At 63.4% G+C, this 56,381-nt stretch carries 52 protein-coding genes, 1 tRNA gene and 1 pseudogene (2 of these 54 cut by a window edge); 20 read left to right on the top strand and 34 right to left on the bottom strand.

The window, feature by feature from the left end; all coding sequences use genetic code 11:
* Positions 1-1,022, top strand: the 3' portion of a protein-coding gene (gene gcvP / locus EN874_RS01295) for an aminomethyl-transferring glycine dehydrogenase (RefSeq protein WP_127428167.1). 1,789 nt of this gene lie to the left of the window's left edge; only the last 1,022 of its 2,811 coding nucleotides appear in the window; its start codon lies beyond the left edge, outside the window; it ends in the stop codon at positions 1,020-1,022.
* Positions 1,023-1,034: 12 nt separating this feature from the next.
* Here gcvP and EN874_RS01290 read toward each other — a convergent pair whose 3' ends face one another.
* From EN874_RS01290 to cpaB, 9 genes are all read right to left on the bottom strand, one after another.
* Complete coding sequence (locus EN874_RS01290; RefSeq protein ID WP_127428166.1) at positions 1,035-2,207, bottom strand: GGDEF domain-containing protein; 1,173 nt, start codon at positions 2,205-2,207, stop codon at positions 1,035-1,037.
* A 374-nt stretch (positions 2,208-2,581) separates the two neighbouring features.
* Positions 2,582-3,058, bottom strand: a complete 477-nt coding sequence (locus tag EN874_RS01285) for a tetratricopeptide repeat protein (RefSeq protein ID WP_127428165.1) — start codon at positions 3,056-3,058, stop codon at positions 2,582-2,584.
* A 329-nt stretch (positions 3,059-3,387) separates the two neighbouring features.
* Positions 3,388-4,350 carry a type II secretion system F family protein gene (locus EN874_RS01280; protein ID WP_127428164.1) on the bottom strand — a complete coding sequence of 321 codons (963 nt, stop codon included), beginning with the start codon at positions 4,348-4,350 and terminating at the stop codon, positions 3,388-3,390.
* Between the two features lies 1 nt (position 4,351).
* Entirely contained in the window at positions 4,352-5,317 is a 966-nt protein-coding gene (locus EN874_RS01275) for a type II secretion system F family protein (protein WP_168247335.1), read from the bottom strand.
* Between the two features lie 3 nt (positions 5,318-5,320).
* Entirely contained in the window at positions 5,321-6,742 is a 1,422-nt protein-coding gene (locus EN874_RS01270; protein WP_127428163.1) for a CpaF family protein, read from the bottom strand.
* Positions 6,739-7,947, bottom strand: coding sequence for a response regulator/pilus assembly protein (locus EN874_RS01265; RefSeq protein ID WP_126088864.1), 1,209 nt, complete (start codon positions 7,945-7,947; stop codon positions 6,739-6,741). Before EN874_RS01265 ends, EN874_RS01270 begins: the two co-directional genes overlap by 4 nt.
* Positions 7,948-7,959: 12 nt before the next feature.
* Entirely contained in the window at positions 7,960-8,235 is a 276-nt protein-coding gene (locus EN874_RS01260; protein WP_127428162.1) for a hypothetical protein, read from the bottom strand.
* 4 nt (positions 8,236-8,239) lie between these two features.
* On the bottom strand, positions 8,240-9,634 hold the full coding sequence (locus tag EN874_RS01255; protein WP_245513470.1) for a type II and III secretion system protein family protein: 1,395 nt from the start codon (positions 9,632-9,634) through the stop codon (positions 8,240-8,242).
* A gap of 82 nt (positions 9,635-9,716) precedes the next feature.
* On the bottom strand, positions 9,717-10,655 hold the full coding sequence (gene cpaB / locus EN874_RS01250) for a Flp pilus assembly protein CpaB (RefSeq protein ID WP_127428160.1): 939 nt from the start codon (positions 10,653-10,655) through the stop codon (positions 9,717-9,719).
* A 256-nt stretch (positions 10,656-10,911) separates the two neighbouring features.
* Here cpaB and parE point away from each other — a divergent pair, with 256 nt between their 5' ends.
* On the top strand, positions 10,912-12,969 hold the full coding sequence (gene parE / locus EN874_RS01245; RefSeq protein WP_127428159.1) for a DNA topoisomerase IV subunit B: 2,058 nt from the start codon (positions 10,912-10,914) through the stop codon (positions 12,967-12,969).
* A 42-nt stretch (positions 12,970-13,011) separates the two neighbouring features.
* Positions 13,012-15,078: an FUSC family protein gene (locus tag EN874_RS01240; RefSeq protein ID WP_127428158.1), complete on the top strand. Its 2,067-nt coding sequence runs from the start codon at positions 13,012-13,014 to the stop codon at positions 15,076-15,078.
* A 3-nt stretch (positions 15,079-15,081) separates the two neighbouring features.
* Here the strand turns inward: EN874_RS01240 and EN874_RS01235 are convergent, their stop codons facing one another.
* Complete coding sequence (locus tag EN874_RS01235) at positions 15,082-16,203, bottom strand: DUF2336 domain-containing protein (protein ID WP_127428157.1); 1,122 nt, start codon at positions 16,201-16,203, stop codon at positions 15,082-15,084.
* A gap of 154 nt (positions 16,204-16,357) precedes the next feature.
* Between EN874_RS01235 and EN874_RS01230 the strand changes: the two genes are divergently transcribed.
* Both EN874_RS01230 and EN874_RS01225 read left to right on the top strand, forming a co-directional pair.
* Positions 16,358-16,810, top strand: coding sequence for a MaoC family dehydratase (locus EN874_RS01230; protein WP_127428156.1), 453 nt, complete (start codon positions 16,358-16,360; stop codon positions 16,808-16,810).
* A complete protein-coding gene (locus EN874_RS01225) occupies positions 16,810-17,691 on the top strand; it encodes a CoA ester lyase (RefSeq protein WP_127428155.1) in 882 nt (293 codons plus the stop codon). Before EN874_RS01230 ends, EN874_RS01225 begins: the two co-directional genes overlap by 1 nt.
* A gap of 4 nt (positions 17,692-17,695) precedes the next feature.
* Here EN874_RS01225 and EN874_RS01220 read toward each other — a convergent pair whose 3' ends face one another.
* Positions 17,696-18,370, bottom strand: coding sequence for an isoprenylcysteine carboxylmethyltransferase family protein (locus EN874_RS01220; protein WP_127428154.1), 675 nt, complete (start codon positions 18,368-18,370; stop codon positions 17,696-17,698).
* Between the two features lie 141 nt (positions 18,371-18,511).
* Here EN874_RS01220 and EN874_RS01215 point away from each other — a divergent pair, with 141 nt between their 5' ends.
* Positions 18,512-19,279 (top strand): TetR/AcrR family transcriptional regulator, encoded by a 768-nt coding sequence (locus EN874_RS01215; RefSeq protein WP_127428153.1) that lies wholly within the window; start codon positions 18,512-18,514, stop codon positions 19,277-19,279.
* 7 nt (positions 19,280-19,286) lie between these two features.
* Here EN874_RS01215 and EN874_RS01210 read toward each other — a convergent pair whose 3' ends face one another.
* Complete coding sequence (locus EN874_RS01210) at positions 19,287-19,871, bottom strand: nitroreductase (RefSeq protein WP_127428152.1); 585 nt, start codon at positions 19,869-19,871, stop codon at positions 19,287-19,289.
* 162 nt (positions 19,872-20,033) lie between these two features.
* Between EN874_RS01210 and EN874_RS01205 the strand changes: the two genes are divergently transcribed.
* Complete coding sequence (locus EN874_RS01205; protein ID WP_126088852.1) at positions 20,034-20,999, top strand: hypothetical protein; 966 nt, start codon at positions 20,034-20,036, stop codon at positions 20,997-20,999.
* A 57-nt stretch (positions 21,000-21,056) separates the two neighbouring features.
* Here EN874_RS01205 and EN874_RS01200 read toward each other — a convergent pair whose 3' ends face one another.
* The 4 genes and pseudogenes from EN874_RS01200 to yidD form a co-directional block, all read right to left on the bottom strand.
* Positions 21,057-21,998, bottom strand: coding sequence for a lysophospholipid acyltransferase family protein (locus EN874_RS01200; protein ID WP_127428151.1), 942 nt, complete (start codon positions 21,996-21,998; stop codon positions 21,057-21,059).
* An 84-nt stretch (positions 21,999-22,082) separates the two neighbouring features.
* Positions 22,083-24,056 carry a threonine--tRNA ligase gene (gene thrS / locus EN874_RS01195; RefSeq protein ID WP_127428150.1) on the bottom strand — a complete coding sequence of 658 codons (1,974 nt, stop codon included), beginning with the start codon at positions 24,054-24,056 and terminating at the stop codon, positions 22,083-22,085.
* A gap of 145 nt (positions 24,057-24,201) precedes the next feature.
* A pseudogene (gene blaOXA / locus EN874_RS01190) lies at positions 24,202-25,010 on the bottom strand (class D beta-lactamase).
* A gap of 141 nt (positions 25,011-25,151) precedes the next feature.
* Positions 25,152-25,526: a membrane protein insertion efficiency factor YidD gene (yidD, locus tag EN874_RS01185; protein ID WP_168247334.1), complete on the bottom strand. Its 375-nt coding sequence runs from the start codon at positions 25,524-25,526 to the stop codon at positions 25,152-25,154.
* A 141-nt stretch (positions 25,527-25,667) separates the two neighbouring features.
* Here yidD and EN874_RS34780 point away from each other — a divergent pair, with 141 nt between their 5' ends.
* Positions 25,668-25,790 carry a hypothetical protein gene (locus EN874_RS34780; protein ID WP_281061386.1) on the top strand — a complete coding sequence of 41 codons (123 nt, stop codon included), beginning with the start codon at positions 25,668-25,670 and terminating at the stop codon, positions 25,788-25,790.
* Positions 25,791-25,856: 66 nt separating this feature from the next.
* On the top strand, positions 25,857-26,762 hold the full coding sequence (locus EN874_RS01180; RefSeq protein ID WP_127428149.1) for a LysR substrate-binding domain-containing protein: 906 nt from the start codon (positions 25,857-25,859) through the stop codon (positions 26,760-26,762).
* Between the two features lie 10 nt (positions 26,763-26,772).
* Here EN874_RS01180 and EN874_RS01175 read toward each other — a convergent pair whose 3' ends face one another.
* Positions 26,773-27,219 carry an iron-sulfur cluster assembly scaffold protein gene (locus EN874_RS01175; RefSeq protein WP_127428148.1) on the bottom strand — a complete coding sequence of 149 codons (447 nt, stop codon included), beginning with the start codon at positions 27,217-27,219 and terminating at the stop codon, positions 26,773-26,775.
* Positions 27,220-27,457: 238 nt separating this feature from the next.
* On the opposite strand from EN874_RS01175, the gene folE reads away from it, so the two are divergent.
* The 3 genes from folE to EN874_RS01160 all read left to right on the top strand — a co-directional run bounded on the left by folE (position 27,458) and on the right by EN874_RS01160 (position 29,764).
* The gene (folE, locus tag EN874_RS01170) at positions 27,458-28,084 is read left to right on the top strand and encodes a GTP cyclohydrolase I FolE (protein ID WP_127428147.1); all 627 of its coding nucleotides are present in this window, start codon (positions 27,458-27,460) and stop codon (positions 28,082-28,084) included.
* A gap of 165 nt (positions 28,085-28,249) precedes the next feature.
* Entirely contained in the window at positions 28,250-28,708 is a 459-nt protein-coding gene (gene hisI / locus EN874_RS01165; protein WP_127428146.1) for a phosphoribosyl-AMP cyclohydrolase, read from the top strand.
* Positions 28,709-28,792: 84 nt separating this feature from the next.
* A complete protein-coding gene (locus EN874_RS01160) occupies positions 28,793-29,764 on the top strand; it encodes a patatin family protein (protein WP_126089805.1) in 972 nt (323 codons plus the stop codon).
* A 19-nt stretch (positions 29,765-29,783) separates the two neighbouring features.
* On the opposite strand, the gene recJ is transcribed toward EN874_RS01160, so the two are convergent.
* From recJ to EN874_RS01135, 5 genes are all read right to left on the bottom strand, one after another.
* Positions 29,784-31,568 (bottom strand): single-stranded-DNA-specific exonuclease RecJ, encoded by a 1,785-nt coding sequence (recJ, locus tag EN874_RS01155; protein ID WP_127428145.1) that lies wholly within the window; start codon positions 31,566-31,568, stop codon positions 29,784-29,786.
* Positions 31,569-31,708: 140 nt separating this feature from the next.
* Positions 31,709-32,692, bottom strand: coding sequence for a class II fructose-bisphosphatase (glpX, locus tag EN874_RS01150; protein ID WP_127428144.1), 984 nt, complete (start codon positions 32,690-32,692; stop codon positions 31,709-31,711).
* 229 nt (positions 32,693-32,921) lie between these two features.
* On the bottom strand, positions 32,922-34,235 hold the full coding sequence (locus EN874_RS01145; RefSeq protein WP_127428143.1) for a homoserine dehydrogenase: 1,314 nt from the start codon (positions 34,233-34,235) through the stop codon (positions 32,922-32,924).
* A gap of 162 nt (positions 34,236-34,397) precedes the next feature.
* Positions 34,398-35,615, bottom strand: a complete 1,218-nt coding sequence (locus EN874_RS01140; protein ID WP_126088842.1) for an LL-diaminopimelate aminotransferase — start codon at positions 35,613-35,615, stop codon at positions 34,398-34,400.
* A gap of 48 nt (positions 35,616-35,663) precedes the next feature.
* The gene (locus EN874_RS01135) at positions 35,664-36,071 is read right to left on the bottom strand and encodes a hypothetical protein (RefSeq protein WP_168247333.1); all 408 of its coding nucleotides are present in this window, start codon (positions 36,069-36,071) and stop codon (positions 35,664-35,666) included.
* 97 nt (positions 36,072-36,168) lie between these two features.
* Here EN874_RS01135 and phaC point away from each other — a divergent pair, with 97 nt between their 5' ends.
* The 4 genes from phaC to EN874_RS01115 all read left to right on the top strand — a co-directional run bounded on the left by phaC (position 36,169) and on the right by EN874_RS01115 (position 41,778).
* The gene (gene phaC, locus EN874_RS01130; protein ID WP_127428142.1) at positions 36,169-38,004 is read left to right on the top strand and encodes a class I poly(R)-hydroxyalkanoic acid synthase; all 1,836 of its coding nucleotides are present in this window, start codon (positions 36,169-36,171) and stop codon (positions 38,002-38,004) included.
* A 326-nt stretch (positions 38,005-38,330) separates the two neighbouring features.
* Positions 38,331-39,491, top strand: a complete 1,161-nt coding sequence (locus tag EN874_RS01125) for a YcbK family protein (protein ID WP_245513469.1) — start codon at positions 38,331-38,333, stop codon at positions 39,489-39,491.
* 449 nt (positions 39,492-39,940) lie between these two features.
* Positions 39,941-40,015, top strand: a tRNA-Glu gene (locus EN874_RS01120).
* Between the two features lie 1,484 nt (positions 40,016-41,499).
* Positions 41,500-41,778, top strand: coding sequence for a hypothetical protein (locus EN874_RS01115; protein ID WP_127428140.1), 279 nt, complete (start codon positions 41,500-41,502; stop codon positions 41,776-41,778).
* Between the two features lie 143 nt (positions 41,779-41,921).
* Here EN874_RS01115 and EN874_RS01105 read toward each other — a convergent pair whose 3' ends face one another.
* Positions 41,922-42,287 (bottom strand): hypothetical protein, encoded by a 366-nt coding sequence (locus EN874_RS01105; RefSeq protein ID WP_127428138.1) that lies wholly within the window; start codon positions 42,285-42,287, stop codon positions 41,922-41,924.
* 319 nt (positions 42,288-42,606) lie between these two features.
* Here EN874_RS01105 and EN874_RS01095 point away from each other — a divergent pair, with 319 nt between their 5' ends.
* Positions 42,607-43,293, top strand: coding sequence for an aspartyl/asparaginyl beta-hydroxylase domain-containing protein (locus tag EN874_RS01095; protein ID WP_127428137.1), 687 nt, complete (start codon positions 42,607-42,609; stop codon positions 43,291-43,293).
* Positions 43,294-43,297: 4 nt separating this feature from the next.
* Here the strand turns inward: EN874_RS01095 and EN874_RS01090 are convergent, their stop codons facing one another.
* The 3 genes from EN874_RS01090 to EN874_RS01080 form a co-directional block, all read right to left on the bottom strand.
* Entirely contained in the window at positions 43,298-43,603 is a 306-nt protein-coding gene (locus tag EN874_RS01090) for a DUF982 domain-containing protein (RefSeq protein ID WP_126088808.1), read from the bottom strand.
* 202 nt (positions 43,604-43,805) lie between these two features.
* On the bottom strand, positions 43,806-44,042 hold the full coding sequence (locus tag EN874_RS01085) for a hypothetical protein (protein ID WP_127428136.1): 237 nt from the start codon (positions 44,040-44,042) through the stop codon (positions 43,806-43,808).
* 113 nt (positions 44,043-44,155) lie between these two features.
* Complete coding sequence (locus EN874_RS01080) at positions 44,156-44,551, bottom strand: hypothetical protein (protein WP_245513400.1); 396 nt, start codon at positions 44,549-44,551, stop codon at positions 44,156-44,158.
* Positions 44,552-44,768: 217 nt separating this feature from the next.
* Between EN874_RS01080 and map the strand changes: the two genes are divergently transcribed.
* Both map and radC read left to right on the top strand, forming a co-directional pair.
* Positions 44,769-45,596 carry a type I methionyl aminopeptidase gene (gene map / locus EN874_RS01075; protein WP_127428135.1) on the top strand — a complete coding sequence of 276 codons (828 nt, stop codon included), beginning with the start codon at positions 44,769-44,771 and terminating at the stop codon, positions 45,594-45,596.
* Positions 45,597-45,632: 36 nt separating this feature from the next.
* Positions 45,633-46,394, top strand: coding sequence for a DNA repair protein RadC (gene radC / locus EN874_RS01070; protein ID WP_127428134.1), 762 nt, complete (start codon positions 45,633-45,635; stop codon positions 46,392-46,394).
* A gap of 100 nt (positions 46,395-46,494) precedes the next feature.
* On the opposite strand, the gene EN874_RS01065 is transcribed toward radC, so the two are convergent.
* The 8 genes from EN874_RS01065 to EN874_RS01030 all read right to left on the bottom strand — a co-directional run bounded on the left by EN874_RS01065 (position 46,495) and on the right by EN874_RS01030 (position 56,104).
* The gene (locus EN874_RS01065; RefSeq protein ID WP_127428133.1) at positions 46,495-46,833 is read right to left on the bottom strand and encodes a hypothetical protein; all 339 of its coding nucleotides are present in this window, start codon (positions 46,831-46,833) and stop codon (positions 46,495-46,497) included.
* 17 nt (positions 46,834-46,850) lie between these two features.
* A complete protein-coding gene (locus EN874_RS01060; RefSeq protein ID WP_168247332.1) occupies positions 46,851-47,411 on the bottom strand; it encodes an ATP-binding protein in 561 nt (186 codons plus the stop codon).
* Position 47,412: 1 nt separating this feature from the next.
* Complete coding sequence (locus EN874_RS01055; protein ID WP_127428132.1) at positions 47,413-49,779, bottom strand: SpoIIE family protein phosphatase; 2,367 nt, start codon at positions 49,777-49,779, stop codon at positions 47,413-47,415.
* Positions 49,776-50,954: a class I SAM-dependent methyltransferase gene (locus EN874_RS01050; protein ID WP_127428131.1), complete on the bottom strand. Its 1,179-nt coding sequence runs from the start codon at positions 50,952-50,954 to the stop codon at positions 49,776-49,778. Before EN874_RS01050 ends, EN874_RS01055 begins: the two co-directional genes overlap by 4 nt.
* On the bottom strand, positions 50,951-51,451 hold the full coding sequence (locus EN874_RS01045) for a ubiquinone biosynthesis methyltransferase UbiE (protein ID WP_168247379.1): 501 nt from the start codon (positions 51,449-51,451) through the stop codon (positions 50,951-50,953). The genes EN874_RS01050 and EN874_RS01045 overlap by 4 nt, the downstream gene beginning before the upstream one ends.
* Positions 51,452-51,636: 185 nt before the next feature.
* Positions 51,637-53,286: a bifunctional diguanylate cyclase/phosphodiesterase gene (locus EN874_RS01040; RefSeq protein WP_127428231.1), complete on the bottom strand. Its 1,650-nt coding sequence runs from the start codon at positions 53,284-53,286 to the stop codon at positions 51,637-51,639.
* A 370-nt stretch (positions 53,287-53,656) separates the two neighbouring features.
* On the bottom strand, positions 53,657-54,280 hold the full coding sequence (locus EN874_RS01035; RefSeq protein ID WP_127428129.1) for a DNA ligase: 624 nt from the start codon (positions 54,278-54,280) through the stop codon (positions 53,657-53,659).
* A 666-nt stretch (positions 54,281-54,946) separates the two neighbouring features.
* Positions 54,947-56,104 carry an AraC family transcriptional regulator gene (locus EN874_RS01030; protein WP_245513398.1) on the bottom strand — a complete coding sequence of 386 codons (1,158 nt, stop codon included), beginning with the start codon at positions 56,102-56,104 and terminating at the stop codon, positions 54,947-54,949.
* A gap of 205 nt (positions 56,105-56,309) precedes the next feature.
* Here EN874_RS01030 and EN874_RS01025 point away from each other — a divergent pair, with 205 nt between their 5' ends.
* Positions 56,310-56,381, top strand: the 5' portion of a protein-coding gene (locus EN874_RS01025; protein ID WP_127428128.1) for a hypothetical protein. Its footprint extends 231 nt past the window's final position; 72 of the gene's 303 nt are visible here — the first part of the coding sequence; its start codon is at positions 56,310-56,312; the stop codon falls past the right edge of the window.

Genomic DNA, 56,381 nt, shown 5'->3' with positions numbered 1-56,381 from the left:
TTGTCGTGCGCTGCGCCGACGACGGCAGTATCGACATGGACGACCTCAGGGCCAAGGCCAACGAACATTCCAAGAATCTCGCGGCGCTGATGTTCACCTATCCCTCGACGCATGGCGTCTACGAGGAAGGCGCGCGCCATCTCTGCGCCCTCATCCACGAGCATGGCGGCCAGGTCTATTTCGACGGCGCCAACCTCAACGCTCTGGTCGGTCTCGCCCGCCCCGGCGACATCGGCGCCGACGTCTGCCACATGAATCTGCACAAGACCTTCTGCATCCCGCATGGCGGCGGCGGCCCGGGCGTCGGCCCGATCGGCGTCAGGGCGCATCTGAAGCCCTATCTGCCGGGTCATGTCACCGAGGGCTCGGTGCATGCCGTGGCGGCCGCGCCGTTCGGCAGCGCCTCCATCCTGCCGATCACCTGGATGTATATCCGCATGATGGGCGGGTCCGGGTTGAAGCAGGCGACCGAGACGGCGATCGTTTCGGCCAACTATGTGGCGACGCGGCTCGCGCCGCATTTCCCGCTCCTCTACAAGGGCCGGAGCGATCGCATCGCGCATGAATGCATCCTCGACACGCGCGTGCTGAAGGAAAGCGCCGGCATCAGCGTCGACGACATCGCCAAGCGCCTCATCGACTACGGCTTCCATGCGCCGACCATGTCGTTCCCGGTTGCCGGCACGCTGATGGTCGAGCCGACCGAGTCGGAGCCCAAGGGCGAGCTCGATCGTTTCTGCGAGGCGATGATTGCGATCGCCGGCGAGGCGGCAAAGGTGGCGAAGGGCGAGTGGCCGCTCAACGACAACCCGCTGGTCAACGCCCCGCACACGGCGGCCGAGGCGCTGGCCGGTGCGTGGACGCATCCCTACTCGCGGCTCGAGGCAGCCTATCCAGTCGGTGACGTCGATCTGTCGGCGAAATACTGGCCGCCGGTGTCGCGCATCGACAATGTCGCAGGCGACCGCAACCTGGTCTGCTCCTGCCCGCCGCTGTCGGAATATCTCGGCGCCGCCGAATAGCGGACAACAAGTTCAGGCCGAGCGCAGGGCCGGCCCGGCGTCGGGCTGGCCCGCCTTGCGTTCCACGATCACGCGGTTTCGCCCGGCCCGCTTGGCGGCGTAGAGCGCGGCATCGGCCTCCGCCAGCACTTCGTCCAGGGTCCGGCCATCGGCGGCGCCAAATCCCATGCCGCCGCTGACGCTGCTGCGCAGCGGGCCGCGATGGGTCGGAACGATTTCGGTGCCGAAGGCGACGCCGATCCTGCTTGCCATGTCATGCGCCTTTTCGGGCGTCATGCGCGACATGACGAGCGCGAACTCCTCGCCGCCCAGCCGGAAGGCGTCGACACCGGCCCTGCCATATTTCTTGATCACAGCCGCGAAGCGGCAAAGGACCTGATCGCCGACCGGATGGCCGAAGACGTCGTTGGTCGTCTTGAAATGATCGAGATCGAACATCGCGATCGCCATGAACGGACCGAAGCTGCGATCGCCGTAAAGCTCGCTGAGCGCCCTGCGGTTCATCAGGCCGGTCAGCGGATCGGTCATGGTCTCGGCCTTGAGCTCGATCTGCGCCTGCAGATGATGCAGCGAAAGCGTCAGCGCGCCGAGGCCGGTCATGCAGGCCACTGCCACGACGGTGTTCAGCCGTTCGGCCCAATTGTCGGGCGCGGCGCCGAGAACCCATTGCCCTTGCGCCAGCAGCACCAGCCCGCACAGCGCGAAGGACAAGCCGCAGACACCGCTGAGGAACGAGACGACCAGCAGGATCCGGCGGTCGTGGTCGCCCTTCATCCAGAACATCGCGCCGATCGCGGCAAGCAGCCCCGTCACCGTCGAATAGGTGATGAGGAAGCCGACGCCGTCAAAGCCGAAATAGGTGACGACGGCGCAGGCGGCCATGGCTGCCACCGCCGGGCCGATGGCACGGCGATAATTGCGGATGCCGAGATATTGCATCGCCGACAGACAGATGACGAGGAACCCCAGGCTGAGCAGCGCAAGCACGATCTGGCAAAGCCACGGGGTGGCATCCTTGGTATAGCGCCAGAACAGGACGACATGGGCAACGAGCACGAGTATGCCGCAGGCGACCGTGAGCACGAAACGCGCTCGCGGCGCGGTGAACCAGATCGCGAGCATGGTGACGCTGAGGCACGTGCCCGACAGCGCCGCCGCGAGCAAGAGCGAACTAAAATCCAACATTGTTGAGCCGCAGCCTCTTGGGAGTCGTCCGTTACGCGACATTCTAGGTTAACGGCGGCACGCCGATACCGTTTTCAGCTAACCTTTCGACCCAACCTTCCGACAAGGTTTACAAAGCATCCACTACTGCACCCGGCAGGCGCGAAGACTAGAAATTTTTGGTTTATATTGAAACAGTTCTATTCACGAGCGCGAGGAGACCCGCGCAAAAAAGCGGCATTCGACCGGTGACGTACATTTGGTAAGCCGGCTAACAAGCGGGCGAAATCCGCCTGTCGCTTTGATTGATGGAACTTATCCCGTTTCGCAGAAACGACGTTCGCCCGGTGACCGGTGAATTCGGGCGGAGCGATTCAATCCAAGCCGGATGGGCTCTAGCTCTTGTCGAGCAGCGCGAGATTGGCATTGACCACGGTCTGGTCGGCCAGGCCGGCCTTGGCTTCGAGCAGCAGCGCCCTTGCCTTCCTCTTGTTGCCGCGCAGAAGCTGCGAATAGCCCATATTGTTGATGATCTGCGGCTGGCGCCCGGCGACCCTCAGCAATTGGGCATAGGCGCGGTCGGCGAAGTCGAAACGGCCGAGCTCGTCATAGGAAGCGGCAAGCCCCAGCCAGGCTTCGGCATTGTCAGCCTTGAGTTCCACCGCCTTGCGGAAATGCTGCTCGGCGAGGCCGAAATTCGCCTCGCGGAACTGCGCCTTGCCCTCCACCAGGTCGCCGGCGCTGACGTCCTTGGTCGTCGGCTGGATCGCGGTGGTCTTGGTCGTGTCGACGCTGTTGTTGTTGGTTGTGCAGCCGGTGATCATCAAGACGGCTGCCAACGCCGCCGCTGCCGTGTGAAGTCTGTGACGCATGCCCCTGCCCCATCGCCCGATTTGCCGGGTCGTTCTTCAGCAAGGACCATAAGGCATAGCGATTAAGCTTCGGTGCCGAAATGCGCCTAAATTTCGGTTGCGTGCAAAGGATGCGTTAACAGTACCGCCCTTGAGATCTGCCCAGATTCAGGTCAGGCCGAGTCGAAAATGGTGGATTTCGAGAACCGGGGCGGGGCGTACTTAAATTACGTGAGCGCCGGCCTACGCCGGCCGTAGCCTTAACTGCCACGCCATTCTCACAAATGCCTCGGCCGGCGAAGCCGGAAGCGCAGAAAGCCGCCATGTGCAAGCCGGCCTCACCTGGATCCTCAGTGCGACGTCAGCTTCACCACGATCGGGATAATGGCGACCATCAGCACCACCGGCAGGATGCACACCGTCACCGGCACCGACATCTTGGCCGGCAAGGCATGCGCCTTCTCCTCGGCAAGCGACATGCGCTTGTGGCGCATTTCGTCGGAAAAGACGCGCAGCGCGCCCGACAGGCTGGTCCCGAGCTCCTTGGACTGCTGCAAGAGCGTCGCGAAGGAGCGCACCTCGTCGAGGCTGAGGCGGTCGGCGAGCGCCTTCAGCGCGTCATCCAGGCTGCGGCCGGCCCTGAGCTCCAGCGACACCAGCTGCAGGTTCTGGCTGAGCGACGGATAGGTCTTGGCGAGTTCCTTCGAGACGCGCTCGATGCCGGCCTCCATGCTCATGCCGGCGTCGGAACAGACGATCATCAGATCCATGAAGTCGGGAAAGCCATTGCGGTATTCGCGCATCTTTTCCCGCACCTTCTGCGTCAGCACCAGACCAGGCAGGAAATAGCCGGCCGCACCGGACAGGATGACGAAGGTCCAGCGGCTGGTCATGGTCGACTCGGCGCTGGCGCCCCAATGGTTGACCAGGAACGCGCCAAGCGCCATTCCGACCAGCGTGGCAAATCGGATGAGGAAGAACATGCCGACGGCGCGCGGCTCCATGTAGCCGGCCTGGATGAGCTTCATGCGCAGCCGCGCGACATTTTCCGGATCGCTCTTGGCGTAGAATTCCTGCGCCCGCCTCACCGCCTTTTCGCGCACGGCGTTTGTGTTCTTTTTCGGCGCCGGCTCGGCCGGTTGGACCTGCTCCGCCACCTCGACCTTCAGCCGGCGCTTGACCTCGTTGCGATCGCCCTTGGCGACGACCAGCGGCCACGCCATCGCGCCGCCGCCCATCACCAGCAGCAGCGCCGCCACCGGCATCAGCGATGTCGGCGCGAGCGAGGCGAGGAAGCGGATGACGTCTTCCATCTCAGAACCTGAAATTCGACATCTTGAACATGATGGCGTTGCCGAGCAGCAGCCACAGGACGGAGCCGCCCAGCATGTACCAGGTCTTCGGTATACCCCACACATCCTGGTAGAACTGCGGCATCAGCACCATGATGGCGGTGAACAGGAGCACCGGCACGGCGGTCAGGATATAGGCCGACATGCGGCCCTCGGTCGAAATCGCTCGCACCTTGCGCCGCAGCTTGCCGCGCTCGCGGATCGTCGACGACAGCCCATCCAGGATCTCGCGCAGATTGCCACCGGAGCTACTCTGGATCGACACGGCGGTGACGAACAGCGGCAGGTCCTCGTGGCCAACCCGGTCGAACAGGTTGTTGAGCGCCGAAACCAGATCGGAGCCATAGGTCACCTCGTCGGCCACGACGCCGAACTCGGTGCCGATCGGATCAGCCATCTCGCGCGCCACCATCGCGATCGCCACCGGCACCGGGTGGCCGGCTTTGAGGCCGCGCGTGATCAGCTCCAGCGCCTCCGGCAACTGCACGCCGAAGCGCTTGTGCCGGCGCTTGCGCAGAAAACGCAACACCATCACCGGCAGGACCGGCAGCAGCACGAGAAGCAGGACCAGGCCGAAGAGCAGCGGCAGGCCGTACCAGACGGCGACAAGCGCCAGCGCGAAGGCCACACCCGACGTGATCATGAGGAATTTGGGCAGCGGCATGATCATGCCGGACTGCGTGCGCAAGGCGCGAAAGCGATCGAAGGAAAAAAGCGGCGTGCCATCTTCGACGCCGCGCTCCTTGCGCAGCTGGATCAGCACCTGCTCCTGGCTGATCTTGTTCTCCGCCAGCTTCATGCGGCGGTTGATCGCCGTGCGCTTGTCGCTGCGGCCGGCATAGAGCAGGTAGCAGCCTTCGGCGATCATGATGCCGGTGAGCGCCGCCGCGGCGTAGACGGCGTAGATCGGGCCGAATCCCTCAAGCACCGGCTACTCCTGCGGCCGACCGGGTTCGAAATACTTGCCCGGAAATTCGATGCCCATGTTGCGCAGGTCCTCGAGGAAGCGCGGGCGTATGCCCGTCGCCTCGAAATGACCGATGATCTTGCCGTCCGCCTCCATGCCGGTGCGCACGAAGCGGAATATCTCCTGCATCTGGATGACGTCGCCTTCCATGCCCGTCACCTCGGCGACGCTGGTCACCTTGCGCTTGCCGTCGGACAGGCGAGTCAGCTGCACGATGATGTCGAGGGCGCTGGCGATCTGGCTGCGGATCGACTGCACCGTCATCGGCATGCCGGTCATGCCGAGCATCTGCTCGAGGCGCGAGATAGCGTCGCGCGGCGTGTTGGCGTGGATGGTCGCCATCGAGCCTTCATGGCCGGTGTTCATCGCCTGCAGCATGTCGAAAGCCTCCTCGCCGCGGCACTCGCCAAGGATGACGCGGTCGGGCCGCATGCGCAGTGCGTTCTTGACCAGGTCGCGCTGTTTCAATTCGCCATGGCCTTCGATGTTGGCCGGGCGGGTTTCCATGCGCGCGACATGCGGCTGCTGCAGTTGCAGCTCGGCGGCGTCCTCGATGGTGATCAGGCGCTCGTCTTCCGGAATGAAGGCCGACAGCGCGTTGAGCATCGTCGTCTTGCCGGTGCCGGTGCCGCCTGAGATGATCGTGGTCTTGCGGGCATGCACGGCCGCCGCCAGCACCTCGGCCATGTTCTGGGTGATGGCGCCGAACTCGACCAGCTTGTGCAGGCCGAGCTTGTTCTTGGAGAATTTGCGGATCGACACCAGCGGCCCGTCGACGCCGACCGGCCGGATGGCTGCGTTGAAGCGCGAGCCGTCGAGCATGCGGGCGTCCACCATCGGTGCCGATTCATCGACGCGGCGGCCGACAGCGGCGACGATTTTGTTAATGATTCGGAGCAGATGCGCCTCATCCTTGAACGGGATGTGCACCTGCTGCAGCTTGCCGCGTTTTTCGACGAAGCAGTTCTGATGGCCGTTGATCAGGATATCGTTGATCTCCGGATCCTTGAGCAGCGGCTCCAGCGGGCCGAGGCCGACCATCTCGTCGACGATGTCGTCGACCAGCGCGTCGAGCTCGGCGGTGTTGATCGCCATCCGCTCCTGGCGGGTCTTTTCCGAGACGAACTCGTGCACCTGGCGGCGCATTTCGTCCTTGGGCAGGCGCTCCAGCGCCACAAGGTTGATCTCCTCGAGCAGCATGCGGTGGATGCGCACGCGGGCGTCGAGCACCTTGTTGGCGCTCTTTGCGGGCGCCGCTTCCGGCTTCGGCGCCGCCGCCTTGCGGGTCGTGGGAATGACCACGGCATGGTGCGCAACGGACACGGGTTCGGGCGGCCGAGCCGGAAGGGCGTCGCGATTCTGCAGGTTGGAGAACCGGCTGCTCATCCCGCTTTCCTCTTCAGGAGGCCCTTGCCGAGGCCGAACAGCGACCTCGATTTTGCCGTCGTCGTCACCGCCTCCTCCGGCAGGATGATCTTCTTCAGGTCGTTGACGACATTGGCGTTGGGATCGATGTCGTGCAGCGGCACGCCACGATCGACGGCCTCGCGCACCAGCCGGTAGTTGTTGGAGATGCCGCCGACGAAGTGCTCGCCGAGAATATCCTGGACGTCGGCCTGCTTGATGCCGCTGTCGAACATCTTCTGCTCGAAGCGGTTGACGATGACGTTGGGCTTCACTTCCCTGCCCGCCGTCTCGTAGATGGCCTGGATGAGACGTTGCGTGTGACGCAGGCAAGGCACCGTCATCTCGGCCACGATATAGAGCTTGTTGGAGCCGAGTAGCACCGTCTCGGTCCACGGGAACCAGGTGCGCGGCATGTCGATGACGACATTGTCGAAATAGGCCGAGACGAGGTCGAGCATGCGCACCACGACATCGGTCTTGAACGAGCGCATTTCCGAGGGACGCGTAGGCGCTGCAAGCACGCATAGCCCGCTCGCATGCTTGGAGAGCATGACGTCGAGCAGTTGCCGGTCGAGGCGCTCGGGCTGGTTCTCGATTTCGGTGATGTCGAAGCGCGGCTCGAGGTCGAGATATTCGGCGCAGGCGCCTTGCTGGAAATTGAGATCGACGACGCAGGTCGAGGCGCCGCGCGTCACCGAATGATGCAGCTGGAAGGCAGTCTGGAGCGCAAGCGTGGTGGTGCCGACGCCGCCGGCGGCCGGCATGAAGGTGTAGATCTGCGACTCGGTGTTTTCCTCTCGCCCCGGCCCCTGCAGCGCGCGGATGACGGAGCGTACCAGGTCGGCGGTGGTGATCGGCTTGACCAGGAAGTCGGCGACCTTGAGCTGCACCAGGATGCGCACGGCCGCCGCATTGAATTCCTGGGTGACGACGACCACCGGAACGCGGCCTTCCAGCCGGCGCATGATGCGCTGCAGCGACTCGATCTCCTCGAGCTTGGCCGCGTCCATGTCGACGATGACGGCGCCGAAATCGGTTTCCTGGACTTCGCCGCGAAGCTCGTTGACGCTTTTCTCGACCGTCAAAAGCTCGATGACCTCGGAGGCCGCGAAAGCCGTTCGCGTATCCTGCGAAAACGCCCGGTCGGTTGAAACGAGCAGGATCTTCTTGGTGCCGGATGCCATGTCGTCAGCCCGTCAGTTTGATGTCGTTGATGCCGACGTCGTTGAGTCCGGCGCCGAGCCGGCTTTGGCGCCGACAGCAGTGGCCGTGGAGCTCGTGCTCTGAGCCGGCACCAGAAGTCTGGTGTTCTGGACGCCGTACCGCCAGGGGTCGACCATCTGCATGACCGTGTTGGACGCCTGCGCATTGCCGGCGGCCGGTGTCACGCCTTCGGTGCGCACATAGTCGTCGCTGGTGCAACCGGCGAGGACGCCGGCGAGCAGCAGGGCGATGCAAGGAACCAGACGCATGGCTTCAGTCCTTCGGCAGATCGAGGAAATGGCCGGATGTCGTTGCGGCCACCGGACGCGCGGCGCTGCCGTCGGCCAAGGCCAGCGGGCGCTTGGGCGCCGAGGCGCTCACTTCCTCGGTGTTGTTCAGGAAGTAGTCGGCAGTGCTTGCCGGCCGCGTTCCGTCGGTGGGTTCGACCATCTTCTTCGACGGGTCGACCGGCTTGACCAGGTAGGGCGTGACGATGATCACCAGGTCGGTCTCGCGCCGCTGATAGGACTTCGAGGAGAACAGCGGCCCGAGCACCGGCAGCTTGCCGAGCCCCGGCAAACGCGAGGTCGTGATGTCGTTCTGCGACTGCAAAAGACCCGCGATCATGAAGCTCTGGCCGTTCTTCAGGTCCACCGAAGTCTTGGCGCGGCGCACGATGAAGGCCGGAATGGAAATGCCGCTGCTGACTTCGATGGAGGCGGACGGGTCGATCGAGGACACTTCTGGCGCGATATCGAGGCTCACCAGTCCGTCCTTGAGCACGGTCGGCGTGAAATCCAGGCCGACGCCGTATTTCTTGTAGGTGACGCTGATCTTGCCGTTGTCCTCGGAAACCGGGATCGGGAACTCGCCGCCGGCAAGGAAGCTCGCCGTCTGGCCCGAGCGGGCGATCAGGTTCGGCTCGGCCAGCCGCCGGGCGAGACCGCGCTCTTCCAGCGCCTTGATGGCGATGTCGATCGAAACGCCGTTGGAGAGCAACCGGCCGATGATCTCGCCGGTGCCGGCCGTCGGCACAGTGCCTGGATCGATGATGACGTCGCGGCCGCCGATGCCCAAGGCAAAGTTGGCCCCGTATTTGGCGCCGAGGTCCTGTCCCGCCTGGCGGTTGATCTCTACGAAACGGACATTGAGCTGGACCTGCTGCGAGGACGAGATGTTGACCGAGTTGATCACCTCCTCGTTGCCGGAGAAGCGTGACGCGATCTTGCTCGCCTTGTCGGCCGCGACCGCGTCGTCAGCCACGCCCGACAGCACCACGCGGCCATTGGCCGAACCGACCCTGATGTTGGCATCCGGCACGCTGGCGCGGATGGTGTTGGCGAGCTGATCGGTGTCCAGCGTCACCTCGACGTCGATGGTACCGACGAGCTGCTTGTTCTGGTCGAACAGCGCGATGCCGGTGGTGCCGAGATTGTTGCCCAGCACATAGAAGGATTTGTCGGTCAGCGGATTGACGTTGGCGATCTCCGGGTCGCCGATGACAATCTGGTAGAAGGCGGCGCTCGTCATGATCGTCTTGGGCTTGCCCTTGGCGACTTTGATCGAGGCATTCCTGGTCGCCGAGACGTAGACGACGTCGTTGTTTGCCTGGGCCGGCGCCCCAAAGGCAAGCAATCCGGCGGCTGCCAGGAAGGCGCCCGCCGCCATTGCACGCAAAAGGCGCAGCCCTCTCGTCGTCCGATAGTTATTCCACACAGGCATTGTCCCGTCCCCGGCCGGTCCCCACCGGCTATTGTTCTTGTTCCTTGGCAGGAACGACGTCCTCCTCGGCTGGCTTGGAAGGAACCTTGTATTCCTCGACCTTTTCGCCGCGCGACACGATCACCGTCTTGAACTTCGGCTCTTCCGGTTCCTTTGACACCGCATTGACCAGCGAGGCGGCGCTTGCCTCGGCGTTCGCGGCAACCGAACCGCCGAAGGAAGAGATGGTGGTGAGCCCGTTGCCGCTGGCGCTGGCGTCGGCGGCGGACCGCAAGGACAGCGACAAGGTGCCGACGGTGCGGGCAAGCGCCACCTTCTGCGCGCCTTCGTTCGTCACCTCGAGGGTCACCGAATTGGCAACCTGCGGCTCCGTCTTGCGCTCATCCGCGCCTTGCCCGACCGAAAGCACCTTGGCGTCGGAGACAACGATTTCGGACGTAACCGTCGAGCCGGCTGCCCCTTGAGCGTTCTTGGACACTTCCTGGATTGCGCCGGCATCGCGCGTCAGCACGACGTCAACCCGGTCGCCCGGCGTGATGAAGCCGCCGACGCCGGCGATCTCGTCGGTACGGATGGTGACGGCCCGCATGCCCGGCGACAGGATGTTGGAAAGCGTCGCGCGGCCGTTCGGCCCGGACAGCTTGGTGAGCAGCACCGGTTCGTTGACTTCGATCGGCGACAGCACCACCCGGCCGCCTTCGGCAAGCAGCTTGTCGATGGTCGGGAATGCGCCCTGCGGCAGCGAATCCTGCGGCCACGGGATTTCGGTGAGCTGCGACCGGTCGAGTTGCATGCCGTAACGCAGCGCCGCTTGAGCCACCACGATGGTGTTGAACTCGACCTTGGGCTCCTGCGGCGCCACGATTGACGCCACCTTCTGCTCGGACTCGGCTTTCGCCTGGCTCTTGACCCAGAAATCCGCGGCAAAGATCGAGATCGCGCCGACAACGGCGGCGATGCCGATCATGGTTATGGCCCTGCCTCTCACGCCGAAAACCCCTGAAGCCCGTGGTCTTTTGTTCGTTGAGGCTCACGCTAGGCGTTAATGTTAAAGAATCAGGAATCCTTGAATGCCGGGACCGCCCTATTTCCGGCGGCTTGGTTATCGAATGGTTTTGGAATAAGAGAGACTTTGATCCCTGAACGGAACAGGAACCTCGTTCGCCCGCCGAAAGCGTGGCAGTATCGAGGAGTGATTCGCAGTACCGGACTTAATGGCCAGCATGGACGACACCAGCGATCTTTTCGGCAACCATGACAAGCAGCAGCCCCAGCCGGCGCGCGCGTCCTCGCGCCCGGCTGATCCGCTGGTTCAGGCGGCGAAGCGTTCGGCTGCCGCCCGTGACGGCAGCGAGAGTTACAGCGCCGCCGACATCGAGGTGCTGGAGGGGCTGGAGCCGGTCCGGCGCCGTCCGGGCATGTATATCGGCGGCACCGACGACAAAGCGATGCATCACCTGTTCGCCGAGGTCATCGACAATTCGATGGACGAGGCGGTCGCCGGCCATGCCACCTTCATCGACGTCGAGCTTTCCGCCGACGGCTTTCTCACCGTCACCGACAACGGCCGGGGCATCCCGGTCGATCCGCATCCGAAATTCAAGAAACCTGCGCTCGAAGTCATCATGACGACGCTGCATTCGGGCGGCAAGTTCGACTCCAAGGTCTATGAGACCTCCGGCGGCCTGCACGGCGTCGGTGTTTCGGTCGTCAACGCGCTGTCCGACCACCTCGAGGTCGAGGTCGCGCGCGGCCGGCAGCTTTATCGGCAAAGATTCTCGCGTGGCATTCCGGTAAGCGGACTGGAGCACCTCGGCGAGGTCCACAACCGCCGCGGCACCAGGACCCGCTTCCATCCCGACGAGCAGATCTTCGGCAAGGGCGCCGCGTTCGAGCCGGCGCGGCTCTACCGCATGACACGCTCGAAAGCCTATCTGTTCGGGGGCGTCCAGATCCGCTGGAGCTGCGATCCGTCGCTGATCAAGGAAAAGGACCAGACGCCGGCCAAGGCCGAGTTCCATTTCCCCGGCGGCCTGAAGGACTACCTCAAGGCAACGCTCGGCGACGAGTTCCAGGTCACGCGCGAGGTCTTTGCCGGCAAAAGCGACAGGCAAGGCGGCCACGGCTCGCTGGAATGGGCCGTGACCTGGTTCGGCGGCGACGGCTTCCTCAACTCGTACTGCAACACGATTCCCACCGCCGAAGGCGGCACGCACGAGGCGGGGTTTCGCAATGTGCTGACGCGCGGGCTGCGCGGCTATGCCGATCTTATCGGCAACAAGCGCGCCTCGGTTATCACGACCGAGGACGTCATGATCTCGGCCGCCGGCATGCTGTCGGTGTTCATCCGCGAGCCGGAATTCGTCGGCCAGACCAAGGACAGGCTGGCGACCATCGAGGCGATGCGCATCGTCGAAACCGCCATCCGCGATCCGTTCGACCACTGGCTGGCCGACAATCCGCAGGAGGCCTCGAAGCTTCTGGAGTGGGTCATCGCGCGCGCCGACGAACGCGTGCGGCGCCGCCAGGAAAAGGAAGTCTCGCGCAAGAGCGCGGTGCGCAAGCTACGCCTTCCGGGCAAGCTCGCCGACTGCACCCAGAACGCCGCCGCCGGCGCCGAGCTCTTCATCGTCGAAGGCGACTCGGCCGGCGGCTCGGCCAAGCAGGCGCGCGACCGCGCCAGCCAGGCGGTGCTGCCGCTGCGCGGCAAGATCCTCAACGTCGCCAGCGCCGGCAACGACAAGCTCGCCGCCAACCAGCAGATTTCCGACCTGGTCCAGGCGCTCGGCTGCGGCACGCGCTCGAAATACCGCGACGAGGACCTGCGCTACGACCGCGTGATCATCATGACCGACGCCGACGTCGACGGCGCGCATATCGCATCGCTTTTGATCACCTTCTTCTATCAGGAGATGCCGAACCTGATCCGCGGCGGCCATCTCTATATGGCCGTGCCGCCGCTCTACTCGATCAGGCAGGGCGGCAAGGTCGCCTACGCGCGCGACGACGCGCACAAGGACGAATTGCTGCGCACCGAATTCGCCGGGCGCGGCAAGGTCGAGATCGGCCGCTTCAAGGGTCTCGGCGAGATGATGGCCTCGCAGCTCAAGGAAACCACGATGGACCCGAGGAAGCGCACGCTGCTCAGGGTCGACGTGATCGACGCGGAGCAGGCGACCAAGGATGCCGTCGACGCGCTGATGGGCACCAAGCCCGAGGCGCGCTTCCGCTTCATCCAGGAACGCGCCGAATTCGCCGAGGCCGACGTGCTGGATATCTGAACGCGGACTGGTCCATAACAGCTCCGGTGTGGAGACTTGTATGTGACCTGGACGCGGCTGAAAGAGCTTGTCGAGACACCGCTGCACGGCCTGACGCAGCCGACGCGCTCGGACTGGATATTCGCCCTGCGCACCGTTTCGGCCGGACTGATCGCGCTGCTTGCCGCATACGCCCTGAAACTCGACCATCCGCAATGGGCGATGATGACGGTGTTCATCGTCGCGCAGCCGGTCGCCGGCATGGTGCTGGCGAAGGGTTTCTACCGGCTGCTCGGCACGCTGGCCGGCGGCGTGGCGGCGATCGGCATCACATCGCTCTTCGGCACCAATCCCTGGCTGCTGGTGACGGTGCTGGCGCTATGGATCGGCGTCTGCACGCTCGTCTCCTCGCTGCTGCGCAATCCGGAGGCCTATGGCGCGGCCCTTGCCGGCTACACCGCGATGATCATTAGCCTGCCGGCTTTCGGGCAGCCGCATCTCGTCGTCGATCTCGCCATCGCGCGCTGCGCCGAAATCATGCTCGGCATCGTCTGCGCCGGCGTCACCAGCCGCCTGATCCTGCCGAAACTGGCGGCGGACGCGATCATTTCGAGATTGAAGCGCAGCATCCTCGATCTCGCCGACTATGCCTCGGGCGCCTTTTCCGGCGGCGATCCGGCTGGCCTTGCAGCCCTACAGCGCAAGCTGATCAGCGACGCCCAGACGCTTGCCGAGATGCGCACCTATGCGCGGCTGGAAGCGCCGAGTTTCGCCACGCGCGCCCATCCGGTCCGGCGCACGATCGGGCAGCTGCTGTGGGCGCTCTCGGCGGCCCGCGCCCTGCACACCCATGCAGCACCAAAGAACGCGGCTCTCATCCCGGTGCGCAGCGAATTGCAGGCTTTCGTCGGCGAGCTGGCGGCGACGCCCGGCGCGCTTGACGATACCGGCTCCTGGGTCGTACGGCTCGACGTCATCGCGAGCAAGGCAAGAGAGACGCCGGCAGCGTCCGCGGAACCCGGCGAAGACCGGGTCGGCACCATCACCCGCCTCACCATCGCCGCCGATTTCGCGGAGGCGCTGAAGCAGGTGATGCGCGGCCTGGATGCGCTTCGCTCGCCTGTCTCAGGACCCTCCCGCGAACGACAGCAGCCGGCGCTGGTGGTGCATCGCGACTATCATGCCGCCTGGCGCAATGCCGTGCGCGCCGCGCTCGCCACGCTTCTGGTGACGGCCTTCTGGCTGACGACCAAGTGGTCGGAGGCCGCTGGCACCGTCATCCTCGTCGCCGTCGTTTCCAGCCTGTTCGCAGCGCGCCCTGATCCCGTCCAGTCGGCCTGGGGTTTCTTCACGGGAACGCTGCTCGCGCTGCCCTTCGCCTTCCTTGTCGGCCAGGTCGCGCTGCCGGCGCTGCCCGGCTTTGGCTGGTTCACGCTCTTTGTCGTGCCGATCATGGTGCCGGCGGCGCTCGGAATGGCCAATCCGCGCCATGTCGGCGTCGCCACCGCCTTCGCCATCAACTTCCTCGCCTTCCTCAGCCCGCACCAGCTGATGACCTACGATCCCGGCCCGTTCTTCGCCGGATCGGCGTCGATCCTGGTCGGCATCCTGATTGCCATCGGCGTCTTCATCATCGTGCTGCCGGCCAACCCCTGGGTCACCGTGGAGCGCATCTCGCAGGCGATGCGCGAGGACCTGGCGCGGCTGTGCCTGCACGACCGCATTCCGCGGCGCTCTGCTTTCGAAAGCCTGGCCTATGACCGCATCAACCAGCTGATGCCGCAGTTGCAGCAAACAGGCAGGAAGGGCGATCCCATCCTGGGCGGCAGCATCGCAGCCGTCACCGTCGGGCTTGAAGTGCTGCGGCTGCGCGGTGCGCAATTGAATTCCGCGATCCCGCGCGAAACGGTGGAATCGATTGGCAATTTCCTGCGCGGCCTGGCGCGGGAATTGCTGTTCAGGAGGCATGGCGAGCCGCAGACGTCGACGGTTGCCGTGGCAAGGCAATATGCGGCCGGCATCGCCGATCGCAGCGACCGGCCCGAAATGCTGCAGATTGCAGCCTCGCTGCGCATCATCGCCGCGGCGATGGAGGATTATCCGGATTTCTTCGCGAAGGGCCGGGCCTGAGTTTCAGGCCGCCGCTATGGCCAGCGCGTGCCCGCGCGCGTTCTCGCGCAGCGCGTCGAGATGGATCGACTTGATCAGCCCGGCCAAGTCGCCTTCGGCCGATTGCCCGCCGAGTTCCTTCAGCATCAGCCAGCTGACTTCCTGCACGCCGGCGACGCGCTTGCCGTTGGCGACCTCGCGCCAGACCTTCAGCGCCCGCAGGATGATGCCGTGGGTGGCGGCGGCGAGGCCGGCGCTGCGGAAGAGCGCCTGCAGCGCGATGTCGTGCCCGCCGGCAAGCAGCGCCCTCACCCGCTGCTCGGACTGCTGGGCAAGCGCGACCAGCGCCGAGCCGAAGAAGTCGACCTTACCATGCGCGATGGTGCGGATGATGAAGCTTGCGGTGAGATCGCCGCGCAGCCGCAGGTGCTCGATCAGCGCGGCGTGCTCTTCGGCGCGCGTGCCGTCGATCAGCGTCACCGAAGCCTTCACGCAGGCGTCGCGCATCACCCGGTCGGCGCGGGTGGCGCCCATCAGCGCCAGCACCAGCGGCGAACCTTTCAGCGTCTCGCCGAGCTTGACCAGAAGCATGTGCCGGCAGTCGGCGGGCAGACGCGCGTCGGCGATCAGCGCCTCGCGCACCAGCGGCAGGTGGCCGAGCCGTTCGGCCATGCGGCGGAAGCTCAGCGACGCGATGTCGGCGCCGCCGTTGGCGATGAGCGTGGCGCAGGCTTCCGGCTCGCCGATCTCGGCGATGGCGGCCGCCAGCGGCATCGAGACGACGGGACGGTTGGCGATCAGCTTCTGGGTAGCTTTCTGACCACCGGCGACGCGGTCGATGAGGTCGGCATCGGTAAGCAAAGGCGAACGCGCCAGCACCAGCGCCGCCACCTCCGGCTGGTCGGAGGCGAGTGCCGCGATCACCTGCGGCGGCGCGTGGTGGCTCATCGACAGCGCTTCGGCGAGAGAATGTCGAACCTTGGCGGAGACGTCGTCGAGCAGCAGCGTGAGCGCGGCCTCGGCGGCGCAGCGATCCTCGAACGGCAGGTCGGAATTTATGTAAGCTCGCGCCAACGCGCTCGCGGCGGCCGCGCGCTCGGAAACCCTTGCCGTATCAATCCATTTTAGAAAGTGCGAAACAACCATGCCGACCAGCTTGCGCCCTCGCCGGAACGTTTCCCGGCCCCGCTGGGAAGGTTAGGCTGGAAATGGTTTACGAACGGTTCACCATGTTTCTTAACCGGCTTGATGGAGCCGCGACCAACGCCTATCAAGCAAGGGTAGACGGAGGAGATCGACCATGGCCGGGCTTTATCTGGAAGAGTTCGTCGTCGGCCGTGTCTTCCGGCACACGCTGCGCAAGACCGTCACCGAAAGCGACAACATGCTATTTTCGGTGATGACGCTGAACCCGCAGCCGCTGCACATCGATTTCGACTTCGCCGCGAAGAGCGAATGGGGCAAGCCGCTGGTCAATTCGCTGTTCACGCTCGGCCTGATGATCGGCATTTCGGTGAACGACATCACCGTCGGCACCACAGTCGCCAATCTCGGCATGAAGGAAACCGTGTTCCCGCACCCGGTCTTCCATGGCGACACCATCCGGGTCGAGACCACGGTCGTTTCGGTGCGCGAGTCCAGATCGAAACTCGACCGCGGAATCGTCGAGTTCGAGCATCGCGCCTACAATCAGGACGACGTGCTTGTCGCCAAATGCACAAGGCAGGCGATGATGATGAAAAAGGCGACCTGATGCGCTCGCTGCTCTTCGTGCCGGGCGATTCCGAGCGCAAGCTCGAAAAGGGCTTTGGCGCCGGCGCCGACGTGGTCATCGTCGACCTCGAGGATTCGGTCGCCACCGCCAACAAGGCCGCAGCGCGCGTGGTCGCGGCGAGCTTCATTGCCGGCCACCGGCGGCAAGCCAATTCCGCCATCTACGTGCGCGTCAACGACCTCGCGACCGGTCTGACCGACGATGATCTCGCAGCCCTTGTCCCGGTGAAACCCCACGGCATCATGCTGCCGAAATCGAACGGCGGACAGGACGTCCAGCAGCTCGCGGCCAAGCTTCGGGTGCACGAGGCCGAAAACGGACTGCCGGATGGCCGCATAAGGATCCTGCCGATCATCACCGAAACCGCGGCCGGCGTGCTGGCGGCCGCGAGCTATGCCGGGGCAAGCGTACGCCTCGCCGGCCTGACCTGGGGCGCGGAGGATCTGTCGGCCGCGATCGGCGCGCGTTCGGCGCGCGACGAGGGCGGCCGCTACACCGACGTCTTCCGCCTGGCGCGCACCATGACCATCCTGGCCGCCGGCGCGGCCGAGGTCGCGGCGATCGACACCGTCTTTCCGGATTTCCGCGACATGGCCGCTTTCGAGGCCGAATGTCGCGAAGCCGAACGCGACGGCTTTACCGGCAAGATGGCGATCCATCCGGCGCAGGTCCCGGTCATCAACGCCGCCTTCACGCCGTCGGCCGAGGCAATCGAGCGATCGCAGGCGATTGTCGACGCTTTCGCGGCGGCGGGAAATCCCGGCGTCGTCGGCATCGACGGCAAGATGTATGACCGGCCGCATCTGCGGCTCGCCGAGCGGCTGCTGGCACGTGCCAAAGCGGCGGGGATTTCCGCCTGAACCGCTACCAGACCATCGGGATGAGCCGGTAGCGGACATTCGCCGCATAGTCGTCATAGCCCTGCAACCCTGTCCGCAGCGTCTTCTCCTCGATGAAGGTGCGGATGGCGAGCAGCAGGATGAAGACAGGCACCAGTACCAGCCCCAACCAGGATCCGAGCAGGAGCGCCGTGCCGGCGAAATAGAGTATGGCGCCGGCATACATCGGGTGGCGAACGTAGCTGTATGGGCCTGTGGTGATGACCTTCTGGCCGCGCTCGTTCTGGATCTTCACGACCGGCGCCGCGAAGCTGTTTTCCAGCATCGTCAGATAGCAGATCCAGATGCCGACGAGCAGGATGAGCGCGCCGATCACTTGCGCCCAGAGGGAAACGGTCGACCAGCCGAAACGGAAATCGAGCCCCATCAGGGCAAGCCAACCGAAGATGCCGAGCAGCAATATGCTGAGCAATATCTTGTCGGCCGCGGTCTGGGTCTTCTGGATCGGAGGGCGCAGGCGCTCATTCATTAGGCCGGGATCGCGCCGGGCGAGCGCCACGCCCATGGTAAGGCTCAGACCGACCATGACGACTATGTAGACCCAGGCTCCGGTCCAGTGCAGCGTGCCCGCCGACACAAACAGCAGCACGCCCATGATGCCGAACCACACGAATGTCTGGAGAACCAATTTCGCAATCATGGCCAACCTTCCGTGAGATGCCCATCGCCATTGGCCAAAACCGACCATTGGTCTATTATACCGACCATCGGTCTGTTCTCAAGCCTTATCGACACTCGAGCATCTGGACGGGAACGGTAGCGGCGTGCACAAGGTTTCCCCATGCCACGTGTGATCAAGCACCCGGAACTCAGGCGAGAAGAACTGCTCAACCATGCGCAGGCCCTGTTCCTGACGCATGGCTACGACAAAGCGAGCCTCAATGACGTGATTGCCGCCGCCGGCATCTCGAAGGGCGCTTTCTACCACTACTTTCCTTCGAAGGAGGCGCTGCTGGAAGCGCTGGCCGAGCGCTTTGCGAAACAGGCGCTCGCCGGCGTTGAGGACATTGTCGCCGATCCGGCGCTCGATCCGCTCGGGCGGCTCAATGCCCTGCTCGCGAAATCGCGGCGGGCCAAGATCGAGACCGCGGCGGAAGCCTGGGCGCTGTTCGAGACACTGTTCCGGCCCGAAAACCTGGTGCTGTTCCATCGCATCAATCTGGCGGCCAGTGCATCGTTTTCGCCTGTGCTGGCCGAAATCATCCGGCAGGGCGTCGAGGATGGCACGTTCCGCACATTCGACCCGGAAGGCGTCGCCGATATCGTCATGCAGTTCGGCATGGCCACGCACGACGTCATCGCCAAGGCGTTCGCCAGCGGCGGCGATGCCGACATGGAGATCGCGATCGAAGCCCTGGAGAAGCGCGTCAGGCTCTACGAGATCGCGCTTGACCGCATCCTCGGGCTTCCCGACGGCAGCATCCGCATCGGCGAGCCCGGCTACGTGCGCGCCGTCATGACGGCGCGCCGCTCCAACCCTTCCGTCTTCGCAGGCGCACCGCCCCCGAAGGATCGCGAGCCAAGCCGCGTCGCTTTGCGGCGCCCTTAGACTTGTTTCATCCCGCCCAGGGTCCCGCGTAGTCGGCATAGAGCTTCGCCGGATCGGGCCGCGGCCGCTCGGGCGCCGGCCCCTGATATGAGCCGATGTGGACGAAGCCGACGACGCGCTCCTGCGGCGACAACCCGAGGATCGCCCTGCCCTCCGCGACGTCGGAATACCAGTTGCTGATCATGTTGGTGCCATAGCCCAGCGCGTTGGCGGCGATTATCAGATTCAGGGCCGCCATGCCGCCCGACAGGAACATCTCCCATTGCGGGATCTTCGGGTTCTCCCTCGGCACCGACACCACGCCGATCACCAGCGGCGCGCGCGAGAAGCGCGCCAGCTCCTGGTTGCGCCGCCCTTCCGGCAGCGGCCCTTCGCGCTGCTCGGCAAGAGCCGCGAGCTTCCTGCCGATCTCGACCCGCGCCTCGCCGCGGTAGAGGATGAACCGCCAGGGTTCGAGCCGCCCGTGATCGGGAACGCGCGAGGCGGCAGCGATCATCGTGGCGATCTCCGCGTCGCTCGGCGCCGGCTCCTTGAGGTCGGGTATAGGCGCCGAATTGCGGGTCAGCAGGAAGTCGATGATCGGCGACGCCATGGGCGCAAGTCTCCTAAGCATTCAATTTTGAGCTGAAGCGCGCCATCTGGAGGTGGGGCGGCTCGGGCATTGGCGCGGAATGCACCGGATAAAGAGCGCTGACGCAACGCGGCGCGCTCTTGAGCCTTGAAATTGCCACCGCCTTGGGCTTCAACGCAAGGCATGTTTGAGGGGACTCTGCGCCTTTTCGTGATTGGGCTGGTCGCCGCGCTGTTCGCGGTGCCGGTTTCCTTCGCGCTGGCCCAGAACGCCAACGATATCGGCGACATCAAGCTGCCGGGCATTTCGAGCTATGCGACGCCGAAGAACGAGAAGTCGCTGGCGCTGGGCAGCGGCGGAGCGATCACCCTTTCCGCGCAACTGACGGACAAGGGCACCGACATCGCCCGCGGTATCGTCTGGCGGGTATTCAAGCCCGAGCCCGCCAGCGACGGCAAGCTGCCCATGGTTGCGTCCGCGCATGGCGGCACGGCAGTGTTCCAGCTCGACCCCGGCAGCTACCTCGTCCATGCCTCCTATGGGCGAGCCGGCGCCACCAAGCGCATCACCGTCGGCAAGGACGCCAAGCGCGAAAGCCTCGTCCTCGACGCCGGCGGCTTGAAGCTCGACGCGGTGACGTCGGGCGGCGCGCATATCCCGTCGAAGAAACTTCGTTTTTCGATCTATGAAGGCCAGGCCGAGGCCAATGGCGACCGCGCGCTGATCGCCCCCGATGTCGAGCCGAACACGGTGGTGCGGCTGAATGCCGGCACCTACCACGTCGTCTCCACTTATGGCGCGGTCAACGCAGTGATCCGCTCCGACATCCGCGTCGAGGCCGGCAAGCTGACGGAGGCGACCGTCGAGCACCGCGCCGCCGAGATGACGATGAAGCTGGTGCGCGAGCCCGGCGGCGAAGCCATTGCCGACACCTCCTGGTCGCTGCTCAACGAATCCGGCGATCCGATCAAGGAAGCCGTCGGCGCCTTCGCCTCGATGGTGCTGGCCGAGGGCCAATACACCATCATCGCCAAGAACCGTGACCGCATCTACCAGAAGGATTTCACGGTCGTTGCCGGCCAGAACCAGGAGATCGAGGTTGTGGCGAATGAAGCGTCCGCCATCGATCCGGAAGAAGGCGCGGACTAAAGCAATTCCCGGAAAAATGCCCGGCGGTCTTCCGTCCGGAATTGGCTAGAAATGCGTTCAAGCGACCTTGCGCATCCGCTTCGGCAGGAACGGCACGCGTCCGCGCGACGCGGCCGGCGATGCCATGTCGAATACGGCGCGATAAAGGCGGTCGAGCAACGCCTTGCGGTCGCGCAGCGGCTCAAGTTCGCTCCATCTCAGCACCTCGCCGATGCGCACCTCGATCGCCTTGCCGGACAGCCTCGCGAACTCGCGGATGAGCAAGGAGGTGCGCAGCGTCAGCGACGCCTTGCCGACGAACCTCGCCACGCGGTTGTCGCGCTCGGCCATGTTCATCGGCCCGCTGACCAGGTGGAACAGCCGGCCGTTCTGGCCGGAGAAATGCATCGGGATGACCGAGGCCTTTGCCTCCTGGATGAGCTTGGCGGGGAACATCTTCCACGGCAGGTCGATCGCGCGGCCGAACCCCTTCGGCGCGGTGGCGACGCCACCGGCCGGGAAGACGACGATGGTTACGCCTTCCTTCAACAGCCGCACCGCCTCGTGGCGTACCGCCATGTTGTTCTTCAGCGCGTCCTTGGTCTCGGAAAAATCGATCGGCAGCGAATAGGCTTCCATCTCGCGGATCCTGAGCAGATCCTTGTGGATCATGACCCGGAACGGACGGCCGAGCTGCTCGGCCAGCGACAGCACCGCGATGCCGTCGCCGATGCCGAACGGATGGTTGGCGACGATCACCAGCGGCGTGTCCGGCATATTGGCCGGCGGCCAATGGCCGGCGCTGCGCACCTTGACGTCGATCAGCTCCAGCATGCGGCTGAACACCCGGTCGCCAGTCGGCGCGACCTGGCGCCGCCAGAAATCATAGAGCACGGCAAAGCGGTCGCGGCCGGATAGGCCCTCGACGGAATGGATGAACCAGCGCGTCAGCGCCGGCTGGTGCGCGCTGGCGTAGGAGAGCTCGGGAAAACGTCTTTCCCGCAGTTTCAACTTGAGCATGGCGGCTGGTTACAGGTTTGGCGTGACAGGCATGTGAAAATGGCGGTGGAGCGCTCCACCGCCATTTGATGAGGGATCGAAAGATCAGGCCGCGCGACGCTTGCGGTCCGGCGAGACCGCCTCGTCGGTGAGCGACTTCACCGCGTCCGCCAGCTTGAGCGATTCCTGGTCGCGGGAGCCGAGCCGGCGGATGTTGACGGTCTCCTCTTCCGCCTCGCGCTTGCCGCAGACGAGGATGACCGGAACCTTGGCCAGCGAGTGCTCGCGCACCTTGTAGTTGATCTTCTCGTTGCGCAGGTCGGCTTCGGCCAGCAGGCCCGCGGCCTTCAGCCGCTCGACGACCTTCATCGCGTACTCGTCCGCGTCGGAGGTGATCGTCGCCACCACCACCTGCAGCGGCGCGAACCACAGCGGGAAATGGCCGGAATAGTTCTCGATCAGGATGCCGAGGAAGCGTTCCATCGAGCCGCACACCGCGCGGTGCACCATGACCGGCTGCTTCTTCTCCGAATCCGAGCCGATATAGAAGGCGCCGAAACGCTCCGGCAGGTTGAAGTCGACCTGCGTGGTGCCGCACTGCCATTCGCGACCGATGGCGTCCTTCAGCACATATTCGAACTTCGGCCCGTAGAAGGCGCCCTCGCCCGGGTTGATCGAGGTCTTGATGCGATTGCCGGAACGCGTGCGGATCGTCTCAAGCACGTTGCTCATGATGGCCTCGGCATGGTCCCAGGCCTCATCGGTGCCGACGCGCTTGTCCGGCCGCGTCGAGAGCTTCACGGCAACTTCGTCGAAGCCGAAATCGGCATAGGTCGACAGGATCAGGTCGTTGATGCGCAGGCATTCCGCGGCGAGCTGCTCCTCGGTGCAGAAAATGTGCGCGTCGTCCTGCGTGAAACCGCGTACCCGCATCAGCCCATGCAGCGCGCCGGACGGCTCGTAGCGATGCACATTGCCGAACTCCGCAAGCTTCACGGGCAGTTCGCGATAGGACTTCAACCCATGCTTGAAGATCTGCACGTGGCCTGGGCAGTTCATCGGCTTCAGCGCGAAGATGCGGTCGTCGTCGGTGTCGTCGCCGGCAACCGTCACCTTGAACATGGCGTCGCGGTACCAGCCCCAATGGCCCGACGTCTCCCACAGGCTCTTGTCCAGCACCTGCGGCGCGTTGACTTCCTGGTAGCCGTGCTCGTCGAGGCGCCGCCGCATGTAGCTGACCAGGTTCTGGAACATCTTCCAGCCCTTGGCGTGCCAGAAGACGACGCCCGGCCCCTCCTCCTGGAAATGGAACAGGTCCATCTCGCGGCCGAGCTTGCGATGGTCGCGCTTTTCGGCCTCCTCGAGCAGCGTCTGATAGGCCTCTAGCTGCGCCTGGTCGGCAAAGGCCGTGCCGTAGATGCGCGTCAGCATCGGGTTGTTGGAATCGCCGCGCCAGTAGGCACCCGCCACCTTCATCAGCTTGAAGGCGTTGCCGATCTGCCCGGTCGAGGCCATGTGCGGGCCGCGGCAAAGGTCGAACCAGTCGCCCTGCGCGTAAATCTTGATGTCCTGGTCCTCGGGAATGGCGTCGATCAGCTCGACCTTGTAGCGCTCGCCCTTGTCGGCAAAGACCTTCTTCGCCGTCTCGCGCGACCAGACTTCCTTGGTGAACGGCTTGTTGCGCGCGATGATCTCGCGCATCTTCTTCTCGATCGCCGGGAAATCGTCCGGCGTGAACGGCTCGTTGCGCGCGAAATCGTAATAGAACCCGTTCTCGATCACCGGCCCGATGGTCACCTGCGTTCCCGGCCACAATTCCTGCACGGCCTCGGCCAGCACATGCGCTGCGTCGTGGCGGATGAGCTCCAGGGCGCGCGGATCGTCGCGGGTGATGATCTCGACCTTGCCGGACTTGCCGAGCGGATCGGAAAGGTCGCGGATGGTGCCGTCGATCGCATAGGCCACGGCCTTCTTGGCCAGCGACTTGGAGATCGACTCGGCCAGACCGGCGCCGGTCATCGCCGCGTCGTACTCGCGGACCGAACCATCGGGAAATGTCAGGGAAACGGAATTCAGCATCAGAGTTCTCCTATCCAGTCCCGCAAACGAGCGCGGGTGGTGAAAAGCATGTCGCGTGCTGGAGCATGCAGAGGTTGGCCGGACGCATCCGGCAGCGGGCGCGGTTTTAGAGGCAGATTCCGGCGCCGTAAAGTCGCGATCTTTCCTATTTGATGAGGCCGGGCAGATCCTTCAGGAACGCCGCCCGCGTCGCCAGCCCCTTCGGCATGTCGGCGCGCTTGGTATCGACAACCAGCCGGGCGAACACGATGCGGCGGCCATTCTTTTCGGCCCAGCCGACGAACCATCCGAGCGACCGCTTGTTCCTGTCTCGCGCTGTGCTGCCGGTCTTGCCTTGCACCGTCCAGCCGCCGGCCCTGAAGCTCGGGATGATCGCTTTGGTCATCTCGAGCGCCTTGGCCGAGACCGGCATTTTGCCGTCCAGCAGCCGGCGCAGGAAGGCCGTCTGCTCGACGGGCGAGATTTCGAGCGAGGAATCCACCCAGGAATTGGTCAGGCCGGCATTCTTGCCGGCGCTGCCCGAGACATCGGCGTTGCCGTAGCCGAATTTCGATACATAGCCGGCGAAACTTTTCGGCCCCAGCCGGCGCGTGATCTCGCGCGAATACCAGATGATGGAATCGCGTCCCGGATCGTCGGGTCGACGGTCTTGCGGCCGCGCTTCACCGCGTTGAACTCGGGCTTGTAGTCCCAGCTCGGCGTGTGCTGGTCGCTCAGGATTGCGGAATCATAGCCGATCAGTGCCAGCGGCACCTTGAAGGTGGAGGCCGGGCTGACCCGCCGGTCGCACAAGCCGTCCTGGTAAAGCGTCGCGCCGCTTTCCTGGTCCTGGATCAGCGTGCAGTGGATGTCCGCAAGGGGCGCCGATTGCGCCCGTATCGGCAGGCCGAGCATCCACGCCAGAAGGAACAGAATAACGGCAATAAAGAACGGATAGCGGTCCATCTGGCGCATCGAAGCTCACTCCTGAAAGGGATTACGCGGAGCGGCTTAGCGAGGCCTCTTGTCTCGAATTTGTCTCAAATTCGCAGTGTTTGTGCAGGCTGGCGTTAACCCTACCAGACCGTAAACACGGCCTGCGAAACGCCGGCACGATCAGCTGTCGGCCTCACCGAGTTTCCTGCCGATCCGCCAGTAGCGCCACGGCATGAACCAGACATAGCGTGCGCCAAGCGTCTCCGGCACGCGGTCGATGCCATGCGTCCCGAACGGCCCGCAGCGCGAAACCCGGAACAGCGCCATCCATCCGCCGGCCCACAACCCATGGCGGGCGATCGCCTCATGCGCATATTCGGAACAGGTCGGCAGATGCCGGCAGCTGTTGCCGACGAAGCCGGAGAGGGTCAACTGATAGAGACGCACGAGCGAGGTGCCGAGGACACGGCCCGGCGTCTTGCGCCAGGGTCCTGGCCAATTGCGCCCGCGCTGGGTAGGCCTGGCGCTGTGCATATGCCCGTGGTGGTCAACCAACCAATCAGCTCCGCATCGCGTTTTGCTGTGCGATAGATGTGAGCTTCGGACCCGGAACGCAATGCTCTTTTGCCCTCACGGCCTGGACCGGCGGATGCGATGCCTGTCAGTCCAGGATGAATGGTGCGTGGAAACATCGGGATGGTGATGGCGGCAGTGGCCGCGTGCGGCTTCGCCACGCCTCTGAAAGGTGGCGATCCGTATGACGTCATTCAAAATGGCCAGGAACTGGTTCATGGCAATGCTCCTTTGAGCTCCGATTAGACTGCCGCTGGCCTTGGCTCTCAAACGAGTATAATTTCCGCTTCGAATAACTTGAGGTTATGCGATATGAAGCGGGGGCGACTGCCGCTGACGGCGCTCAGGAGCTTTGAAACGGCCGGCCGGCATTTGAGCTTCAGCCGCGCGGCGGAGGAGCTTTACGTCTCGCAGGCGGCCATCAGCCGGCAGATCCGCGAGCTCGAAACCTTCCTGCGCCAGCCGCTGTTCCTCCGCCTCCATCGCCGCGTCGAACTGACGGATGCCGGCCGCCTGCTGCTCGACCAGCTGGTGAGAAGCTTCGACGACATCGACCGGGTGCTGTCGGAACTGGCGGGGTCACCGGCACAGTCGGTGGTGCGCGTCAGCGTCGAGCCTTCGCTCGCAGCGGTGTGGCTGGTGCCGCGGCTCAACCGGTTTCGCGAATTGCGGCCCGATATCGACGTGTCGCTCGAAGTCGATGTACGGCCGATCGAGTTCCGCAGCGATCAGCCCGAGCTCGCCTTGCGTTTCAGCGCGCACGCCACGTCATGGCCTCGCACTGAGGCCGAGCGCCTGGCCTCGACCGTCGATTCACCGGTCCTGTCGCCAGGGTTGCTGGCATCGGGCCCTCCCCTGGAAAAGCCGATCGACCTTCGCCATTACACGCTGTTGCACGAGGAGAACCGCCAGGGTTGGGCGCGCTGGTTCCAGGCGGCCGGCGTGCCCGCGGACGCCGTTCCCGCACGAGGCCCGATGCTGGCCGACATTTCGCTTTCAAAACAGGCCGCGCTGCTCGGCCATGGCGTGGCGCTTGGCGATCTCCTGCAGATCGGCGACGAGCTCGCCTCGGGCGCGCTGATCAAGCCTTTCGACATCGACGTCGCGTCCGGCGCCTATTGGCTGGTGGCGAGAAACTTGCGGGAACTTTCGGAACCGGCCAGGGCATTCGCCGACTGGATACGCAGCGAATTTGCCATGACTGTGCGAACGGTTTAGGAGCTTGTCCTCAAGCCGCCTGTCCGGCGCGCTTCTTCTCGATCTGCCCGATCGCGTCGACCACCGCGTCGAAAGTCAGCATGGTCGAGGCGTGGCGCGCCTTGTAGTCGCGCACCGGCTCCAGATATTTCAGATCGGCGAAGCGTCCCTCGGGCGGCGCGCCGTTTTCCTTCAGCATCTTCAGCATGGCCTCGCGCACCGCGCGCAGCTCGTCGGCATTCGCGCCGACCACATGCTTCGCCATGATCGAGGACGATGCCTGGCCGAGCGCGCAGGCCTTCACGTCATGGGCGAAATCGGTCACCACGTCGCCGTCCATTTTGAGGTCGACGGTGACCGTCGAGCCGCACAATTTGGAGTGCGCCCTGGCGGTGGCATCGGGGTGGTCGAGCCGGCCGATCCGCGCGATGTTTCCGGCGAAGCCGAGAATTTTCGCATTGTAGACGTCGTCGATCATATTTTTCCAATCCGTCGCCGCCAAGCGAACAGGGTTTGCCGCTGTTGCGTCTTCCTTTCGCTCTGCACGAGCATATATAATGCTGGCAGCCGGGCATCGACAAGGCAACCTCAAGCCATTGTCATTGCTCATCTGTTCACGCCGCTTACGGGCTGGAAACCGGGCGAGTTTCACCCGAAAGGTCGTGGTCCGTTCAACTCGTCCCGCCTTTGAGCGGGACTACGGGAGACGCCTTTTTATGGATGCCGTCATCAAGAAACTCATGCCCCCCTCCTCCTATATGGAGAAGCCCGTCACCGACCGCCCAAGCGAGGCCGAGGTCGAGGCCGCCGTGCGCACGCTTTTGCGCTGGACGGGCGACAACCCGGATCGTGAGGGCCTTGTCGATACGCCGAAGCGCGTCACCAAAGCTTTCCGCGAGATGTTCAACGGCTACGACATGTGCCCGGCAGAGGAGCTTGGCCGCACGTTCGAGGAAGTCGCCGGCTATGACGATCTGGTCATCGTCAGGGACATAAAGTTCCACTCCCATTGCGAGCACCACATGGTGCCGATCATCGGCAAGGCGCATGTCGGCTATCTGCCGGACGGCAAGGTCGTCGGCCTGTCCAAGATCGCGCGCGTCGTCGATATCTTCGCCCATCGCCTGCAGACGCAGGAAGCGATGACCGCGCAGATCGCCGGCGTCATCCAGGACGTGCTCAACCCGCGCGGCGTGGCGGTGATGATCGAGGCCGAGCATATGTGCATGGCCATGCGCGGCATCCGCAAGCAGGACTCGACCACGCTCACCTCGACCTTCACCGGCGTCTTCAGGGACACGCCCGAGGAACAGGTGCGCTTCGTCACGATGGTGCGCAGCTGATCGTCCGCCCTCACCCGCTAAAGGCGTAGGCTCAGTCGAAAATGGTGGTTTCCGAGATCCGGAGCGGAGCGTATTGAAATACGTGAGCGCCGGAAGCGGAAGTCGCCATTTGCAGACTGGCCTCCCGAAACATCAGCACGTCTTGAAGTCGAACAAGGACCGGCAATGTCGGCACTGCAATTTCCCGAAGCTCCGGCAGACAAGAAGGCGCTGGAGGAAGGCACTGTCTTTTCTCCGCGCTTCGATGCCGCCGGCCTGGTGACCGTTGTCGTCACCGACGCCGGCGACGGCATGCTTTTGATGGTCGCGCATATGAATGCGCAGGCGCTGGCGCTGACGCTGGAAACCGGCATCGCGCACTACTGGTCGCGTTCGCGCAATGCGCTGTGGAAGAAGGGCGAGACCTCGGGCAACTTCCAGCGCGTCGTCGAGATGCGCACGGATTGTGACCAGGACGCGATATGGTTGAGCGTCAAAGTATTGGGCCACGACGCAACTTGTCACACCGGGAGACGTTCCTGCTTTTATCGGACGGTGGGGATCAGCGACGGCAAGGCGGTGCTTGCCGACGACGGCAGCAGGCCGCTGTTCGATGCGGAAGAGACGTATCGGAAGCCGGTGTGAACCATTCAATATTCACAAACCACTAATATTCACTATTCTCAAACATCCTTGGTGTAGAAGGGATACGGGACAAGGGAGATCATGATGCTCGAATGGGCGTCATTGCGCAGCAGACCTGACGTTCAGGAGGCCAACGGCCCTGCATCGTCCGGCGGCGTGCCGGAGCCGAAGTCGGCGAAGAAGGCAGGCATCTCGCTGGCTCTCGGCGGCGGCTGCGCGCGTGGCTGGGCCCATATCGGCGTGCTGCGCGCGCTGGACGAAGCTGGCATCGAAGTGTCGATGATCGCCGGCACCTCGATCGGCGCGCTGGTCGGCGGCTGCTATCTCGCCGGCAAACTGGACGAGCTCGAGGAATTCGCCAGGAGCCTGACCAAGCGGCGCCTCTTCGGGCTTCTCGATCTCAATCTGCGTGGCAGCGGCCTGTTCGGCGGTATGAAGCTCGACGCTCGGTTGCGCGAGCACGTGGACGGTATCCGTTTCGAGGATCTGTCGAAACCGTTCGTCGCCGTCGCTTCCGAAATCCGTACCGGCCACGAAATCTGGCTGTCGAACGGTTCGCTGATCACCGCCATGCGCGCGTCTTACGCGTTGCCCGGCGTCTTCGAGCCTGTGAGCTGCAACGGCCGCGTGCTGGTCGACGGCGCGCTCGTCAATCCGGTGCCGGTGTCTGTCTGCCGGGCCTACGAGCAGCCGCTCGTCGTGGCCGTCAACCTGCACTACGACCTGTTCGGACGGGCGGCGGTCATCAAGCACAGCGCGGGCGAGCTCGTCATCGAGACCGACGCGCCGCGTCCCGGCCAGGTCAACCCCCAGCACCAGCCGCACCAGACCCGCCTCGGCATCACCGGCGTCATGGTCGAGGCCTTCAACATCATCCAGGATCGGATTTCGCGTGCCAGGCTAGCCGGCGATCCGCCCGATATGTCGCTGCAGCCGAAGCTCAGCCATATCGGCCTCACCGAATTCCACCGCGCCGACGAGGCGATCCGCCTTGGCTATCAGGCGACAATGGCTCAGATCAGCGAATTGACGCGGCTGCAGACGGTGCTCGCCTGACCTGAAGCATCGGCGCAACTCAGGCAATCGCCGCATCCGTGATGCGGAATTGCACTGTCCGGTTGCCGTTCCAGTAATTGCCCGACAGCGAGCCGGCGACATGCACGGTCTTGCCCCTGTTCTTGAACAGGAATTCGCCGAGCGCGGTGTCGACGGCGCGGAACGCGATCGCCTGCAGGTTGCCGCCGCTTTGCGACTGCAGGTCGGCACGGATGTGGTTGGTGCCGATCGGCCGCGCATCGGTGAGCCTGTGGCGCGGCAGCACGAAAACCGGCGCGATGTGTCCAGCGCCGAACGGGCCGGCTTTTTCCAGCGCGTCGAGCAGTGCAAGCGTCGCGCCCTCGGCGGCCAAGGCGCCGTCGATCGCCAGGCTTTCCTCGCTTTGCAGCCGGAAAACGTCCGCCGCCGCGCGCTCCTCGAAGAAGGCTCGCAGCGCGCCAAGCTTGGCGCGCTCGACGGTGATGCCCGCCGCCATGCCGTGGCCGCCGCCCTTGACGATCAGTCCGGCCTCGGCCGCCTCGCGCACCAGCCGGCCGAGATCGAAGCCGGAGACCGACCGCCCAGAGCCGGTGCCGATGCCATTGGCGTTGAAGGCAATGGCGAAGGCCGGACGGCGCGCATGCTCCTTGAGCCGCGAGGCCAGCAGCCCGACGATGCCCGGATGCCAGCTGTTGCTGGCGGTGACGACGATGGCCGGGCCGCTGCCGCCGGCAAGCTCGGCATCGGCTTCGGCGCGCGCCTGCGCCAGCATCTCCATCTCCATCTGCTGCCGTTCCTGGTTCAGTCGGTCGAGCGTCTCGGCGAAGCCTGCGGCCTCGACAGGATCGTCGGTGGCCAGAAGCCGGCTGCCGAGCGCGGCATCGCCGATGCGCCCGCCCGCGTTGATGCGCGGACCGATCAGATAGGCGAGATGAAAGGTGTTGATCGGCTCACCGACGCGCGAGACCCGCGCCAGCGCCGCCAGCCCTTCATTCTTTTGCTGGCGCGCCACCTGCAGGCCCTTGACCACGAAAGCGCGGTTGACGCCGGTGAGCGGCACGACGTCGCAAACCGTCGCCAGCGCGACGAGGTCGAGCAGCGACAGAAGATCGACCGGCGCGGCATTTGGCAGCCTGTCGCGCAGCACCTTCGCCGTCTGGACCAGGCACAGGAAGACGACGCCGGCAGCGCAAAGATGCCCCTGCCCTGAAAGATCGTCTTCCCGGTTCGGATTGACCACAGCGTCCGCCGCCGGCAGCGCGCCGCCGACCTGATGATGGTCGAGCACCACGACGTCGGCGCCGGCTTGCTTCGCTGCTTCGATCGACGCGGCGCTGTTGGTGCCGCAGTCGACGGTGACGATCAGCCTCGCGCCGCGCGAGATGAGCTCGCGCATGGCCTCCGGATTGGGGCCGTAGCCTTCGAAGATGCGGTCGGGGATATAGATCTCGGACGGTATCGAGAAATGCGTGAGGAAGCGCTTCAGCAGCGCTGACGAGGCCGCGCCGTCGACGTCGTAGTCGCCGAAGATCGCCACCTTCTCGCCGGCCACGATCGCGTCGGCCAGCCGCGCCGCCGCCTGCTCCATGTCGGTCAGCGAGGCCGGGTTCGGCAAAAGCTCGCGAATGGTCGGATCGAGGAAGCGCTCGGTCTGCTCGACGCTCACGCCGCGCCCGGCGAGCACGCGCGCCACGATGTCCGGCACGCCATGGCCCTGCGCGATGGCCAAAGCGGCCATGTCCTGCCGCTCGGTCAGCCGGTGTTCCCAGGAAACACCGGTCGCCGATTGCCTGACATCGAGGAAGAACCGTCTCTCGCCCGTCATGCGACGCGCCGTCTGCACATCATCATTGCGCAGATATCAACAGGCGGCGGCCGGGGCAATTCCGGGAACGTGGGCAATTCGAGGAAAGGTGTGGAATAGCCTTCCTCGAACTGCTGCAAAAGCGTCCAGACGGGAAGAAATCAAAACTTGTCCAGATCCTGGTGACGCGCCTTGATCTCGCGCACGGTGCGCGAGGACGAGCGCAGCACGATGGTGTGTGTGGTGATGAAGGTGCGGCCGAACTTCACGCCCTCGAGCAGATTGCCGTCGGTGACGCCGGTTGCCGCAAACAGCACGTCGCCGCGCGCCATGTCCTGCGCCCGATAAACCCGCTTCGGATCCGAAATGCCCATCTTTTCGGCCCGCGCCACCTTCTCCGGCGTATCGAGGATCAGCCGGCCCAGCATCTGGCCGCCGGTGCAGCGCAGCGCCGCAGCGGCCAGCACTCCTTCCGGTGCGCCGCCGGTGCCGAGATAGATGTCGATGCCGGTCTCGTCCGGGTCGGTGGTGTGGATGACGCCGGCGACGTCGCCGTCACCGATCAGCCGGATCGCGGCGCCTGTGGCGCGCACGGCGTCGATCAGCTCGGCATGGCGCGGCCGGTCGAGGATGCAGGCAGTGATGTCGGACACCGCGACCCCTTTGGCCTTGGCGAGATTGGCGATGTTCTCGGCCGGCGGCGCGTCGATGTCGATGATGCCCTCAGCATAGCCCGGCCCGATCGCGATCTTGTCCATATAGACGTCGGGCGCGAACAGCAGGCTGCCCTTTTCCGCAATCGCGATGACGGCGAGCGCGTTGGGCAGGTTCTTGGCGCAGATCGTCGTGCCTTCGAGCGGATCGAGCGCGATATCGACCGCCGGCCCTTTGCCGGTGCCGACCTCCTCGCCGATATAGAGCATCGGCGCCTCGTCGCGCTCGCCCTCGCCGATCACCACCGTGCCCTTGATGGCGAGCCGGTTGAGCTCCTGGCGCATGGCGTCGACGGCGGCCTGGTCGGCGGCTTTCTCATCGCCACGACCGCGCAGCCTGGCGGCCGCGACGGCGGCCCGCTCGGTGACGCGCACCACTTCCATAGTGAGGATACGGTCGAGGCCGGCTGCGATGTTCTGGGCCATGTTCATGGATGGGCATTCCTCGTTGACACGGGGAGCGGTTCAGTTGGAACCGCTCCAATTGTTGCTTCGAGCAATTCCGGACGGAAAACCGCCAGGCACTTTTCCGCGAATTGCTCCCGCCTCCCGCCAGAGGCGCGCTTCTTCTGGCAAAGCTCCATGACAACGGCAAGACTTGCCTCGGCAATTTTTGAAATTGCAGCAATATCAATCGATTGAAGGCAGATTATGACTTGAGCTATTCCGCCCGCTCGATGCGGATCACCTGCGGCTTGTCGGTCAGATGGCCGTCCTTGGTGACGCCTTCGACGGCCTTGCGCACCGCGGCCTCCGTCGTCTCGTGGGTGACGAGGATAACCGTCTTTTGCGCCTCGGTTTCCGGCCCGGCCGCCTGCTGCACGATCGATTCCAGCGAGATGTCGTTGTCGGCCATGCGCTTGGCGATCGCGGCGAAGACGCCGATGCGATCATGCACGGTAAGCCGGATGAAATAGCCGCCGGCATGGCTGCGCATCTGCGCCTTCTTATAGGGCTTCAACTCCTTCGCCGGCCAGCCGAAGACCGGTCCGTGCTGGAAGCCCGGCCGGCTCTTGGCGATGTCGGCGATATCGCCGACCACCGCCGAGGCGGTGGCGTTGCCGCCGGCGCCGGGGCCGGAGAGCAAAAGCTCGCCCAGGATGTCGGTTTCGATCGCCACCGCATTGGTGACGCCGTGCACCTGCGCGATGACCGATGCCGTCGGCACCATGGTCGGATGCACGCGCTGCTCTATGCCGCTGTCGGTGCGCTGGGCGACGCCGAGCAGCTTGATGCGGTAGCCGAGATCGGCCGCCGCGCGGATGTCGGCCTGGCTGATGTTGGAAATGCCTTCCATATAGATGTCGCTGGCGGCGATCCTGGTGCCGAAGGCAAGGCTGGTCAGGATCGACAGCTTGTGCGCCGTGTCGTGGCCTTCGATGTCGAAGGTCGGGTCGGCCTCGGCGTAGCCCAGCCGCTGCGCATCCTTGAGGCAGGCGTCGAAGGATATGCCTTCGGCCTCCATGCGGGTCAGGATGTAGTTGCAGGTGCCGTTGAGGATGCCGAAGACGCGGGTGACCTGGTTGCCGGCCATTGCCTCGCGCATCGTCTTGATGACCGGGATGCCGCCGGCCACCGCCGCCTCGTAGTTGAGCAGCACGCCCTTCTTCTCGGCGATCTCGGCGAGTTGCACGCCGTGCTTGGCCAACAGCGCCTTGTTGGCGGTCACGACATGGCGGCCGGCCTCGAGCGCCGCCTTCACCGAGGCCCGCGCCGGCCCTTCATCACCGCCGATCAACTCGACAAAGACATCGATATCGGCCTGCTCGGCCAGCTTCACGGCATCGTCGAACCATTTGGCGCCACTCAGATCGACGCCGCGGTCGCGCTTCGCATCGCGCGCCGAAACCGCGGTGACGACGATGTCGCGGCCGCACTGGCGGGTGAGCTCGGCCGCCTTTTCGTGGAGCACGCGCGCCACGGAGGCGCCCACCGTGCCGAGGCCGGCAATTCCAACACGCAACGCTTCAGCCATGTCCGGCGACGCCCCTCAAAGAATGGTCGGTGTGATGTGCGGTGAACTAGAGCATGATGCCGAAAAGTGTGAAGCGGTTTTCGGACGACATCATGCTCTAGCTCTTTTGATTGAGAGCCGGATTCAGATTTCAGGCCGAACGGGGCCTGAAATCATCCGGCCCTAGCGGCGCGCGGTGAGCGGCACAACATTGTTGGGCTGCTTGGCGGTCGAGGCCAGGAAGCGCTTGATGTTGCGCGCCGCCTGCCGGATCCGGTGCTCGTTCTCGACCAGCGCCAGGCGCACGAAATCGTCGCCGTGCTCACCGAAGCCGATGCCCGGCGCCACCGCCACGTCGGCATGCTCGATGAGGAGCTTGGAGAATTCGAGCGAGCCGAGCGGGCGGAACTGCTCCGGGATCGGCGCCCAGGCGAACATCGAGGCCGCGGGCGCCGGAATGGTCCAGCCGGCGCGACCGAAGGAATCGACCATCACGTCGCGCCGCTTATGGTAGACCTCGCGCACCTCGGCGATGTCGGCGCCGTCGCCGTTCAGCGCATGCGCCGCCGCCACCTGGATCGGCGTGAAGGCGCCATAGTCGAGATAGGACTTGACCCGGGTCAGCGCTGCGATCAGCCGCTCGTTGCCGACCGCGAAACCCATGCGCCAGCCGGGCATGGAAAAGGTCTTCGACATCGAGGTGAACTCGACGCAGACGTCGATCGCGCCCGGAACCTGCAGCACCGAGGGCGGCGGATTGCCGTCGAAATAGATCTCGGAATAGGCAAGGTCCGACAGGATGATGATGTCGTTCTTCTTGGCGAAGGCGACCACGTCCTTGTAGAAATCGAGCGAGGCGACCAGCGCCGTCGGGTTCGACGGATAGTTGAGGATCAGCGCCAGCGGCTTCGGGATCGAGTGGCGGATGCCGCGCTCGACCGCGGGGATGAAGCCGTCATCGGGTTCGACCTGCAGCGAGCGGATGACGCCGCCCGACATGATGAAGCCGAAGGCGTGGATCGGATAGGTCGGATTGGGGCACAGGATGACGTCGCCGGGCGCAGTGATCGCCTGCGCCATATTGGCGAAGCCTTCCTTCGAGCCAAGCGTCGCCACCACTTGCGTGTCGGGGTTCAGCTTCACGCCGAAGCGGCGCTGATAGTAGGCGGCCTGGGCGCGGCGCAGGCCCGGAATGCCGCGCGAGGAGGAATAGCGATGCGTGCGCGGATCGCGCACAACTTCGCACAATTTATCGACAATGGCCTTCGGCGTCGGCAGGTCCGGATTGCCCATGCCAAGGTCGATGATGTCGGCGCCGCGCGAGCGGGCGCTGGCCTTCAGCCGGTTGACCTGCTCGAACACGTAAGGCGGAAGCCGGCGGACCTTGTGAAATTCTTCCATTTCAGTTCCAGACGATCAAACGGGGCGCTTTCGGCGCGCGATATAGACCTAATTGCAGTTAGGGTCGAGGGCGGGATCGCATTTGCCTTCGATCTGCTTCAGCGCTTCGTCGCCATGCGTCCTGGCGAGCGTGTTGAGCGCGGCCGTATTGGGAGCCGGCTTCGCGCCGCCGCCCTTGGCGACCTGCGCCTGCTGCTCGGCCTTGAGCTCGCCGAGCTTGGCGGCGGTCTCTTCCTTGGACAGCTGCTTGGCGGCAACCTGCGGCGGAATGTTGAGGTTCGGATAGGAGCCGGTGTCCTTAGGACCTTCGGTCAACGCCGTCGGTGCCGCGCTGTTCGCGCTGGTGCTGGTGCAGCCGCCGCCCAGCAGCGGCGCGCCCAGCATCGCGGCCGCGATGGCGATGCGGCAAATCGAACCGGCGCCGAGAAAAAAAGTCCCGCCAACATTAATCGTCATATTGTTTTCCTGGCAGCCGGGCTAGAGCGTGTTGGACCCGGTCAGATGTCCCATGGTAATATGTCAAGAAAACGCTCCGGGAGGAACCCCGCGAACCATGTCCAAAGCGCCCGATTCGGACAAAGCGGAAAATGGCGGACCTTCGACCGTCGAGCAATATCTGGTGAAAGATCCCGAGCGTTTCGCGCTGAACATGGCGCGCATGATCGAGCAGGCCGGCAAGGCGGCTTCCGCCTGGGCCGAGCCGCGTGAAAAGGGTGAGGTGCGCGACCATGTCGCCGAGCCCGTGGTCGACATGGTCAAGACCTTCTCCAAGCTCTCGGAGTACTGGCTGGCCGACCCGCAGCGTGCTCTGGAAGCGCAGACGCGGCTTTTCGCCGGCTATATGACGGTCTGGGCCAACGCCATCCAGAAGGTCAGCCCGAATGCCGAAACGCCTGAGGACGCCGTCAAGCCCGAGCGCGGCGACAAGCGTTTCCAGGACCCGGAATGGGGCCGCAACGCCTTCTTCGATTTCCTGAAACAGGCCTATCTCGTCACCTCGCGCTGGGCCTCCGACCTCGTCGAGCATGCCGAGGGCCTGGACGAGCACACCCGCCACAAGGCGAGCTTCTACGTCAAGCAGGTCTCCAACGCCATCGCACCCTCGAACTTCATCCTGACCAATCCGGAACTGTTCCGCGAGACCGTCGCCTCCAACGGCGAGAACCTGGTGCGCGGCATGAAGATGCTGGCCGAGGACATCGCCGCCGGCAGGGGTGACCTGAAGCTGCGCCAGGCCGACTACGCGCCGTTCGAGATCGGCAAGAACATCGCCACGACGCCCGGCAAGGTGATCGGCCGCAGCGACGTCGCCGAGATCATCCAATACGATCCGGCGACGGAGACGGTGCTGAGGCGCCCGCTGCTCGTCTGCCCGCCATGGATCAACAAATACTACATCCTCGATCTCAACCCGCAGAAATCCTTCATCCGCTGGGCGATCGAGCAGGGCCACACGGTCTTCGTCATCTCCTGGATCAACCCGGACGAGCGCCACGGCGCCAAGGGCTGGGAAGCCTACATCCGCGAAGGCCTGCAATATGGCCTCGACATGGTCGAGAAGGCGACCGGCGAGAGCGAAGTCAACGCCATCGGCTATTGCGTCGGCGGCACGCTGCTGGCGGCGGCGCTCGCGCTTCTGGCGCGGGAAGGCGACCACCGCATCAAGTCGGCGACCTTCTTCACCACCCAGGTCGACTTCACCTATGCCGGCGATCTGAAGGTTTTCGTCGACGAGGACCAGGTTGCCGCGGTCGAGCGCTCGATGAGCGAGAAGGGCTATCTCGAAGGCACCAAGATGGCGACCGCCTTCAACATGCTGCGCTCGGGCGATCTGATCTGGCCTTATGTCATCAACAACTATATGCGCGGCAAGGATCCCCTGCCCTTCGACCTGCTCTACTGGAATGCCGATTCGACGCGCATGGCGGCCGCCAACCATTCCTTCTATCTGCGCAACTGCTATCTCGAGAACAATCTCTCGCGCGGCACGATGGAGCTTGCCGGCCGCACCGTCTCCCTGGCCGACATCACGATCCCGGTCTACAACCTGGCGACGAAAGAGGACCACATCGCGCCGGCGCTCTCGGTGTTCCTCGGCTCGCAGTTCTTCGGCGGCGACGTGGAATATGTGATGGCCGGCTCAGGCCATATCGCCGGCGTCGTCAATCCGCCGGCGGCGCACAAATACCAGTACTGGACCGGCGCCAAGCCGGTTGGCGATTTCAACACCTGGTTCGCTGGCGCGCACGAGCATCCGGGTTCGTGGTGGACGCACTGGCAGCACTGGATCGAAAGCCAGGACAATGTGCATGTCCCGGCCCGCAAACCCGGCAAGCGTATGAAAACCTTAGGGGATGCGCCGGGCACCTATGTCAAGGTGCGTGTGTAACGGACTGTAATGTCTGGTGAGTTGACGGGCCGCTAAAACAGGGCGAAATGGTGGCGTTAATCGTTTTCGCAGCCTCGGTTCGCCTTCAGACGCACAATAAATCCGAGATTTGCAGATTGACGCATATCCCGTTTCCGGTTCGGGAACAGGAGGTCATCGCTAGAGGCACTGGAGCGCCGCGGCGATGATATACGGACCGGATGCCGAGGGGGAATTTTATTTTGAAACCAGTAGGTTGGCGTCTCGCACGAGGGGAAAGCCGCAGCATTGCGGCAGCGCTTTTCTCCGTGCTTCTCGCCTCCTGCACCTCGACCGGCGACCCGACGATGTCGGTCGTCACGCCCGGCTACAATTCGACCGCAACCGAGATGAGCGCGGCTTCCACTGCCAGCCCCGTGGCGTCGGCCGATTCGACCGTGCAGGCGGCAGCGGACTCCCCGGAAGCGGCGTCGACCGTGATGAGCGAGGACGACAAGCCGCTGCCGGAAAAGGTCGCCTATCTGCCGGAGACGCGGCCCGGAGCCGCCTTCCCGGCGGTCGCGGTGCCGGCAGGCGCCAACTCGATCGCCGGCAGCACGCCGCAACCGCTGGTCCAGTCGGCGCAGACGGCCGACGAGACGAAACCCGTCGCCGACAAGGTCGCCGCCGGCGACGCCGCCGCGGTCGCATCGCAAGTCCAGGCCGCGCCGGTCATGAACAATGGCGGCGTCTACGTGACGGCCGGCGAGCCGCAGCAGCAGATCGCCGCGCCGAAGAAGAGCCTGTTCGCCTCGCTGTTCAGCACCACGCCGGCTTCCGCTGCTCCCGCGCCGCTGATCAACAACGCGCGCTCCGGCGACCAGCCCGCCGCCCAGGCCAAGACCACGCCGCCGCCGGCAAAGCCGATCGTGACGCTCGCCTCCGCGACGCCGGGCGACAAGCCGGTGCAACTCGCTTCCCTTGGCGACGACAGCGGCAACCACATCACCGGCGCCGATGCCTTGCCCGGCGTGCGCCAGACGGCGCTGTTCGAGATCAAGCGCAAGTCCGGCATCGACGACGAGAGCGACGTCGACCTCAACGAGGACGAAGGCGGCGGCTCCTACCAGGTGGCGTCAGCCGCCGGAATGGCGAGGCTCGCGCCCAACGGCCTCTTGAAGCAGAACGAAAGCGTCGACGTCGCCTGCCTGAAGCCGTCGCTGGTGCGGGTGCTGAAGACGATCGAGGGCCATTTCGGCCGCAAAATGGTCGTCACCTCCGGCTATCGCGATCCGTCTCGCAACCGCCGCGCCAACGGCGCCAAGAACTCGCTGCACATGTATTGCGCCGCCGCCGACATCCAGGTGCCCGGCGTCTCGAAGTGGGAACTGGCGAACTATGTTCGCTCCATGCCCGGCCGCGGCGGCGTCGGCACCTACTGCCACACCGAATCGATCCACGTCGACGTCGGCCCCGAGCGCGACTGGAACTGGCGCTGCCGCCGGCGCGGCGGCGGTGGCGACGGCTGAGCCTCGGTAGAGGGCAGTCGGCCGTCAACCGTCTTCGTTTCGACGAACCTCGCCGCATAAACATTCGCGATTGGCCGAAGCCTTTTGAACTTCGTCATCCTAGGGCGAAGCAGGAGCGAAGCTCCGTCGCGGAGACCCTGGGATCCATGCTGTGACCTTCGCCGAAGAATGCACCGGACCAGAATTCTGCACAGCGGCAACGCTTCAACTTCACGGAATGGATTCTATGGTCTGCGCCGCGTCGCTTCGCTCCTTGCTCCGCCATAGAATGACGACCGCGAGAGGTATTCCGTCTAACCTCCCGGGATGCACGACCAAGTGAGGCCGGAAAACCGCCTCCTGGCTTGCCGAAAGCGTGGTTTTTGCCACTGTTGAAAAAAGTTGTCGCATGTGGCTGCGGATGGGTTGCCGGTTGCGAACAACGCAATTATAAGCCGCTTCGTCTGAGCGCGCCCATCGTCTAGCGGTTAGGACACCGCCCTTTCACGGCGGTAACAGGGGTTCGATTCCCCTTGGGCGTACCAGCAAATTTCCCGCGAAATACACCACCATGGACAGTGTGGACGAGATCGCTTCCGTTCAAGAGGCGCGTCCGCGTCGAGGCATGGGTGGAAACGCGCTATTAACGTCATTCGCCGGTGACAGTAGGTCAACCTCAACCCGAAAGCGTAAAGTTCGGCTCGCTCTCAGCTATGGAGGCGGGAATGAACTTGCTTCGGGTAGCGCTCTTGTGCGCGGCCATGATCGGTCCAGTGGGCATGTTGGCCGTTCGCGCTGAGGATCAGCCTGCTGCGCCGAACGGTGGAGCGGAGCCAGAGCAGCCGCCGGTTCATTGCGAAGGGCAGAATTGCCTGCCTCCGGCCGAGAACCCCGTTCTGGACTGCAAGGGCCAGGATTGCACGCCGGCAGCTCCGACAACTGATCAGATGCCGGCACCGGAGATCGAGAAGGTCAAGTAAGCAGCATCGGCTTATATCGCTCTCAACGAGGCGCCCGGCGGCTGGGACGGCACAATCGACGGCGCCAGGCCTGAAGTCGTCGATGTTGACGCTGGTCCGCGCCAGCGCGTCGCCATAGGCAGCGCGCCATGATCGGGATGGCTGCCTGGTGAAGGCCGAATAGCCCGGCTTATTTTATCCTGAACCGAGCTATCCGGCAGGGCCAGGTTCCCCTTGGCCTACCTTTTCAAGCGCCAGTAAGAGTGCCTCTGGGTCGATTATGCCCCATTCGGAAAGGTACATAACCTTGATTGCTATCTGTTCGCGGTCGTCTACGCGCGTGACCTTGTGCTTTGCGCAGTAGTCGCTCACGGTCCTTGCCAAAATGGTGACCTCGATAGGATCGGCTATCCTGTGCCTCAACATGCCGCGAATTGTAGTCCCGAAATGGGGCCGTCACGAGTCATTTTGAGGGCGAATTGTGGCTGATTCCCCATATGAAAAGCCCGCCGCAGGGGGAGAATTGGCGGCGGGCTTTCTGCTCTTGGGACTTATGTGCTGGCGGCCTTACGGGGGATGATAACCGCCTTTCTAGATAATGGTGGGATTAGCGTTGGGTTCCCTGCAGTTTTACGGGACTGTCAAATATACAATCGCCTTCGAAAAGGCTCAGGACCTTGACCGCGACACCACAGCGCGAAGACGATACACCCAAAAAAGATAGCTGCGAGTTCGATTGGAGCGGAACTGAGGTCCGGGGCAAAGGTCATGCCTATCCTTGCTGCCCTGCCGCGCAGCGCCGTCACTTTGTGAATGGTTATCTCGTCACGAGCCTATCGGTTTGGCCTGTCCTCACGCATGATATTGTAGAGGAGCAGGCCTGCCAGTAACGACACGATGGCGCCCGCCATGTCCTGGCCAGTCAGCCCTGAATAATATGCGAATGCGAATGCCAACTCGGCCATGGTTCCGCCCAGGATGTGCTTACCCGAGAGAACCGTTAGGCGGCGCCAATGTTCCTCCCGCTACGGAAACGGCGTCCAGCCCTTGCGCTTGTCGGGCGTTACCGCATGGTTCGTAAATTGCAGGTTCCGGTCATCGCGGCCGGCGGCGCGGCAATCGTGGCAGAAGATGATCTTGATCAGATCGCAATGCAGGCAGGGCTGATCGGGGCCGAACCGCTTAACCAGTTCCGCAATGTCAAGCGCTGCCTCCTGCTTGCATGTGAGGCAGTCGACCGACAGGCCGTGCCGGCTTCGAGCTTCTTGCCGAGCGTGTCTTCTGTGAAGGGTCGTCATGGCGATCCTCGCGAAATGGGGGCGCCGCACCGAGGAGGATTATATTCCTGATGGCCAGCTTCTTAGCAACCGACCTCAAGCGGAATTCCTCAGGAATTGTAGATGAGCGATATGTTCTCGCTGAGCCGCTTCGAAAGCCTGCAGCATCACCACCGCGTCGTAGATGGGAAGCCCTCGTTCCGCTAATCTGTCGATCAGGGCACGCTGGCGAGCGATGCGCTCGGCTCCCTCGCGGACGTGGCGCTCTGCCATTTCCATGAGGCTTTCCCGGCGTGGCATTGCACCTTCAGGCCCGCCTCGTTGGTGACAATCGTCTCGGCTTCGATGATGAAGCTTTCCGCATCGAGCGACGCGGCCTCCTCCGCGAGCGGCCGATATTTGGCCGTCCAGTCTATCCCGGTCTTGGTGTAGAGGCGGATGCCGTCGGCGTCCTTGATGAGCTGGGTGCGGTAGCCGTCGAATTTGACCTCATGGGTCCACTCACCGCCTATGGGCGGCTGCTCGACCAGTTCCGGTTCCATCGGCTTTATGAATGTCAGCCGCTCACCAACGTTACGCATGCACATATCCCGACTTCCGGGAACATTTTAGCAAAATTGAATGTTTAATTGATTATGGCGACCATGGACACTGCGGAGTGCCGGGCAGCGCTTACCCTCATAAGGCGTACGATCGAGGAATATTGCCCGCCGGGCGTGCTCCCGAGCGAAGAGATGGTCAATGGGCCTTGCGGGCCGGATCTGATCCATGAGGCAGAAGCGTTGGCAACAGCCATCGTCGCGACCGCCGAACATCTATCGGAGGCTCTCCGAACAAATCTCCGTGAGCAATAGCTGAAAGCAATCGTCCACTATACTATAACCTGGTCGAGGCAATGCGATGTCGAACGTCTACGACCTTGGGACCGATCTGGTGCGTCGTATCTATGAAAAGCGCATAGATGCACCGGCGATTCTTGATACCGGCACCCATTTTCCCAATGCGACGAAGTTTGCGGCCGCCTGGCGGAGCATTCGCGACGAAGCGCTGTCGGTGCAGTTGAACAGGGTGCCGCGTTTCCACGACATCATGCCTGAGCAAGCCGAGATCTCGGCCAAAGACGGCCTCGACTGGCGCATGTTCGTGCTCAAGGCCTACGACATGACGATCCCGGAAAATCTGGCGCGGATGCCGACCCTCAGCCGGCTGCTGTCCGAATGCCCCGAGGTCAAATCGGCGGCTGTCTCATTCCTGGCGCCACGCAAGCACATCCCGGCCCATCGCGGTCCCTTTCGCGGCATCATGAGATTTCATCTCGGCCTGGTCATTCCGAAACAGGCGGATGGCAGGCCGGCGACGATCATGATGATCAACCACGAGGAAAGGCGGATCTCCGACGGCGAGTGCATGCTGTGGGACGACACTTTCGAGCACGAGGTCATGAACAACGCCGATCAGGCGCGCATTGCCTTGCTGCTCGATGTGTGGCGTCCGGAAATGCCGCTGGACATGGAGATCCTGTCCAGACTGATCGTTCGCGGCGTGCAGGTGGGAATGCGCTACCGAGGGGTATCTTTCGCCGGTTGAAGCTTTACGCCCTCGCCTCGCGAAAGCCTCTTGCGCTGCCGCCGCGCCTGACCGGCAACATCATGTCCCTGGCGAGCAGCCCGCTGACGCGGCAGAAGGCCATGAAGGCCCGGCAAGCGTCCTCCGAGCTTGCCACATCGACCGTCGCGCCGAAGCAGGCGTTGAAGGCGGCGTCGTAGACCTTGCCCTGCCGGCGCTTCGGCCAGTTCTGCAGGAAGTCGAGCGCCTGCTCGACGCTGTAGATTTCCTCGACCGGCAGGCCAGGCGCGGGCGTGATGCGCACCGGCACCTCGAATTGCAGTCTGTCCATTCCCTGTCTCCCGAACCGGCGCAGGTGCAGCAACGCCGTTCGTTCCGAAAAGTTGCTTTTTCCGCCTTCTGGCCCACGAATGTGACCTCAGTGCGGTAAGCGGTCCGGCGCTCGGGTGCGGCAGATCGGCACTCTGGTCACATCGTTTGACAGGGCGATGCAACCGCCGTCGCCCTGTCACAGGTTTCTCCATCCAGGGCGTCTACTGGTTCGCCGGATCCGTCTCCGCCTCGTAGGCCACGCGGGAGACCACCATCAGCAGAGAGGCGGAAGGCAGGGCGAAGATGGCGGCGAGCACCAGCGCGGCCGTGCCTTCCATGCGAAGCGTTGCGGCAACGGCCCAATAGACGGTGCCGATGCAGATGACTGCCTGGACAGCGAGAAACAAGGCTGCCGCGGCAGCGCGCGTGAGTGTCTGGAACGTCCTGATACGTTGCATCGAGAAATGTCCAATGGACGCGCCACGCGACCGGCGGACAGCCGATAGCCGTCGCCAGCTTGCGGCGCGAAGGAATGTCTGGGGTGTGAAGGCGGCGGTCGGCGACCGCGAACTCAGGCGGCTGGTGGCGCCCGAGGCTGGTTGGCGTGCGAGAACGGCGCAGCCGCAAGGACAGGCGCGATGCGCGCCTGCGCCGGCAAAGCCTGGCCGGCAACGAGGAAATCGGCAACAGAGGCGAGCGCGCCGGGATTACCGCTGACGAGCTTCATCGGCAGCGGCCGGCCGGCGCGGGCTTCGACGGCCCGCGCCTTGGCGGTGACCCTCGGCAGTGCGAGCGTTTCGCCCTGCCGCTTTGCGCTGATGCCGGCGCCGCCCGAAGCCGCCGCTATGGAAGCGGAGACTTCAGCCTGGGTGAAACCCACCAGCGCAAGCACGAGCAGCGCCATCAGGGCCGAGCATGCGGTCCTGACCGGCAGCAGCGTCGATCTTGCGCGTTCCAATGCCGTCAACGGCACAAATCTCCTCTATCCATCCCGCCCTATCTCATGGGGCAACGAAAGGAAAGCTTGCCACGACCCGCACGCGCCGACCCCTGCGCCGGCGAATATTCCGCGCGGCAAACCGGTTGAAGGCACTTCGTCCTTGAACCTTGCGCCTTCCGGTGCCAAATCTGGAGAAATTTTCCGCATCGGCTCGCGACAGGAGCCAATCCGCGAACGGACACGAATGGTTACCTATCTCGACGCCGCGACGGCCCCCTTGAGAAACACCGGGCAGATCCGCCTTTACGGCGAGGAAGGCTTTGCCGGCATGCGCAAGGCCTGCGACCTCACCGCGCGCTGCCTCGACGAGCTTGTGCCGATGGTGAAGCCCGGCGTCACCACCGAGGCCATCGACCGCTTCGTCTTCGAGTTCGGCATGGACCAAGGCGCCCTGCCGGCGACGCTCAACTACCGCGGCTATACCAAATCGTCCTGCACCTCGATCAACCACGTCGTCTGCCACGGCATCCCCGACAACAAGCCGCTGAAGGACGGCGACATCGTCAATATCGACGTCACCTATATCCTCGACGGCTGGCACGGCGATTCCTCGCGCATGTATCCGGTGGGCACGATCAAGCGCGCCGCCGAGCGGCTGCTCGAGGTGACATACGAATGCCTGATGCGCGGCATCGCCGCCATCAAGCCCGGCGTCCGCACCGGCGCCATCGGAGCCGCCATCCAGACCTATGCCGAGGCCGAGCGCTGCTCGGTGGTGCGCGACTTCTGCGGCCACGGCGTCGGCCAGCTTTTCCACGACGCGCCGAACATCCTGCACTACGGCACCGCCAACGAAGGCGTCGAGATGCGGCCCGGCATGATCTTCACCGTCGAGCCGATGATCAATCTCGGCCGCCCGCATGTGAAGGTGCTGTCGGACGGCTGGACGGCGGTGACGCGTGATCGCTCTCTGTCGGCGCAATACGAGCACACGATCGGCGTCACCGACACCGGCTGCGAGATCTTCACGCTCTCGCCGAAAAAGCTCGACCGGCCCGGCCTGCCGGCCTAGTTTCCTGGCCAAAGCCTGAAGGGGGAGAGGCAGGCCATGGGAAAAAACGACGACGACCGGGCGTTCTTTTCCGAAGCCTGGGTCGAACCGCCGCAGAAGCTGCAGAAAAAGACCCTAGCGGCGGAGAAGCCGCATTATCACGGCCATCGCGACCGCCTGCGCGAGCGCTTCGTCGCGGGCGGCGCGGATGCTCTGCCCGACTACGAGCTGCTCGAACTCCTGCTTTTCCGGCTCATCCCGCGCGTCGACACCAAGCCGATCGCCAAGGCGCTGATCGCGCGCTTCGGCTCGCTGGCCGAAGTGCTGGGCGCGCCGGCGTCCCTGCTCGAAGAGGTGAAAGGCATCGGGCCGGCCGTGGCGACCGATCTCAAGGTTGTCGCCGCCACCGCTCAGCGCATGGCGCGCGGCCAAGTGCGCGGCCGCGAGGTGCTGTCCAACTGGACGCAGCTTCTCGACTATTGCCGCTCGGCCATGGCCTTCGAGCCCCGCGAGCAGTTCCGCATCCTGTTCCTCGACAAGAAGAACGGACTGATCGCCGACGAGGTGCAGCAGACCGGCACTGTGGACCACACGCCGGTCTATCCGCGCGAGGTGGTGAAGCGGGCGCTCGAACTTTCCGCCAGTGCCATCATCCTGGTCCACAACCACCCGTCCGGCGATCCGACGCCGTCGCGCGCCGACATCGACATGACCAAGCAGATCATCGAAACGGCGAAGCCTCTCGGCATCGCGGTGCACGACCACGTCATCATCGGCCGCAAGGGCAACGCCTCGATGAAGGGCCTGCTGCTGATCTGACGGCTGCCCGAACATGAAAGTGGGCGCCGATTTTCAGGAATCATCCGACGGTCGATCCGCCTACGGCTCGACTGAGACGCGTGTATTTCGGACCAGCCGGTCAGTTCATTAAAAGAACCAGGGCGGGATGCAGCTTCTTCAAATTCGGCAATGATTTTGATTGCCAGGGGATGCCTGGCGTTCCGCGCACGACGAGCCGAACATCGGGATGCTTGCGCACCTCGATGGTAAACTTCGCCAGCAGGTTGATGCCGGAAGAGTTGAGAAAGTGAAGGTCCTTCAAATCGAGCGTGATGGTTGCGGGATTTGAGGCAAGAACACTGTTCGCCAATGTCATGATCGGCGCACCGGCCTCTGAACTGGCAAGCCGCATTGCGCCGTCGAAAAAAATATCGCTTCCTTCGATCCACACGCGGTAGTCGTCCGTCTTGATTTCCATCGCTGGCTTCGTTTCATCTAGTTGGTGGTCTGCGATATCGGAATGGAGGCGTACGTTTCCAGGCAAATCCGATCGCTTTCATCAGCGGAGCTGAATATCCAGGCCAAGCGTGCGCCATAGTCGCTCATCAGCGTCAGCAATCCCAGTCCGGAGCGCGCCACGTCGGGATTCGCGGCATTCGCTTCAATTCGCTGTATCAGCAGGTCCTTGGGGTCGCCAACCGTGATGTCCGCCAGGAGACTTTGGAACTCAGACGCGTTTTCACCGTCGACGTCGTTCGACACCTTGAGCTTGAAGCACTCCGAATCCATCGACGCTTCGATCACGATCTCGCCCGGTGCGCGAAACTTGACGGCATTTTCGATGAGCTCGTTGGCGAGATATCCGATGCTATGCCGTACTTCCAAGTAGTCATTGCGGGACGACTGGAAGCGCAGCGCGAAAAGATCGGCGATGAAGTCCGAGGTCGTGGCACAATGGCGCCAACTCAAGTCGAGAGGTCCGTCGAACAGCCGCAGGCGACTGACGCTCTCCTTCATCCCGATTGCGATGTCAGGGGTACCGAACAGCTCTGTCATCCTATGTATGCCTTATGATCACGAGGGTGATGTCGTCGTGGATCTTTTGGACACCGATATGGGCCATCAGATCATCGATGATCCCGGTCTTGATATCCTCGGCGCTCCTGCCGTGACGCTTTTGCACGCTTTGGCAGAGGCGCTCGAACCCAAACAATCTTCTGTCTTCATCTTCCGCCTCGGTCACGCCGTCGGTGTGGAGCACGATCACGTCGCCGCTCCCGAACACAATGTCACGCGTGTCGATGAACTGCGAGATGTCATTCTCCAGGCCGACCGGCAGACCCAGATCGAGCGTATCGATGCGTTCGACGTCCCCATCCGCGCGCACGACGAGAACGTCCTCATGCTGGCCGGACAGCGTTACCCGTCCGTCCTCAAAATCGAGGAAGGCCAGCGAGAGGTGCTTGTCGGTGTTCGTCCGCTCGATGTTCTTGTAGATCGCTCTGTTCAGCCGAACCAGAAACTGATGCGGATCGCCTTCGTTGGCCTCCTGCAGGGCGCGTGCAACGGATTGGACCATCAGCATCAGCACGCCGCTTTCCAGACCATGGCCGGTCACGTCGCCGATGCCGATCTTGACCCGTGATCCGTTCTGCAGGACGTCGTAATAGTCCCCGCCGACCTCGTCGGCCGGCCGCATATAGGCCGCGATCTCCAGCCCCGGTATAGCCTCGAGCTCGAATGGTTTCGGCAGGACCATCATCTGGATCTGCCTGGCAACCGCGAGCTCGGCGCCGAGCCGGATGTTCTCATCCCGCAGCTTTTCGTTGAGCGCGGAAATCTCCTGATTTGCGTCGCCGAGCTCCCTGGTTCGTTCGTCGACGAGTTGCTCGAGGTTTTCCGTATGGAAGCTGATCTGCTCAGCCATTCGATTGAAGGCGACCCCTACCGCTCCAACCTCGTCGCGCGTTGGAATGCTGACGCGGACTGAATAGTCTTTGGACTGGAGCTTCTGCGCGGCGCCGGCAAGCGCCCTGAGTCCCGCTGTGATCCGCTTCGAAATCCCGAGCACGGCCGCAAAAACAATCAGAAGCGAAACGGCGATCGCGGCGACCTGAAAGAGCAAGATGCGATTGGTCGCGCGGGAAATACTCTCCTGCGCGGCGAACAGGGACGCATAGATCTCGCGTTCGGGAACGACGATTCCGACCGACATCGCTTCGGACTTGATCGGTCCCGAGCTCCACAGATTGGTCGGCTTCAACCTCTTGAGGACAACAATGTAGGGTACGCGTTCGCCCTTGTTGTCGAGCATGATATGTTGAATGACACCGTCATTGTTCTGGTCGAGAGGCAGCGACGCAATAGCCGGCTGCGTGCTTCCCCGCAGGGATCTCTCCAGGCCGGTGACCCCCTGCGTGCCCGCATCGCTGGATGAAGTCAGGCCGATGATCGCCTGGCCCGAAGGATTGATCGCCACCACGTTGCCGGTCGACATGGTCAGGAAGCCGAACCCGGTTTCAGCGATCTTCACGCGCTCGACGACTTCCGCGAGCTGATCGAGAGTGATATCCGCACCCGCTACACCGGCGATACCGGTGCGATCGCGCGTCCACAAGGGGTGGAAAAAGCTGACGATCAGCTTTCCCGTGATCGCATCGGTGTAAGGCGCTGTCTGAGTGATATCGTCGGGGACCGGACGTGAGGCCGTTTCCTTGGCCCATTGCTGCCATGACCCGTAGATTCCTGGAAAGAAGAACTCCCAGAATTCCGCCTTGTTGTGGCCTGGATAGAGTCGGTCGAAGGTCTGTGCCTGGTCCGTATAGGGTACCGTCCTGAAGATCGGCCGTTCCTTTGGACCAATGTAATACATCTGCAGTTTTGGCGATCCGCTGGCCATCAGGGTCGGCGCGACGAGATCCAGAACGGTACTGTCTTCTATTTCCCGCTGAACGTCCGGCAGCGGAGTGTGGTCGGCGCCCAGCAGATAGCCCCAGACGCTTATCACGGAAGGCGCGCCCGGCGGATTCTGCGCCCAATCGCCCTTTGCGTCATAGACGACCTTCACGGAGCCGGGCGCTTGATGCGAAAGCGTTGCTCCGACCTGTTGCTGCCTGCTCGGATCGTCGATCTGGGCCTGCAGGACGCCGGCCAGCGCCTTCACGTCCCCATGAACCCGATCGAGCAGGAGGTCGGCGCTTGACGCTGTCGATTCGGCATAGGAGCGAATGTATTCCTGGTTTGCGGTCGTCAGGCCCTCACCGACTTCCGACGTGGCGTCGCGCGACAGTTTTTGAACGTTCCAAAGCGCCAGGCCACCGCTCAGCAGGAGGTCGAACAGCACGGCGCCGCCAACAACCAATACGAATTTCGCTCGAAAGGAGCGTAGGCCGAAACGCGGTGTGCGCTGAGCGTCGGCTTTCATTGCGGCCGCCGCCCCGATGCGACCCAGATCGGCCAGCCCGCATACCCCTTGGGGTGGAGCGCAGCGAAAATGTGGTCCTGGAATCCCTGCCGGAACCGTGCGACGAACTCCGGCCCATCGCCGCGTTTGGCGGCCATTTCGCCGGCATAGACATCCGACCAGGCTACAATGACGTCGGCGAAGTCCTGCGGATCGCCGTCCAGGTTGGTGACCATGAAGGTCTCGATACGTATGTCTTCGAGCCCGGCTTCAATCAGGTATCGCCGGCTCTTGGGTCCGAGCTCGACGTCCATCTCGAAATGCGCGAACAGCTTCGCCACTTCATTGTAGGTCCAGCGAATGCTTTCGGCGCGCGGCTCGCCGAGGCAATGCGAATTCTTCTCGTTGGTGATGTAGACCCGCCCGCCCGGCTTGCATATGCGGTAAAGCTCCTTGAGGATGAGTTCGGGCCGATTGAAGATTTGAAGCGAATGTCGGCAAGTGACCAAGTCGAACTGCGCTTCATCAAGCAGCATTTCCGACGCGTCGCCATAAGTATATTCGATCCCCCGGATATCGAACTCCCGCATCACTTGTCGGGCGTAATTCAGGCTGGATATGGAGTGGTCGAGGGCGACGATCCGCGATGGCTGGAACTCCTTCTGCACGAGCACGGCGAAATCGCCGATCCCGCAACAAATGTCGGCCATGACGATCCCAGGCCTCATGCCGTGTCGCGGCAAGATTTCACGCTCGTGGCGCCAGGTCATCTTTGTCTGTGTGCGCAGGATTGGAACGAACCCGCCTTCCTCCAGGAAGCCCTGCCCCGGGTAGAATTCGCTGTCATACTCCTCGACCGTGATATTCGGCTCGAGTCGGGTCAAGCGGCCGAATTTTCGCGAGGTCCAGCCGACCACGCTTGACGTGACGACGACGAATTTGAGATCGGGTCGAGCGCGACAGGCGTCGATGATGATCCTCGAAAAGGCGTAAAATGCAGCGTTGTTCATCTGCGCCAGGCGTCTGACATTGACGTAGAGAACACCGCGCACACGGCCGATCGCCTCACGAAGCAACGCCAGGCTGGGCCCAAGCTCGTCGATGGCCTGAGGCCGGACCACCCCAGATATGGAGAACTCCTGGCTGTTCGCGTCATATTGCGCCTTGAAGCGCGGGAGAAGGTTGTAAGGGCTCAATGTTGCAGGCCCTCAAGCGGAAGATCCACGACAAGCTTGATCGCATCGCCTTCGGCTTCCTCGACCCTGAGTGTCGCGTTGTAGTCGACAGCCAGTTCCAGGAGGACCACCTCCCGGCTGGGCGCGAGATCGCCAGACACGGAATTGAGATATCGCTCCCTTGCCTCGGATCCCGCGACTTGCGACACTGCTTCTTCGTAGAATTGGCGCTCCTCCGGCACGCAAGGAAACGTCAGTTCGATCCTGTCCGTCGCGCCATGGCGAGATACCCTGCACGCCAGTTCGCCGTCGGCGTGGCGCGTACGAAAGGCGACTTCCAGCAATTCGTTAAAGGCGGAAGAAAAGAGATTCGAATGCCGGACCGAGTCCGATCTGTTCTGACTGATCATCCGGGCCATATATGTCGAGACATAGTCGCAGTGTTTCCAAGCGGAGACAAAAGTCTTGATTTCCATGTCGATCTGGATCATCGGCTCAAAAGTAGGCTGGCCAGCCATGTCACGGTGAACAGATCGCATCGGCATCCTCTCCTATTCCATCCGTTTTCGAGCCTCGGCGGCGCGATGATCCCCGAGACCGCAATCTGGCTGCCTCGTGATGAACCCGTTCCGCGCGACAGAAATTGCGCGGTATCTGCCTCGATCGATACTACAACTCCCAACTTAACAAAGGGCGCAACGCGCTAGAGCGCCCGATCCGATTCCTCCATAGCGCGCGCTCCCTTCGGCCGGGGCCGCCTGATGAAATCGCTGGTTGCCTCGGCCGCAAGCGGCCGTCCGAGGAAATTGCCTTGCAGGCAATCGCAATTCTCCTTGATCAGCCACCGTGCCTGTCCCAACGTCTCGACCCCCTCGGCGGTCACGCTTATTCCCAGGCCGTGCGCCAGATTGATGATCGATCGCACGATCGTTTGGCTTTTGAGATCGGTCTCCAGGTCTGCGATGAAGTACTGATCGATCTTCAAAGTGTCGAACGGAAAATTCTTCAAATAGCTCAACGATGAATAGTACGTTCCAAAATCGTCGAGCGAGATTCTTATTCCCAAGACATTCAGAGTATTTAACGTGTCGAGATTGTCGATCGTCCTCTCGAGAAGAACCGTTTCGGTTATCTCGAGCTCGAGTCTTTCAGCCCGGATTCCAACCGCGTCGATGACCTGAGCGACCGTGTCTGTCAGCGAGCCACTCAGGAACTGTGCCGGCGACAGGTTAACCGCGACCGTCAGCGAAGAAGGCCACGTCAATGCCTGGCGACAGGCCTGCTCGAGCACCCACCGTCCTATCTCGTCCATCAGACCGTCGGCCTCGGCGATGGGTATGAACACGCCAGGCAGAATGGTGCCGATCTCGGGGTGCCGCCACCGCAGCAGCGCTTCGAAACCGATCACCGACGAAGGAGGCCGAATGAGCGGCTGATACTCCAGATAAAGCTCTTCCCGCTCCAGCGCGGTTCGAAGGCTGCGCCTCAAATTCTCGCGTTGCTCGAGCAGGAGCAGCATCGAACGGTTGAACGTCCGAGCGCAGCCGCGTCCATCTGTCTTGGCTGCGTAAAGAGCAATGTCGGCGGCTTTCATCAGCTGCTCGCCATCGGTCCCGTGCTCCGGCCCGAAAGCAATTCCGACACTCGAGCCGACGAAGACGGGAATGCCGTTGATGACGAAAGGGTCCTTGAACGCGCTGACCAGCGATGCGGCGAGGCGTTCGGCTTCCGCGGGCTGCTCCTTGCCCAATTGGATGACAGCGAACTCATCGCCGGCATAGCGGTAGGCGGATTCGCCATCCTGCAGCGTGTCGCGGATTCGACCTGCCGCGAGCTGGAGAAGCGTGTCGCCTGCTCCATGGCCGAGCGTGTCGTTGACAGCTTTGAAGTCATCAAGGTCGATTTGCAGCAGGGCGGCTTTCGGCTTTGGTCCGCCGATGCTCGCCAGCGCTTGCTGCAGTCGCTCGCCGAATCGCCGCCGATTCTGCAGTCCGGTCAGCACGTCGTGCGTCGCCTGATGGAGCAGAATCACATGTTCCTGCTCCTCCGCTGCGCTGCGCTCTCCCAGCCCCCGCGATTCGATGATTCCCACACCATTTGCGGTGCCGAAGACGTAGACCGACCGGAACGCTTCGCCCGACGACCGCGGCAAGTCGATGCTTGCCGGGGAGCCGCCCTGGAATACCCGAAGAAATTCGTCGCGACACCGCGCATCGAGGAAGCTCGGGTAGATCTCCCACACGGCGGCGCCGTGCGCCACCGCGCCTCCGTACAGGCCTTTGAGCTTGGCTGCGTAGTGCGTTAGGCGAAAGTCGCGATCATAGAACGACAGAAGTTCGGTCGTATTCGCCAAAAGGTCAGCGAGAAGCGCTTCGCCCGCACGTGAAACATCGCTCGAGGAAGACCCCTCTTTGTCCGTGCCGACGCCTGATGCCTCTGGGCGCAAAAACCACCTCCATAGGCGGTGCAAATTAGCGTCCCCCAGATTAGAAATAGCATAAGGAACAAGCTTGGCAAACTTTCAACTCGCCGTTTCAACAAGCGCCGCCTATGCCGTAATTGCAGTGCACGCTCCGCTGCTATTGGCGGCAGGTTATCCACACGATGGACGTTCATTGATCGTTAATAAATCGAAAATTGACAGATACTTTGCGCCGCGCCGATCGTGATTCGAAATATTGCGACGCACAGGACGGAGCGACGTTCGCGGGGGCCGGGTTCGATCAAAGACCTGGCGATTCGATATCGGCCTTTCTCGAATATCTGGTTTCCAGCCACGTTTTCGACGGTCCGCTCCTGTAGGGGCTGTCGGCGCGTTTCGAGATGACGCCACCGCGCCCTGTCTTCTCGATGACGCGAAAGATAGCCAGCGCATCGCCCTCAAAATGCTCGCCGTATTCGATCTTGCCGACGCCAGGCTCAACTAGTTGCCGAAGCGCGTGCTTGCGCTGCAGCAAGGGCAAGGGGCCAAGATTGCGACCGTCGAGATGCAGGATGTCGAACGCGACGAACACCAGACGGCTCGGCTCGTTCCAGATCGCGGCTTCCAGCGCAGGGGAATCGGGTGCACCCCGCTCGCCTGACACAATCACCTCGCCATCGAGAATGGCAGCCCGGCATGGCAGGTCGACCGCCAGCGCGATGGGCCAATATTTTGTCGTCCAGTCACGGCCGTTCTTGCTATAGAGACGCACGCCACCTTTATCGATGATGATCTGCGTCCGGTAGCCGTCGAGCTTGGCCTCATGAACCCACCCCTGATCCTGGGGCGGCTGCTCGACAAGAGTTGGCATCTGCGGCGGAATGAACTCCAGCCGGTCGCCGTCCAGCTTGTCGCGCTTACCCAACTACGCCACCATCTTTGACGGATAGCGGCGGCGCGAGCGGCACAGGCAATCCGGTGTCCCCCAACTTGGACACCTGCCGCCTGTGCCGAGCCCCCACTAGCCATTTTGCGACGGAATGAACACCAGCCGGCCGTCGCCCCGGCCTTTGGCACGCTTACTCAACTGCGCCGCTACCTCTGGCGGTGAGCGGCACAGGCGATCCGATGCCCCCTAACTCGGACACCTGCCGCCTGTGCCGAGCCCCCACTAAGCCATCGGGCCCCCACTAAGCCATTCTGCAACGGAATGAACTCCAACCGGCCGCCGCCGGCCTTGGTACGCTAACTCAACTACGCCACTATCTTTGACGGATAGCGGTGGCGCGATCGGCACAGGCGGTGTGATATTCCCCCCAACTTGGAAACCTGCCGCCTGTGCCGAGCCCCCCGCTAAAGTCATCGCGAACATCTACGAATAAGGTCGCATTGTCGTTAGCTGCGCATCCAAATACTTGTCCGGGCGTACATATCTCCATATCGGCGCGGCATCGCTCCGAAGGCTTGCGCTATTTCGGGGGGCCGTCAGTCCCGCAGCCGCTTTGCCCAGAAGCGGGATTGCCGCCGGCACCCGGCAGACTTGGGCGCATTTCGATGAACATCGCCGATCTCGATCGGGCCGACGCTGTGCTCAGCTTCCAAGCGCCTTGAGCCATCCTTCAAAGGACGAGGCGTTCTCGTGCTCGCCAAGCGAAACAGAGTGGGCGGGGCGCGGCAACACCATCGTCCGGCGCCCTTCTCGGGGGCTGTAACCGAACTCCTTGCTGAATGCTCGGCTGAAATTAGCTGCTGAACTGAACCCAAACGCCTCCGCAATTTGAACAATACGCCGGCTGTCCGTCGGATCGCTGAGCGCAACATGGGCTGCCAAAAGTCGGCGGCTTTGAATGTAATGGAGCACACCACCGCTCGGTTCGAACAGCTGGTAGAGACGGGACCGCGAAACACCGAGCGCCCGGCACATTGAATCCGGCGTCAGACGAGCCGCGTCCAGGTTGTTTTGAACGTACCGACGCGCCCGCTCCATCAGCGCGACACTCGCCAGCTGTTCGGCCGCAGCGGCATGTTCGGCCGGAGGCGCGAGGCACGCAATGATCATGCTGCGCGTCGCGTGTACGATGCGGGGCAGGTCGTCCGCTGTGAGGCTGCGCAGTCTTGTTGCGATGCTGTCGACGTAGTCGATCAAGAGATCGGCAAAATTGCCGGAAAGGATCGAATTGTTGTTTGCGTCGAGGGTTGCGGCCGCATCGGCGAACAAATCGCGCGGCAAATAGAGAAAGAGACCTTTGGATTCCGTCGCCCTCCCGCGAAACGGGTAGCCGAGCGACCTGATCTCCAGTTTGCCAGGCTGTCCCTCCGCGACGCGGCGATTGACCTCCGTCCATGACCGGCCGCTATGTGGCAGGACGACATACCAGTGGTCGATCGAACTGGACCGAAGCTTGGCGGCGGAACGGATGTAGCTGTGCGCCGGCGCCTGCTGCTCGACGATCAACATGCCGCCAAGATTCCAAGCCGTGTGGGCCGAGGGGAAGCCGTCCTCCGGCGACTTGTTATCCGGCAGGCTGATCTCGACAAGCGGCGCTACATGCGCTTGCCAGGCAGCGAATTGATCCTTTGGCGCCAGTTCCTGCGTTGAAAAGCACAACGGTTCCAGCGCCGGCGCGATTGGCGGGGCCACCTCGTTGTGAGGTTGAACGTCGCGCGGCCAACGACGACGCTCACGCTCCGGCGCCCGCCCGGTATGCGCCTCGTCTTGCTCCTTAGCGTCCATCGCGCGTGGTGCCATATCCGAATCCGGTATGCCCATGCCCCCGCAATCATGTGGTGTATCCAGGGTATCTGGCAAGCCTGTCGACCGCATCGTCGATCACGCTGGGTTACAACAAGAAATGCATCCCGAGATAAGTTTCTGGATGCGAGGCTAACGACACACTTCAGGCTGGTGCCTATAGATTCCGACATCGTCAAAACGACGTTGAGGAGACCACGAAATGAACGAAAAGCTAAAAGGAGAAGCGCGCCGCAAGATAATTCTTGATGGATACGTCAATAACGAACCATTG

It is taken from the genome of Mesorhizobium sp. M1D.F.Ca.ET.231.01.1.1 (genome assembly GCF_003999155.2).
GTDB lineage: Bacteria > Pseudomonadota > Alphaproteobacteria > Rhizobiales > Rhizobiaceae > Mesorhizobium.
Note: the sequence above shows the minus strand (reverse complement) of the source record. Positions and strands in the feature narration are given on the sequence as shown.

What these genes read in the sequence shown, in the direction of transcription:
- EN874_RS01290 (WP_127428166.1), bottom strand. Translation starts at nt 2,207, where the DNA reads ATGTTGGATTTTAGTTCGCTCTTGCTCGCGGCGGCGCTGTCGGGCACG.
- EN874_RS01285 (WP_127428165.1), bottom strand. Translation starts at nt 3,058, where the DNA reads ATGCGTCACAGACTTCACACGGCAGCGGCGGCGTTGGCAGCCGTCTTG.
- EN874_RS01280 (WP_127428164.1), bottom strand. Translation starts at nt 4,350, where the DNA reads ATGGAAGACGTCATCCGCTTCCTCGCCTCGCTCGCGCCGACATCGCTG.
- EN874_RS01270 (WP_127428163.1), bottom strand. Translation starts at nt 6,742, where the DNA reads ATGAGCAGCCGGTTCTCCAACCTGCAGAATCGCGACGCCCTTCCGGCT.
- EN874_RS01265 (WP_126088864.1), bottom strand. Translation starts at nt 7,947, where the DNA reads ATGGCATCCGGCACCAAGAAGATCCTGCTCGTTTCAACCGACCGGGCG.
- EN874_RS01260 (WP_127428162.1), bottom strand. Translation starts at nt 8,235, where the DNA reads ATGCGTCTGGTTCCTTGCATCGCCCTGCTGCTCGCCGGCGTCCTCGCC.
- EN874_RS01255 (WP_245513470.1), bottom strand. Translation starts at nt 9,634, where the DNA reads ATGGCGGCGGGCGCCTTCCTGGCAGCCGCCGGATTGCTTGCCTTTGGG.
- cpaB (WP_127428160.1), bottom strand. Translation starts at nt 10,655, where the DNA reads ATGATCGGCATCGCCGCCGTTGTCGGCGCGATCTCGATCTTTGCCGCG.
- parE (WP_127428159.1), top strand. Translation starts at nt 10,912, where the DNA reads ATGGACGACACCAGCGATCTTTTCGGCAACCATGACAAGCAGCAGCCC.
- EN874_RS01235 (WP_127428157.1), bottom strand. Translation starts at nt 16,203, where the DNA reads ATGGTTGTTTCGCACTTTCTAAAATGGATTGATACGGCAAGGGTTTCC.
- EN874_RS01230 (WP_127428156.1), top strand. Translation starts at nt 16,358, where the DNA reads ATGGCCGGGCTTTATCTGGAAGAGTTCGTCGTCGGCCGTGTCTTCCGG.
- EN874_RS01225 (WP_127428155.1), top strand. Translation starts at nt 16,810, where the DNA reads ATGCGCTCGCTGCTCTTCGTGCCGGGCGATTCCGAGCGCAAGCTCGAA.
- EN874_RS01220 (WP_127428154.1), bottom strand. Translation starts at nt 18,370, where the DNA reads ATGATTGCGAAATTGGTTCTCCAGACATTCGTGTGGTTCGGCATCATG.
- EN874_RS01215 (WP_127428153.1), top strand. Translation starts at nt 18,512, where the DNA reads ATGCCACGTGTGATCAAGCACCCGGAACTCAGGCGAGAAGAACTGCTC.
- EN874_RS01210 (WP_127428152.1), bottom strand. Translation starts at nt 19,871, where the DNA reads ATGGCGTCGCCGATCATCGACTTCCTGCTGACCCGCAATTCGGCGCCT.
- EN874_RS01205 (WP_126088852.1), top strand. Translation starts at nt 20,034, where the DNA reads ATGTTTGAGGGGACTCTGCGCCTTTTCGTGATTGGGCTGGTCGCCGCG.
- EN874_RS01200 (WP_127428151.1), bottom strand. Translation starts at nt 21,998, where the DNA reads ATGCTCAAGTTGAAACTGCGGGAAAGACGTTTTCCCGAGCTCTCCTAC.
- thrS (WP_127428150.1), bottom strand. Translation starts at nt 24,056, where the DNA reads ATGCTGAATTCCGTTTCCCTGACATTTCCCGATGGTTCGGTCCGCGAG.
- EN874_RS34780 (WP_281061386.1), top strand. Translation starts at nt 25,668, where the DNA reads ATGGTGATGGCGGCAGTGGCCGCGTGCGGCTTCGCCACGCCTCTGAAA.
- EN874_RS01180 (WP_127428149.1), top strand. Translation starts at nt 25,857, where the DNA reads ATGAAGCGGGGGCGACTGCCGCTGACGGCGCTCAGGAGCTTTGAAACG.
- EN874_RS01175 (WP_127428148.1), bottom strand. Translation starts at nt 27,219, where the DNA reads ATGATCGACGACGTCTACAATGCGAAAATTCTCGGCTTCGCCGGAAAC.
- folE (WP_127428147.1), top strand. Translation starts at nt 27,458, where the DNA reads ATGGATGCCGTCATCAAGAAACTCATGCCCCCCTCCTCCTATATGGAG.
- hisI (WP_127428146.1), top strand. Translation starts at nt 28,250, where the DNA reads ATGTCGGCACTGCAATTTCCCGAAGCTCCGGCAGACAAGAAGGCGCTG.
- EN874_RS01160 (WP_126089805.1), top strand. Translation starts at nt 28,793, where the DNA reads ATGCTCGAATGGGCGTCATTGCGCAGCAGACCTGACGTTCAGGAGGCC.
- recJ (WP_127428145.1), bottom strand. Translation starts at nt 31,568, where the DNA reads ATGACGGGCGAGAGACGGTTCTTCCTCGATGTCAGGCAATCGGCGACC.
- glpX (WP_127428144.1), bottom strand. Translation starts at nt 32,692, where the DNA reads ATGAACATGGCCCAGAACATCGCAGCCGGCCTCGACCGTATCCTCACT.
- EN874_RS01145 (WP_127428143.1), bottom strand. Translation starts at nt 34,235, where the DNA reads ATGGCTGAAGCGTTGCGTGTTGGAATTGCCGGCCTCGGCACGGTGGGC.
- EN874_RS01140 (WP_126088842.1), bottom strand. Translation starts at nt 35,615, where the DNA reads ATGGAAGAATTTCACAAGGTCCGCCGGCTTCCGCCTTACGTGTTCGAG.
- EN874_RS01135 (WP_168247333.1), bottom strand. Translation starts at nt 36,071, where the DNA reads ATGACGATTAATGTTGGCGGGACTTTTTTTCTCGGCGCCGGTTCGATT.
- phaC (WP_127428142.1), top strand. Translation starts at nt 36,169, where the DNA reads ATGTCCAAAGCGCCCGATTCGGACAAAGCGGAAAATGGCGGACCTTCG.
- EN874_RS01125 (WP_245513469.1), top strand. Translation starts at nt 38,331, where the DNA reads ATGTCGGTCGTCACGCCCGGCTACAATTCGACCGCAACCGAGATGAGC.
- EN874_RS01115 (WP_127428140.1), top strand. Translation starts at nt 41,500, where the DNA reads ATGGTTCGTAAATTGCAGGTTCCGGTCATCGCGGCCGGCGGCGCGGCA.
- EN874_RS01105 (WP_127428138.1), bottom strand. Translation starts at nt 42,287, where the DNA reads ATGCGTAACGTTGGTGAGCGGCTGACATTCATAAAGCCGATGGAACCG.
- EN874_RS01095 (WP_127428137.1), top strand. Translation starts at nt 42,607, where the DNA reads ATGTCGAACGTCTACGACCTTGGGACCGATCTGGTGCGTCGTATCTAT.
- EN874_RS01090 (WP_126088808.1), bottom strand. Translation starts at nt 43,603, where the DNA reads ATGGACAGACTGCAATTCGAGGTGCCGGTGCGCATCACGCCCGCGCCT.
- EN874_RS01085 (WP_127428136.1), bottom strand. Translation starts at nt 44,042, where the DNA reads ATGCAACGTATCAGGACGTTCCAGACACTCACGCGCGCTGCCGCGGCA.
- map (WP_127428135.1), top strand. Translation starts at nt 44,769, where the DNA reads ATGGTTACCTATCTCGACGCCGCGACGGCCCCCTTGAGAAACACCGGG.
- radC (WP_127428134.1), top strand. Translation starts at nt 45,633, where the DNA reads ATGGGAAAAAACGACGACGACCGGGCGTTCTTTTCCGAAGCCTGGGTC.
- EN874_RS01065 (WP_127428133.1), bottom strand. Translation starts at nt 46,833, where the DNA reads ATGGAAATCAAGACGGACGACTACCGCGTGTGGATCGAAGGAAGCGAT.
- EN874_RS01060 (WP_168247332.1), bottom strand. Translation starts at nt 47,411, where the DNA reads ATGACAGAGCTGTTCGGTACCCCTGACATCGCAATCGGGATGAAGGAG.
- EN874_RS01055 (WP_127428132.1), bottom strand. Translation starts at nt 49,779, where the DNA reads ATGAAAGCCGACGCTCAGCGCACACCGCGTTTCGGCCTACGCTCCTTT.
- EN874_RS01045 (WP_168247379.1), bottom strand. Translation starts at nt 51,451, where the DNA reads ATGGCTGGCCAGCCTACTTTTGAGCCGATGATCCAGATCGACATGGAA.
- EN874_RS01030 (WP_245513398.1), bottom strand. Translation starts at nt 56,104, where the DNA reads ATGGCACCACGCGCGATGGACGCTAAGGAGCAAGACGAGGCGCATACC.